A 57,090-nucleotide genomic window follows, 5' to 3' on the forward strand; every position below is an offset into this window, starting at 1 on the left:
ATGGTCATGCTCGGCTACCTGTCGGGCATGGCTGCGGGCTTCGTCTGCGAGTTTTTCCTGCTCACGCAGGTGGACGGCTATCCCCTGCTGGTGATCTGCATCGCACCCTTCCTCGCCGTGGGGCTGGTCATGATGATGAGTCCGCGCCTCGCGTCGTACGGGCTCGGCTGGGCCATGGGCCTGGCTTACATCCTCGCGCTGAAGAACGTGCAGGTGTACGACCCCGCGCACTTCATCAACGATGCGATCGCGCAGGTCGTCGGTCTTGGTGCCGCGGCAGTGTCCTTCGTTGTCATCCCGCCGGCCATCGGCAGTGCGTGGCTGCGCCGGCGCCAGCTCGCGCGTCTGCGCGGCCAGGTGGCGCTGGCGGCCGAAGCACCGCTGCCGGGCCTGCGTCATCGCTTCGAGAGCGTCAACCACGACCTCGTCAGCCAGGTCGTCGCCCAGACCGAGCCCGGTGGCGCCGATTCGCGGGCGCTCATCGCGTGGGCACTGGCGGTGCATGAAACCGGTCGTGCCCTCATTGAACTGCGACATGACATGGCTCGCGCCGACCTGCCATCGACCCTGCGGCCGTATCTGACGGAAGCCTTGCGCACGCTGGCCCGCTTCTACGAGAAGCCGGACGCAGCGGGTTACCTGCTGGCGCGCGATGCCGTCGCTACCGCGATCGCCAGCGTCGGCGAACACGACGACGTCCGCCACCTCCTCGAACATCTTCATCTGGTTCGCATGGCGCTGCTCGACGGTGAATCCGTTCTCGCTGCGTACATGCCGAACGCCCCGCTTGCCAAGGAGATCGTCCATGCCTCGTGAGATCGCCCTCGGCGACGCCCTCGTACCGGGGCTGCTCGTCCTCTTCGTCCTGGCCCTGGTACTGCTTTGGGCACTCGACTGGGTGGCAGGTCGGTTCGGCCTCTACCGGCTGGTCTGGCACCCGCCGCTGTTCCGCCTTGCCGTGTTCGTCTGTGTCTTCGGCGCTTGCGCGCTCTTCCTGCTTTGAGTGATCCCGTCATGAAACTGTCGACCCTCATTCGTTTCGCCGTCACCGCGCTCGTTGTCCTCGTCGCGGCCTTCGTCGGTCACGCCATGTGGAAGCACTACATGTATTCACCATGGACACGCGACGGACGTGTTCGCGCGGAGATCGTGCGCATCGCGCCAGACGTGGCCGGACTGGTGACCGACGTGCGCGTGATCGACAACCAGACCGTGAAGAAGGGCGACCTTCTCTTCGTGGTCGACCGTGCGCGCTACGAGAACGCCGTCGCCCAGGCCAAGGCGAACCTCAACGCCGCCGAGGCTGCCGCACGCGCTGCGGGCGCCAGCATCAACGCTGCCTCCGCAGGCGCTGAACAGAGTCACGCGAACTACGAGATGTACCAGGCGCAGTCCGAGCGTCGTCAGAAGCTGATCAACAACGTGATTTCGGCCGAGGACAAGGCCAACGCCGCTGCCGCCGCAAATGCAGCGAGGGCCGGCTGGCAGCAGACGCTGGCGAGCACGAAGCAGGCCAGTGCCGCCCAGCAGCAGTCGCTCGCCGCAGTGGCGCAGGCGGAAGTCGAACTCGCGTCCGCACAGCTCAATCTGGACCGTACTCAGGTGCTCGCCCCCGTCGATGGTTTCGTCACCAACCTAGACGTACGTGTCGGCGATTACGCGAATGCGGGCACGCCACGCCTCGCGCTGATCGACAGTCACTCCTACTGGATCTATGGCTACTTCGAGGAAACCAAGCTTCCGGGACTCCGCATCGGTGATCCCGTGGACATCCGCCTGATGAGCGGCGGCGTCCAGCTGAAGGGCTCGGTGGAAAGCATCGCGCGTGGCATCACCGATGCGGATAATCCCACGGGTAGCGACCTGCTCGCCGATGTGAATCCGACTTTCAACTGGGTACGGCTTGCGCAGCGTGTGCCGGTGCGCGTCCGGATCGATGGGGACCACCTGCCCGAAGGCACGGTGCTCGCGGCCGGCATGACAGCGACGTTAATCGTTCGTCCGTCACATCCGGAGGCCGTCGCAGCCCGGTAAGGCCGCGAAGACTTCCAGACCGCACTTCAAGGCGCGCAGTTCACGCGTGCGGAGGAGCCAGCCGCCGGAGCCGAAGCTGCAGCCACTTGTCCACATCGGGCCATTCGGTGGCGAGGATGCTGTAGCAGACGGTGTCGCGGAGCGAGCCGTCGGGGCGACGCTTATTGGCGCGGAGAACGCCCTCGCGCTTGGCGCCGAGTTTCTCGATAGCGCGCTGGGAATCCTGGTTGTAAGCGTCGGTATGGAACGTGACCGCGACTACGCCGACGTTCTGGAAGGCGTTATCCAATAGCAGGTGCTTGCAGGCCGTATTGACGTGGCTGCGCTGCCAGCGGCGCGCATACCAGGTGTAGCCGATAGCCACCCGGGAGGGATCGTCTTCGATCTCGTAATAGCGTGTAGAACCCACGATCTCACCGGTCCCGATCTCACGCACGACCCACGGCAACATGCGGCCTTCTTCCTGGCCACGCAGGGCGGATTCGACGTATTCCGTCATCCTGCCGGGGCCGGGAACCGAGGTGAACCAGAGGTCCCACAGGTTGCCGTCGGCGGCAGCCTGTTCCAGCGCCGGGATATGCGCCAGCGTCATCGGTTCGAGGGTGACGTAGGCGTTTTCGAGGCGAACGGGCGTCATGGCGCGGGTCTCAGGCGTCGAGGTCGGGGATCAGGCGGCTTTCGATCCGGGAAATGGCGTCTTTAAGCAGCAACTTACGCTTCTTCAAGCGGGTGAGCTGGAGCTCGTCCCGGCTGATGGAGGCGGCCAGATGGTCGATGGCGGCGTCGAGGTCGCGGTGCTCGACCTTGAGCTCGGATAGCCGTTTGTTCAGTTCAGCGGGATCCTGGACCTGCATGGCATTGGCCGGGCGGGAGGAGAAGTACGCAGTGTAACTCCCCGGCGGTGTCCCCCGCAGCGGCTACAATAGGGGGCCGTCCCTCCCGAACACCGCCAAAGCATGTCCTCCATCCCTGACGACACCCGCAAGCAGACCTACGAAGCCGGCAAGCTGGCCAAGCGCCTGCGCCGCCAGGTCGGCCAGGCGATCGCCGATTACGCCATGATCGAGGACGGCGACCGGATCATGGTCTGCCTCTCCGGCGGCAAGGATTCCTACACGATGCTGGACATGCTGCTCTCGCTGCAGGCGAAGGCACCGGTCCGGTTCGAGTTGATCGCGGTAAACCTCGACCAGAAGCAGCCGGACTACCCCGAGCACGTCTTGCCGGAATATCTGGCCGAGCGGAACATCCCGTTCCACATCATCGAGCAGGATACCTACAGCGTCGTCACGCGCGTGATCCCGCAGGGTAAGACCATGTGCAGCCTCTGCTCGCGCATGCGACGCGGCGCGTTGTACCAGTGGGCATCGAACAACGGCATCACCAAGATCGCGCTTGGCCACCATCGCGACGACATCCTCGGTACGTTCTTCCTGAACATGTTCTACCAGGGCAGCCTGAAGGCGATGCCGCCTAAGCTGCTCTCGGACGATGGCAGCCATGTTGTCATCCGCCCGCTCGCGTACTGCCGTGAGGAAGACATCGCCGCCTACGCGGAAGCGCGCGCGTTCCCGATCATCCCCTGCAATCTCTGCGGATCGCAGGAAAACATGCAGCGCAAGGTAGTCAAGCGGATGCTCGAGGAGTGGGAGAAATCCAATCCGGGGCGCAGCGAAACCATCTTCCGCGCGATGGGTAACATCGCACCCTCCCAGCTGACCGACCGCAAGCTGTTCGACTTCGCCGCGCTTGGCGCACGCGAAGGCGCGGCACGCGCCGACACACATGCCTGGCTCGCCGGTGGCGACGCTGGCGACGATAACGACTGATCATCCAGAACCCGCTTCAAGGCCTGCCGACCATGACTCTCTTCTCCGCTGTCGAACTCGCTCCGCGCGATCCGATCCTTGGCCTCAACGAAGCCTTCGGCGCTGATACGCGTCCGGACAAGGTCAATCTCGGCGTAGGCGTTTACTACGATGCCAACGGCCACGTGCCGCTGCTGCGCGCCGTGCGTGAAGCCGAGAAAGCGCGCCTCGAAGCGCAGCTGCCGCGTGGCTACCTGCCCATCGATGGCATCGCACTTTACGACGCCGCCGTGCAGAAACTGCTCTTTGGCGCAGGCTCGCCCTTGCTGGCCGAGCGCCGCGTGGTTACCGCCCAGGCGCTGGGTGGCACCGGTGCGCTGAAAATCGGTGCGGATTTTCTGCATCGCCTGAACCCCTCGGTGCCGGTCGCCATCAGCAACCCGAGCTGGGAGAACCATCGCGCGTTGTTCGAGGGCGCCGGATTCCAGGTCGTCGAATACCCGTACTACGACGCGGCAACGCACGGTGTGGATGTCGAAGGCATGCTCGGCGGCCTGGCAAAGCTGCCCCAGGGGGCTGTCGTCGTCCTGCACGCCTGCTGCCACAACCCGACGGGTGTCGACCTCGGCACCGACGACTGGAAGCGTGTCATCGAAAGCGTGCGCGAGCATGGCCTCGTGCCCTTCCTCGATATCGCGTACCAGGGCTTTGGCGACGGCATCGAAGCCGATGCGATCGCCGTGCGCCTGTTTGCCGAAGCACGCGTGCCGTTCTTCGTTGCCAGTTCGTTCTCGAAGTCGTTCTCGCTTTACGGCGAGCGCGTAGGCGCGCTGTCGATCGTTACGGATTCGCACGACGAAGCGCAGCGCGTCCAGTCGCAACTGAAGCGCGTGATCCGTACCAACTACTCTAACCCGCCGACTCACGGCGCGGCCGTGGTCGCCGCGGTACTCAACCATGAGGACCTCCGCGCGACCTGGGAAACCGAACTCGGCGAAATGCGCGAGCGCATCCGCACGATGCGCCGCGGGCTGACGCAGCGACTTTCCGCACACGGTGATTTTGGTTTCATCGAGGCGCAGCGCGGCATGTTCTCCTACTCCGGCCTTTCGTCCGCACAGGTGGATCGCCTGCGCACGGAGTTCGGCATCTACGCCGTGGGCACCGGCCGCATCTGCGTGGCCGCGCTCAACGACGGCAATCTCGACCGCGTCGCCGAGGCGATCGCCCGGGTCATCTAGCCGTCCATCGCCACCTTCGCCGGCGAACGCATCGCGTTCGCCACGGCCCTCCATTCGCAAGAGAATGACCGATACATGTTTTTCAGAAACCTGACGCTGTTCCGCTTCTCCGCCACCGTAGCCACCGATCTGGATCGCCTCGAAGAGGTGCTTCCCGAGCATCGCCTGCGCCCGGTCGGGCCGATGGAAATGTCGACCCGCGGCTTCATCTCGCCGCTGGGCCGTAAAGAGGAAGCGCTGGTCCATATGGTGGGCCGCAACACCATGGTCACCGTGGGCAGCGAGGATAAGCTCCTGCCATCGGCCGTGGTGAATGATGAGATCGCCAACCGTGTGCAGAAAATCGTCGACGAAGAGGGCCGCAAGGTCAGCGGTCGCGAGCGCAAGCGCATGAAAGACGATGTCATGAACGAGCTGCTGCCGCGTGCCTTCGTGCGCACCTCTCGCATGTCCGGTTACGTCGACAAGAAGAACGGCTGGCTGGTGCTGGACACCTCCAGTCGCAAATCGGCTGAGAACACGCTGAGCCAGGTGCGTGAAGCACTGGGCAGCTTCCCGGCCGTGCCGCTGGCGCCGGAAGAGTCGCCGCGGATTCTCATGACGCACTGGGTCGCCACGGGCGAACTGCCGGGCGGCCTGGTACTGGGTGACGAGTGCGAGCTGCGCGACCCGGCAACGGCCTCGGGCGCCATCGCCCGTTGCCGTCGCCAGGATCTCGATACGGATGAGATTCGCGAGCACCTGCGCACCGGAAAACAGGTCTTCCAGTTGGGTTTGGTCTTCGACGACCGCATCTCTTTTGTACTCGGGGAAGACCTGATCCTGCGTAAGATCAAGTTCACGGACGTGGTCCTCGACGGTCAGGCGGATAGCCCGGAATCGGCCGCTGCGGAAATGGATGCGAACTTCGCCCTGATGGCTCTCGAGTACGAGCGCCTGCTGGGCAAGCTGGAAGAGTGGTTCAAGCTGCCGCGTCCGGAGTAAGCCGGAGGCGGTCGCGTCGCAGGATTCGATATGGCTTGGTGGCAAGTTCGTCGGGATCGACCAGAGACTCGCGACATGGCATCTGAAGAAGGCGACTGGCTGGAATTGTCCACCCCGACGGGTGGAACTATTCGTGTGCTCAAATCGGCGCACCCGCGCGCGCGCCGATTGCGCCTCACGGTCACGCCAAAGGGTGCCCGTCTTACCTATCCGAACGGTACGCACACGGCCCAGATGGCCGCGTTCCTTCGTCACCACGCGGACTGGCTCGAGCAGAAGCTCGGCGAGTTCCACATGGATGCGGCGCCGCTACCCGCCCTGAAGGTCGGTGTGCCGACGTCGTTCCCGTTTCGTGGCGAAGACGTCGCGCTGGACTGGGCTGAAGGCGCGTATCCGCGCGTCGACCAGCACGCCGGGGGGCTGACGCTGGTGATTCCGAAGCCGCATACGCGTGCGCTGCTCGTGGCGCGTGGCCTGCTCGCGACGTACTTCGAGGCCCAGATTCGCCGCGATGTGTCGCGTTGGTTGCCTGCTTATATCCCGCTGATCAACGCCGCACCGACCGCACTGAAAGTGCGCCCGTTGAAGAGTCTGTGGGGAAGCCTGGATACGCGCGACAGGATCAACCTCGATCTCGCGCTGGCGCTCGCTCCGCCGGCCGCGTTGCGATACGTGCTCGTTCACGAGCTGTGTCACCTGAAGGTGCGCAACCACTCGCCACGCTTTTGGCACTGGGTCGAGACCGTGTTCCCTGACTACAAGGAGCAGCGTGCGTGGTTACGCACGCACGGCAGCGGACTGAAGATGCAACTGGACAGGCTGGTCGCCGACGTCGCCGACTGAAGGCACCCGACCGGGTCACCTCAGCCGGAACACCATGTCAGTGCGCCAGCGCGAAGCCCGTGATGATCTTCGCCGTTTCTTCTGGCTTCTCGAGCATCGGCATGTGGTTGCAGCCATTCATGATGGTTGCGCCGATCGAGGGCGAGCTTTTCAGCCCGTTGCGCAGCGTATCCAGCGCGGAGACATCGATGATCTTGTCTTCGCGACACCAGATACCGAGTACCGGCATCGGCAGCTTGCCTATCACCGGGTCCAGCGCATATGCCTGAGCGGGCTCCTTCAACTGTTCGAAGGTGTGGGCAATGAAGTCGTGGTCCTGCTGGTTACGCGCGAGCAATGCGTCCTCCAGCCGGCCCGGAATGTTCGGCTTCACCAGGAAAATGCGGGCAAGCAGGGCCTCGAGATCAGCGCGGTCCTTGAACAGGAACGGATCCTTGCCGGCCTTCACGTCACGAACGAAGTCGTTTTCCTTGAAGGTCAGGCCGAGCGAGCTCGACAGCACCAGGCTGGCAACACGCTCCGGATGCTGGTCGGCGTAGACGCCGGCGATAGCGCCTCCCATCGAGTGACCGACCAGCAGGAAGTGCTGTGCCCCCACGGCCGTGGCAAAGGCTTCGAGGCGCGCTGCCTGGGCCGGGATGCCGTAGTCGCCGCCTTCGTTGCGCGACGATTCACCCCAGCCCGGCAGGTCGGGGGCGATCACGTGGAAGTGATCAGTGAGCCCCTTGGACATCTGCAGCCAGGTTTCCTTGTTGGCGGCAAAACCGTGCAGCAGCACGATCGTCGGGCCTGCGCCACCCTCGTAGTAGGACCAGGTCGTGTCGCCAGCGACCACGGTCTTCTTCTCCATATGCGCGGACATCGCCAGGCGCGCCGCATCCGCCTTGAGCAGTAGCGACGGCGCGATCAGGTAGACGCCGCCGGCACCGATGCCAAGTACGAGGGCAACCACCACGAGAAACTTGAGGCGGCGAAGCAACAACCGCTGCCAGAGCGGGCGGCTGTTGGCGGAAGCGAGCGTGGGAATCTTGGCCATGAGGTAGGGCGCCTTACTTCTTTTTCGATTTGCCGGCGAGGATCGCTTCGACGGCCTGTTGGGTCATCGGGTGGTAGCCGCTCTTCGCCTTGGCATAGGTGGCTTTCGCGAATGCCAGGCCTTCCGGCGTGCGAGCGAAGGCGCGGTAAACCGGCGTGGTCAGGTACAGGCGACCGATGCGCGTCATGTGCTCGGCAGCAGCCGTCCATACGTCCTTGTCGCCGGCGGCGATGGCGTGCGCATACCAGCGCATGCCGATCTCTGCGTTAGGCGTGCCGGTGAGGTGCCATGCGGCGTCGATTTCCTTGATCTTCGGCAGCGGCGTCACGTCGGGCAGGCGATCGAGGAAGTACATCCATTCCTGGGTGTTCCAGCTCTTCGCATCCAGCTTGTCGGCGGCGAGCTTGCCGGCAAGGAAGTCGGTGCGCTGCTTGTCGATACCGTCGAAGCGTGCGGAGGTGGGCAGCGGCGCATCCTTCGGGATACCCGGCTGCCAGATCCAGGCGCGTGCCTCGGCCTCGCTCATCTTGCCCGGGTATTTATCGAGCAGGTTGGCCTTGAGGTAGGCGAACATCGTGTCCGTATCGATGCTCTGGAAGGCAAAGTGAGCGAAATAGCCCTTCAGGTAAGCATCGAAGGTCTCACGACCGAAGCGAAGTTCCAGGGTGCGCAGGAACCACGAGCCCTTGTCATACGCGACCGATGACAGCGAATCGTCCGCGCCCACGCCACGTGCATCCGGGGTGAGCTTCTGCGAGTTGGCCGGCATGTCGCCGATGGACTTCTGTAGCGCGCGTGCGGAGAGGAGTGCCTCCTCGTCGGCCAGCGCCTTACCGTACACGGCTTCGGTAATGCGACCCTGCACGTAGGTGGTGAAACCTTCGTTCAACCAGATATCGCGCCAGGCGGCGCTGGTCACCAGGTTGCCCGACCACGAGTGAGCGAGCTCATGCGACACCAGCGAGACCAGGCTCTTGTCGCCGACCAGCACGGTGGGCGTGGCGAAGGTCATGTTCGGGTTTTCCATGCCGCCGTACGGGAACGATGGCGGCAGGACGAGGATGTCGTAGCGACCCCACGCATACGGACCGTAGAGCTGTTCCGTCGTCGCGATGAGCTTCTCGGTGTCTTCGAACTCGTGGGCGGCCTTGCCGACCACGCTGGGCTCGGCATAAACGGCACTGCGCGGACCGGTTTCCTTCACGGCGATATCGCCCGCGGCGATCGCCAGCAGGTACGACGGAATCGGATGCGGCTGGTCGAACGTGAAGTCGCCATTGAGCGGATGCTTCGCATCGTTGATGGCACTCATCACCACGCGCACATCCTTCGGCGCGCTGACGTGTGCGTCGTAGGAGAAACGAATGGCCGGGGAGTCCTGCAACGGCACCCACGAGCGCGCGTGGATCGACTCCGACTGCGAGAACATGAAGGGCTGCTTCTTGCCGGCGGTCAGGTCCGGCGTGAGCCACTGCAGGCCGGAGGCCTCGGGCACCGTCGTATACGCGATGCGGACGCTGCCCGGATGGGCCGGCGCTTCGATGGTCAGCTTCGAGCCCAGTTCCTTGTCGCGCGGCGCAAGAGCGAACTTCAGCGGCGACGTCTTGCCTGAGCCGTCCACGGCCTCGACGCTGGCGATCTTCAGGTCGCGCGTATCGAGGACGAGATCCTTTGCTTTGGCATCCTTCCAGTCCAGCTTGAGAGTGGCCTGGCCCGCCAGCTCGCGCTGGCCGAAGTCCAGCTTCAGGTCGAGGTCGAGGTGGGTGACCTTGACGGCGTCCGGCTGGGCGTAGGAATGCGGGTCGGCGGCGAAAGCCACCACAGGGAATGCCATGGTGAGGGCGAGGATCGGAAGCAGACGCATCGCGGGGATCATCCGGTGGAAGGAGATCCCCAGTATGCCACCCCTGTCAGAGCTTGTAGGCGCGATGGATCGCGACGATGCCACTGGTCAGGTTGCGGACTTCGACGTGGCCAAAGCCAGCCTGGAGCATCATGCCCTTCAGGGTTTCCTGGTCAGGATGCTTGCGGATCGATTCCGCCAGGTACTGGTAACTGTCGGCGTCACCGGCGAAAAGCTTGCCCAGGCGCGGCAGGATCTTGAACGAATGCACGTCGTAGAGCTTCGAGAGCACCGGGCTCTGCACCTTGGAGAACTCCAGCACCAGGGCGCGGCCACCGGGCTTGAGGATGCGGTGCATGTCGGCCAGGGCTTTGTCTTTGTCGGTGACATTGCGCAGGCCGAAGGCGATCGTGACCGCATCGAAGCTGTTGTCCGGGAAGGGCAGCATCTCCGCGTTCATCTGCGCCCAGCGCAGGCCGGAAACGAGGCCGCGATCGGTGAGGCGGTCGCGCCCGACGCCGAGCATGGCGGCATTGATGTCGCCGACCACGACTTCGCCTTCATCGCCGACGACCGGTTTGAGCAGCGCGGCGATGTCGCCCGTGCCGCCGGCCAGATCCAGCACGCGGTCGCCGCGGCGCACGCCGCTGACGGCCACGAAGTGGCGCTTCCATAGCCGGTGGACGCCGAACGACATAAGGTCGTTCATCAGGTCGTAGTTGCGTGCCACGGAGGTAAACACCTGGCCGACAAGCTTTTGCTTGTCGGCCAGGGGAACATCGCGGAAGCCGAAATGGGTAGTTTTCTCGTTCGCCATGCTTCGCATGTTACTCCCGATCGACCCCTTCAGGCAGCCGCCGCCCGGACCTTCAGCGGCGCAGCGCGGGAAGCGAGTGGGGTTGGCCCCCGCGGCGCCCGGTGCTGACGACCTCCCCGATGGGCACGTAGATCGGCCGCTCGCTCTGCAGCATGTACTGGTATTCGCCGCTGGGCAGGAGGCGCCGACGCACGTTGAATCCGAAGCTCCAGGAGGGGATGACGTGATGCCGTCCGACGCGTTGGGACTCGCGCGGCGTGATGTCGATCAGCACCCAGTAGCCGAGCGGGTCACGTTGTCCGGCACGATGCACCGGTGACACGCCCAGGGCTTCGGACAACCGGCTCGTCGGTGTTTCCGGGGGAAGTACCGATACGGGGTAGGTGCGCGTGCCTTCGGCGCTGGCGCCGGCCGCAGTATCGCGCCCCAGCGTGACACCCTCGCCACTCGACCCTGGCCGGAGTTCCCGCTGGAATCGACGCTCGCTGAAATACCAGACCCGCGCCGGCCATTCGTCGGGAGGAACGGCTTCGGTGGCCGGCAAGAGATCGGTCACGGCGTTGTCCGCGGATGCGTTCCCCAGTCGCCGGGGCAAGCGCGGTGCGTTCCTCGCCGTGGCGATAGCTTCATCCCAGCGGCCTTGCTGGCTGGACGTCAGCGCCGGGGAGGGCAGCAGCGGGTCGCCAGTGGATGAGGATATGGACGGCGACTGGACGTCGGCGTTCGTCGACGACAGGCGGCGGCCATCCGGCCCGGCCCACCCATGGATACTCAGTACATCGGCGCGCTCCGTGGCGAGGGGAAACCGGGCGTCCAGCTCGTGCAGGAACACGCGCCGTTGATGGACGCTGAGTTCCGCGACGTCCGGATGGAGGTGGGGATCCATGAGCAACGCGCTGCGGGTCTGCACGGGAAACTGGAGTTGCGCCCCGTCGCTCCTGATACGTACCGCCGCGCTTGGATTGTCCACCAGTGCGGCGGTGATTTCGGCGCGCATGGGCTCCATCAAGGCGGGCAAGGGCAGTTGTACCGGTGGACGCGGGCCCGGGACAACCGGCGGCGCAGCATCGCCTGCGGGCGCGGCAGCCGCCTCGACCACATCGTCACGAACCAGGAGACGGTTCAACTGCCGACGTAACCGGCGCATGCCGCCCTGCAGGCCGACCTCCCGGGCATAAACCCATCGACCGTCGATCTGTTCGATCACCGGCCCGGTAAAGCGGGCATCCAGGGCGCCCCGCGCAGGGGCGAGACGCCAGCGACCATAGTCTGTGTCGCGGCGCACGAGATACATCGTGCCGCCCTGCTCGATGTAGGACTCCCCCCGCACACGGAAGATGCCTTCGTCATCCGGTTTGCCCGGTTTCCGTAGACGATGCACCGCGTATCGATCCTCGAAGCGGACCTCCGCTGGCGCCAGCCGTACCGGTGTCCCGGTAACGCCTTGCTTTGCTGCGCGGGATCGGACGATGGCCGTTGCGACGTGCCGGCCACCGATAAGCGGTGGCGCAACAAGGGCGAGCGCATTCACGTAGGCATCGGTGAAGGCAACGAATGCCTCGCCGGTGTCGCCGGCTTTCATGTGGTCGTAGAGGCGCCAGGAAGCTTGCGCCATGCGCGCCAGACTGGCCGGTACGTCGGTCAACATCGTCGACGCAAGGTGTGCGGTCGGGCTGCCATTCAAGCGGTGCTGAAGATGGCCGAGCATCGCGTCTCCGTCGGCGTCAGACGTGGAGCGGGCGAGGAAGCGCGCATCGCGGCGATGTTTCCCGACCGTCGTGTCGTAGGCCTCAGCAAGGAAATCGCCTCTCACCTCGCGTTCGTCGAACGGCTCGGCGGTAACGGTATACGCTGCATCCCGGGGGGCGCCGAGCACCCAGTGAGCGAGGCGGTCTCCGGCAAACTCGCGCGTCGCGCCGTTCGCTTGCACCGTAGCAAACTCGGCGGGGAGGCGATCCAGCAAGTATTCGCGAAAGGCGGGATGGTAGAGAAAACGCTTCGCGGCATCCTCGCGCGTCTCAAACTCGCGGTACGAAACGCCGTCCGGCGCGTCAGGGGTGTACATGACCAGGCGCGGCGCGCTCTGCGATGCACGCGAAGCGAAAATGAGTATGCCGTCCAATGGCACCTTTCGATAAGTGAGCTGGGAGACGGCGATGGCATGGTTGCCAACGCGTCGCTCCCCGGCCGGGGTGTCCAGTGCGGCTTCAACCCAACGGAAACCCCTTTCTTCCCGATCGTCGATGAACGAGGGCGGATCGCCGGGCACGTGATACGCCAATCTCGATTCGGCGGCTTCCAGACGCATCTGCGCCGTGCGCACGTGGATGGCCAACTTGCGGGCGAGCGCCGCGGTCGGTCCCTGTCGAAGGGTTTGCTCGATATACGCCTGGTAACGGTTTACGAGATCCAGTTGGCGAACCATCTCGCGGATGGCCCCGCTGCCGAGGCGGTCGCGCATCGACTGGCCTTCGCCGTCCACGGCAGACAAGGTCTCCAGGGAGAAGCGACCCACGTTCTGCGATGCCAGGTCGATCAACGACACCCGGCGAGCCTGTGTCGTTCCGGGCAATGGATCGAGCGCAGCGAGGGGCTCGGGGAGGACCTTGATCCGCGCGATTTCCACGGTGATCGCTTCGGGCGACTCGTCGACGCCCAATGCGGCGAGCCTCGCCGCAAGTTCGCGCGAAGCGAAAGCACGCATGGTCAGGGGAGCCTGCACGCCCGCGCCCGCGCGAAGCATCGTCGCCGTCGCCAGCGAGTCGTTGTACGCGTCGCGCGCTTCGTACCAGTTGGCGCGAACATCGCTCGGTACGCTCGCGAGGCGATTGGCGATGACTGTCTCGAGCAGGTGAGCTTCGCGCAGACCTTCGATAGCGTCGATGTCCAGCATCCCGGCCGTCGACAGCTCGTAGCGGATGCGATCGGCGAGATCCTTTGCCGCGTCCGGTACATCGCTATCGAGATCGTAGTCGTCGACGGCGAGTGAGATGCGTTCGTGTTGTACGTCGATCATGCGACGTGCCAGCGTCGAGAAGACATCGCCAGAGATAAGGCGCGATCCCACCGTTCCACGGCGCTTCGCCTCGGCAAACGCATCGTTCTGCAGTCCGGTGCCATCGGCGGCGTCGACGGACTCCAGCAAACGACGACGTGCCGTTTCGAGAAGGCGGTCCAGCGAGTCGAAGGCCTCCCAGCCGCCGCGCGCGGTGAACAACAGGGCGAGGTCTGGCCTTCCGTCCGCGACGACGATCAGCGAGCCGGCGTGCGGTGTATCGCCGAAGATGAGTTCGCGCGCATGCAGGTCAGGGGCGAGTACGCCGTCCTGAGCACCGACTACTCGCATCGCGACAGACGTCGCGATGTCTTCGAGGGTTCCGTCGAGACCGCGCAGGAGGGCTTCCTCCTTCATTACGCCGGCCACGTAACGGCCAAGAAGTGTGCTGCGCGTCGCGCCATCGATCGTTTCCGGCGCAGCCCAGAACCCTGGCAGCGCGCCCAGCAATTGCCGGGCCCCCTCGTCAGTGGCGTCGATAAGGACGGGTTGCGCTGCGAACAAGCGCGCAAGCTCATTGCGCGTGGTTTCAAGGCGGCGCAACGCGTCGATCGAGCGTTGTCCCTCGGCTTGCGTTATCTCGTGGGGTGTCGTGGTCTGGACGTCCATGTCGTTTCTCCTTGGCTGGCATGTCGCGGGGGATTCCGGCCATACAGCCTAAGTGTCCGCGCTAATCCTGGATGTCCGCGTAACCCTGCGAGTGGTGGCAGCGTCGGCCGCGCGATCGCCCCCTTGTCCGCCGACAAGGCGTGGCTACGGAAAGCGAAGCCCGGTGCGGAATTCGCCGGGCCGCAATGCAATGCCCGCGAGGTCTCGCTGCCGCCGGGGCGACAGCGGCGCGATGTCGCGGTGCGGCGCCGGCAAGGTCGGTTTGATGACGAATTCGAGCCCCGAGCGATGGGCCACCGTGTAAACATTGAATTCATACGTGCCGTCCTCTCTCTGCCGGTTGCGCAGCTTGTTGAGGTCTATCTCGACATAAGCCCCGGCGATGGTCCGCAGCTTCTCGTCGGTGAAGGTGTACGCACGGGTCTTGCCCCGCATTACCTTGACGATTTCCCTCGAAGATCGACCCGGATCGAGCGTCATCACGTGTAGTCCCGACGGCCCGGTCGCGGATGGAAGCGATTGATTAAGCGTGAGCGCGGTTCCCTTGAACATGTCGTGCCGGTACGGCGTGGTGTAGTGCCAGACGGTGCCGGGCTCGGTCGCGATCCACGCCTGGAGTGCGGTCAGGCGATCGTAGTGCTTCGTCGCGTCGTCATAGGCACTTTGTGTGAGCGCAGGAGGCGCCTGAGGCGGCATCATGTCCATGGTGATTTCCTTGTCGTGGTGGACCAGCGGCGCAGTCTAGGCGCAAGGAGGGACACGCACGGGTGGCCGTCACGAGGCATCGTGAGTGGGTTGCACCGGACCTGGATTCGGAGGGACGAGCGTGTCGCGCGCTGCCAGCGTTGGCGGAGCGGCCCACACGGCTGCCACCGGGCGAGACGCCCGGTGTGATGCTGATGAAGGCTTACAGGTGTTTCAGTCGATCACGCGCACATCGCAACGGCAACCGCCGCAATTAGCAGCGCTCGACGTCGGTTCGCTGCGTCTGTTTCGCTTACGCGCTCAGTGGCCGCTTTCGTGTCGCGCGTGTTCGTTGGCGACATGCCGGTCGTGCAGCGATTCGGCGGCGGTCTCGCCCGGATCGTCCGGCGGCCGCGCGTCGAGATCCCGGTCGTTCTCGCCACCCGGGGTGATCTTCAGGATGGAATGGCGCACTTCGCGCGCGAGGATCACGCGTGCATCGCGCACCATGTCTTCGAGCGCGTCGCTGAAATCGAGCTTGCCAGCCTGGTCGGTCCAGACCACCTTCACTTCGCGCAATTTCTGGATGAAACCGCGGAACAGGGCCTTGTCGAAGAACTCCGGCGCGGACAGTTCGTTGAGCAATCCAAGCCGCTGTGCCGTGAGCGTGCAGGCGGTTTCGAGCTCGCCCGAACTCATGGTGTGCGGGCCGTTCTTCACGAGGGCAGCGATAGCGATGTAATAGCGCTCGAAAGCCTGCAGCATGCTGCGTGCGATCACGCGGAGCTGATAGGCGCCATCGTCCTGACCCGGTCCGCGCTCGAGCACCCGGCCTTCGCTGCTGGCTTCGAGGATGCCGCGGCGAACGAAGAACTCGATCGTCTCCTGCACCTGCTGGGCAAAACCATCCTGGTCCCAGGGCAGGAACAGTTCACCCTGGATAAACGGATAGATCAACTTGCCCAGTCGCATCACGGACGAACGCGACATGCGCCGGTTGTTGAGGAAGCATGCAGCCACCCAGGCGGCCGCCGCATTGAGGTGCAGCACGTTGTTGCGGAAGTAAGACAGCAGCACCGCCTGCTCGCCCTCGGTGACGAGCACATCACCCAGGGGATGGCGTACGCGACGAATCCAGCCCATCTGCTCGCCATAGGCAACGACGCCTTGCGGATTCATCGGCGTGATGGTGACGCGGTCGGAATAAGGTAGTTCCTGGAACAACGACTTGGTCAGTTCGATCTGGGCAAGAAGGTCATTCTCGGCCATCGCATGCTTGGGCGTGGCCAGCAGCGCCAGAGCCAGCAGGTTGATCGGATTGACGTCGGCTGCGCGGTTGATATTGACCTGGATGCGTTCGGCGAGGTCGTCGACCAGGCGGCTCATCCATTCCGGCTTGGCATCATGTTCGGCGGTGGTCTCGCGCCAGTCGGGCGCGACGGTGTCGAGCATGGGCGTGAGCAAGATGGGTTCGCCAAAGTTCAGCGTGACGTGGCCGTAACGCTGGCGCAGGACCTTCAGGCCGCGGATCAGGCCGAGCAGCGACTCCTTTTCCTTTGGCTTGCCGGACAACTCGCCCGCATAGGATTTGCCTTCCATCAGCTTCTCGTAGCCGATGTACACGGGCTGGAACAGGACAGGGCGGCGCGGCGCGCGCAGGAAGGCGCGCAGCGTCATCGCCAGCATGCCGGCGCGTGGCGCGAGCAGACGCCCGGTGCGCGAGCGGCCACCCTCAATGAAGTATTCCAGGGGCACGCCGCGGTCGACCAGCTGGGCGAGGTATTCGTTGAAAACCACCGAATACATGGCATTGCCCTTGAAGCTGCGGCGCAGGAAAAACGCGCCGCCGCGACGGAGGATCGGGCCGACGACCGGGAGGTTGAGATTGACACCCGCGGCGATATGCGGTGGCACCACGCCCGAGTGATGCAGCTGGTACGAGAGCAGAAGATAATCGGTGTGGCTGCGATGGCAGGGCACATAGATCACTTCATGACCCGGTGCCGCGGCGCGGGCCTTGTCGAAGTGGTGCATGGCGATGCCGTCGTACAGCTTGTTCCAGAAATTCGAGAGCAGGAACGAGGTCGACCGGACCACCGGGTGCGAATAATCCGCGGCGATCTCGAGGGCGAAATCGCGCGCCCGCCGTTCTGCCTTCGCCAAGGAGATGTTTTCCTTGCTGGCCGTGGCGGCGACCGCGTCGCGCACCGGCTCGGTATTCAGTACCGCATCGACAACGGTGCGGCGATGCGACAGGTCCGGACCGATCACGGCCGCACGGATGCGGCGGAAATGCGTGCGCAGCACGCGGGCTATCTTGCGGGTCAGGCGTTCCGGGGAGAGGCCATGCGAGTCGGCGAGCACGCTGCGCAGCGATACCGGCGCGGAGAAGTGAACCACCGTGTCACGGCCGTTGAGCAGCAGGGCGAGCATGCGCCGGAAGCGGCCGACAACCAGCCAGTTTTCCGCAAACAGCACGCTGAACCAGCCACTCTCCCGATTGGGGGCGCGCCCGACGTAAATGGAGACGGGGACGACCTGGATATCGCGTTCCGGGTCATCTTCCAGCGCGCGGATGAGCTGGCCGATCGGCTCCTTCGGTCCGCGTGTATCCGTGCGTCCGAACAGCCAGCCATGACGGCGACTCAGGGAAAACACGGAGCGACGACGGCGGCCCGGAAGTTCCAGTAACTGCATCGGGCTGGGCAGGCCACCTTCGCGGCACGCGCGCTCGAGGATCAGCGCATCGGACGTGCCGTTGCGCTCGATGGCGTAGCAGACGGCGGCGCCGCTCTTGAGCAGCGCGGTGGGTTCAGCGGGCTCGCGCTTGATCCGAACCCAGGGTTCGAGAAGCCGACTCAGCAGCTTGAACCACCAGGGCGAACGGGCGACATGGACGTGCGGATCCGCACTCATCGGAATTTCGGGCATGGTGGGATTGTACGGCTTCAGCGGGGCCGGGCGGCTGCAACCGGTGCGACGTCGTTTCGCGGCGGTGGGGCGGCGGTGCCGGGCAGGGCCGGCACGCTGACCGCCGGAGCAGGCTGCGCGGGCGGGTTGAGCTGGAGATGCCGGGCGCGAACGCTCTGCAGCAGGTCGCTGTCGTACCAACGGCCGTCGAGCAGGACCAGGGTGGCGTCCGTCTGAATGGGCTTGTCCAGCAAGGTATACGTGATCTTTACGTGCGCCGATCCGCCGCTGTTTTCGAGGGTGTCGATGCTGATCGACTCGAAGCTCTTGTCGATCGACAAGCCGTAAACGGCGAACAGACGCTTGAATCCCAGCCACGCTGTGGACCAGGTGGCCATGGACTGCTCGAAGTTCATGGCGTGCAGCGCATCGGGCGTGGACAGATTCGCCTTGCGAGCGGTGTCGACCAGAATCCCGATCGCCTCTTTCGCCTTGGCCTGATCGCCCCAGGCCACGGTCTGCGTCCAGGGCGCGACGACGTTCACCGCTTCGCGAAGCTGCCGTTTCTGTGAGGCGGTCAGATCCTTGGTTTGCTCGACAGCGGTCAGCGCCATCGACTGGCCGACGCCGGACAGCAACGGCATCTGGTCTTTGTAATCGCGATCGAAATGGACCAATGTCGGCCGAAGGTCGGCAAACAGCTTCTTCTCCGCATCGGGCTCGGTCAGCCTTTTGACGCCGGCCTCGAACTTCGCGCGGTCGTCGTCGTCGAGGGGCTCGGTGGGAGCATTTCTCTTGACCCAGTCGGTGCGCAGGGCGGCGAAGTCCGCCGGTGGCAGCGCGTGCCTCCAGAACATGTCGAACTTGCCGTCGCGGATGAGATCCAGCGAATCACGCATGGCGTCTTCCGGAGAGCCGCCTCCGGGCGTACCTGGGGCGTCCTTCGGCTTGTGGTTGCAAGCGGAAAGCAGGACGACTGCCAGCAGGAGTATCCAGGCCAGGTGCGATGAGCGGCGCATGGGGGCTTCGTCGTCTTCGGGGAGCGGGGACGGGGAGCGTACAAGAAAAAACCCCGGAGGCTCATCGCTTCACGGGGTTATCCAGCCCGAGGCCGGTAAGGGAAATGGCCTTGCCCGCGTTGCTTTTGGCGCTACGGGTTTCGGCAGAGGAATAATAGTTAAATAACATTGCTAAAGCAATGCCTTAACTTAACCACTATAACTCTTTGATTTTACTTGCTGCGTAGCGACTCTATCTTCTTCTGGCGGCGTTCGCCGCGGGGAAGGCCGAAGTCGTTGTCGAACAGCGCTGGCTCCCAGCTACCGTAGGTCGGGTTAGGCAGGACGAACCAACGCTCGCCGATCCAGTCGGTATAGGGTGCCATGGCCTTGGCCCGGCCCTCTGCGTTATTGCCCAGGATATTGGCAAAGTCGCCGATCTGGTCGCCGAACTGCATCAGGACGCGATAGTTCTTCGCGACCAGCTGGCGGCGACAGCCTTTTTCGCTTCCCACCTGCTCGCAGCCCTCGACAAAGGTACCCAGGCCCAGGAAGGAGTCCTTTCCAGCGACCGGGAACCCAGCCGAACGCAGGTTGGCCAGCGTCGACTCGTCGAGGTCCTTGGCGCGATTGGAAATGTAGATCACGGCGATGCCGTGATCGGCAGCGAACTTCGTGAACGCTACGGCGCCGGGCAGCGGCCGCGCGATGGCTTCCTTGCACCACGCGGCCCAGTCGGCCTCATTGAACTCACCGCCGGCGCGAATGAGCCGCGCCTGGTACGGGGAGTTGTCGAGCGCGGTTTCGTCGATGTCCAGCACGACGGCGGGCTTCAGGCCCTTGAGCGACGCGTGCGCTGCGCGGTCGTCTTTCGGTAGCGCGTCCCAGGTCGGATCCTGCTTCGCTTTGAGAAGTTTCTCCTGTGCGTCGCGATAGGTCTGCAGATAGATGAAGTCGTGCTCGCTGGCGTTCTGCGACCAGGCCACCGCGTTCAGGTTGTCGTCGGCGGCAGGACCGGTAGCGGGGGGCGTCGCGACAACAGCAGGTGCGGCCGGTGCCGTAGCGCTCGGCGCACGCGGTGCGGCGGCACAGCCCGCGAGAGCCAGGGCCGTGGCGAGCGCGGCCGGAACAAACTTCATCATGGAAACCCCTAGTGAAACAGGCAACGTCGCCCGTGGGCCGGCGATTGTCCGGAGAGTTTACGACAGCGTGACGACGGGACGCACGCCTCTGGCGTTCCGCCCCTGCGTCCTGACAGACTGCGGCCTCATTCACGACGAGGTCTCTCATGGACGTCGCCACCCCCCGGACCAACGTCATCCGCATCGCCAGCTACGTGGCGATGGGGCTCGGCCTCTTCCTGGTGCTCTACCTCCGCCTGCTTCCCGCGTTGCTCGCCGGCCTGCTCGTGTACGAAGTGGTCGTGTCAGTGGCGCCCCTCATGGGTCGCCGGCTGTCGGGCGACCGTGCGCGGGTGCTCGCGGTCGCCCTGGTCGCGATCGTCGTCGTCGGCCTGCTCACCTTGCTCATCCTTGGGGGCATTACCTTTTTCCGAAACGAGATTGGTAATCCCGAGGACCTCTGGCAGAACAAGCTGATGCCCCTGGTCGAACGCGCGCGCGAGCAGATGCCGCAAGCCATCGTTGGCCGCCTGCCGGAAAGCGTGGATGCCCTGCGCGTTACCGCGCTCGAATGGGCACGTACCAATGCCGCCACCTTGCAGCTGGCCGGCAAGGAAGCTGCCCGTGTTCTCGTGCACATCCTCATTGGCCTCGTGCTCGGCGCCATCGTGGCGCTCAGTCGCACACGTCCGTCACATCAGGTCGGTCCGTTTGCGGCGGAGCTGAGTCTGCGCAGTGCGCGGCTCGCCGATGCGTTCCACAACATCGTCTTCGCGCAGATCAAGATTTCCCTGGTGAATACCCTTCTCACCGCGATCTACCTGCTCTGCATCCTGCCGTTGTTCGGCGTTCACCTGCCGCTTACGAAGACGTTGATCGTGATCACCTTCCTGGTCGGCCTGCTGCCGGTCATCGGCAACCTTCTGTCGAATACCGCGATCACCATCGTTGGCTTGTCGGTGTCGCTGTACGTGGGCATCGGCGCGCTGGTCTTTCTGGTCGTGATCCACAAATTAGAATATTTCCTCAATGCGCGCATCGTCGGCAGCCAGATTCGTGCCCGTGCCTGGGAGCTTCTGGTTGCGATGCTGCTATGCGAGGCAGCCTTTGGCCTGCCTGGCGTCGTCGCAGCGCCGATCTTCTACGCCTACCTCAAGGCTGAACTGGAAGCCGGGCGCTTGATCTAGCGTTCATCGCCGGCCTGCTGGAATCCCGCCAACCTCAAGGAGCTTCAGCATGGTCAGCACGCCAGGCGATTTGCGACACATCCGCATCGCGACCTACGTCCTCGCAGCGCTGGCGCTGTGGGGCGTCCTGATGCTCCACCTCGTATCGGCCCTGTTGGCCGGCCTGCTGGTGTACGAGGTGGTCGAGGCACTCACGCCTCTCCTTCGGCGTGTCATCCCCGGCGAACGCGCGCGGCCGATCGCCGTCGCCTTCGTCGCCGTGGTGGTGGTGGGAGCGCTCATCCTGATCGTGGTCGCCGGGCTCGGATTCTACCGTCGCGACATCGGCGATCCCCAAGAGCTTTGGGACAGCAAGCTGCTGCCGTTATTCGACAAGGCGCACGAGCAGTTGCCTGCCTGGTTGACGTCACGCCTGCCGGACACCTTCGGTGACTTTCGCGAAAAGGGGATGGGCTGGGCGCACGAGCACGCGGGCGACCTCAAGCTGATGGGCACGACGGCGGCACGCGTCTTCGCCCATGTCCTGATCGGCCTCGTGCTTGGTGCGATCGTTGCGATCTCCCATGGCTCCGGCGGACGTCCGGCGCGCCCGCTTTCCTTCGAGCTGTCGACCCGCGCGATGCGCCTCGCCGATGCCTTCCACAACATCATTTTTGCGCAGCTGAAGATCTCGGCGATCAACACGACGCTGGCGGCCTTGTTCCTTTTGGTGGCGCTGCCGATCTTCGGTATCCACGTGCCGCTGGCCAAGACCCTGGTGATCCTCACCTTCGTCGTCGGGCTCCTGCCCGTCGTCGGCAACCTGGTCTCCAACGTGCTGATCACCATTGCCGGCCTGTCGGTATCGTTGTGGGTCGGCGTCGCGGCGCTAGGATTCCTGATCGTCGTCCATAAGCTCGAGTACTTCCTCAACGCAAAGATCGTCGGCGGTCAGATTCGTGCGCGAACGTGGGAGTTGCTGATCGCGATGCTCGTTTTCGAGGCGGCGTTCGGCCTGGCGGGCCTGGTGGCGGCGCCGATCTACTACGCTTATCTGAAGAGCGAGCTCGAGGCCGAGGAGCTGATCTGACTCAGCTGCCGCCGGCGAGCATCGCGCGGATGCGCGCCATATGCGTAGCCGCGGTTTCCATCTTCACTTCGGCGTCCGCTTCGGGGTCCTTTCCGTCCCAGTGCAGGTCGTCCTGCGGGAGTTCCTCCAGGAAGCGGCTGGGGTCATTCGACAGCACTTCGCCGTACTTGCGCGACCTGGCCGAGAACGACAGCGTCAGCATTTCCTTGGCGCGGGTGATACCCACGTACATCAGTCGACGTTCCTCATCGAGGCGGCCTTCGTCGATCGCGCCTTCGTGCGGGAGCGTGCCGTCCTCGCAGCCGACGATGAAAACGAAGCGGAATTCCAGGCCCTTCGCCGAATGCAGGGTCATCATGCGCAGCGCGTTGCCGGGGTCGTCGCGATCGGCATGGCTGAGCAGGGCGAGTTGGGCGGCGATGTCGCCCGTCCGGCCGCCGTCCTTGCCCATGGCGCGGAACCAATCGGCAAGTTCACGCAGGTTGCCCAGGCGCCGTTCGCGTAGCACTTCGTCGGGCGTCGAGGCGGCGATCTGCGCGCCGTAACCCGTCTTTTCGATGATCGTGGTGACCAGGTCCGCGGCGCTCAGGTGATTGGCGTCGCTGCGCAGTTCGTCCATCAGGCGCGAGAAACCCGCCAGTGCGGACGCGGGACGTGACGAGATCGTCTTGAGCACGGAATCACTGCGCGTGGCCTCCAGCAGCGAGGCGTTGCGTGTCTGCGCCATCTGGCCGAGCTTCTCGAGCGAGGTCGAGCCGATCTCACGCTTGGGTACGTTGACCACGCGGAGGAAGGCGGCATCGTCGGTCGGGTTGGTGAGCAGGCGCAGGTAGCAGAGGATGTCCTTCACTTCCGCGCGGTCGAGGAAGGACAACGCGCCGCTCAGGTGGTACGGCACCTTCGCCAGGCGCAACGCCTTTTCCAGGACGCGCGCCTGGAAGTTGCCGCGATACAGAATGCAGAAGTCATCCCAACGCGCACCCTTTTCCTTGTATCTCTCGTGCAGGTTCGAAGCGATCGCTGCGATGCGCTCGGCCTCGTGATCGTTATCCTTGCACTCCAGCACGCGAATCGGCGGACCTTCGACGTGATCGCTCCAGAGCTTCTTGTCGTGCACGTGCGGGTTGTTGGCGATCAACTGATTGGCGGCGCGCAGGATGCGCTTTGCGCAACGGTAGTTCTGCTCAAGCTTGATCACGCGCAGGTTGGTGAAGTCGCGGCCGAGCTGGTCGATATTCTCCGGGTTGGCGCCGCGCCAGGCATAAATGCTCTGATCGTCGTCGCCGACGCAGGTGAAACGTGCCTTTGGCCCGGCGATCGCTTTCAACAGCCGGTATTGCGCGTCGTTGGTGTCCTGGTATTCGTCGACCAGAAGGTAGCGGAGGCGTTCCTGCCAGACGGCACGCGCATCGTCGTCGGTTTCCAGGATGCGCAGGGGCAGGCGGATAAGATCGTCGAAATCCACCGCATTGAACGCGGCGAGCCGCTGCTGGTAAAGGTCGTAGATCGTCGCGGCCTCGATCTCGCGAGGGCTGCGCGCCGCCGCCATGGCTTCCTCGGGCGTGAGGCCGCCGTTCTTGGCCTTGCCCACGAGGTTGCGAATGCCCTGAATGACTTGCGGCTTGACGCCCTTGGGCGAGAGCTCCTTGATCATGTTGGCGCTGTCATCGGCGTCGAGCACGGAGAACCCGCGGCGCAATTGCGCGCGCTCGTGTTCTATCTGCAGGAATTTCAGGCCGAGCGCGTGGAACGTGCAGACCGTGAGTGCCTTGGCCGACTCCGCGGAGATCAGCTTGCCCACGCGCTCGCGCATTTCCTTCGCGGCTTTGTTGGTGAAGGTGATCGCCGCGATCTTCTCTGCCGCCAGGTGTCGGCGCGAGATCAGGTGCGAGATCTTTTCCGTGATGACACGGGTCTTGCCGGAGCCGGCGCCGGCCAGCACGAGGAGGGGGCCGTCACAGTATTCGACGGCCGCGTGTTGTTGCGGATTGAGCATGTGGGATCGGCCGGACAGGGCAGCGGACGAGGTCACGGATGGTAGCAGGTGGGAACGCGGCCGGCAGGGGTGCCGGCAGGCTCATGGAGCGCGAGACAGGATGTCGGCTGCCAGCCGGCGCGGGCTTGGCGCTACCATGTGCGGTCACGCACCGGAACGACCGCATGGCCAAGCTCTACTTCTACTACTCGGCAATGAACGCCGGAAAGACCACGACGCTGCTGCAGAGCGCGCACAACTACCACGAGCGCGGCATGCGCACGCTCATCCTCACGCCCGCGCTGGACAACCGCTACGGTGAAGGCATCGTCGCCTCGCGGATCGGCCTGCAGGCGCGGGCCATGCGTTTCGCAGGCGAGGAGAACCTCCTGGAGATCGCCGAGCGGGATATCGCCAGCCGCGGCCCCCTGCATTGCGTCCTGGTCGACGAGGCGCAGTTCCTCAGCAAGGCGCAGGTCTGGCAGCTTTCCGACGTGGTCGACAAACTGGGCATCCCGGTGCTCGCGTACGGCCTGCGCACGGACTTCCGTGGCGAACTGTTCGAAGGCAGCAAGTACCTCCTGGCCTGGGCGGACAACCTCGACGAAATCAAGACCATCTGCCACTCCGGCAAGAAGGCGACCATGGTGGTCCGCGTGGATGAACACGGCCGGGCCGTGACCCAGGGCCCCCAGGTTGAGATCGGCGGTAATGACCGCTATGTCTCCGTGAGCCGCGCCGAGTTCAAGAGCATCACCGGCGGCGATGGCCGTATCGAGCTGCAGCAATCCGTGCTGCCGCTCGGCGAAAGCGACCCTGACCAAGGAAAAAGCACGTGACCGAGACGACGAACACCGCCGCCGCATGGCCGCGTCCGCACTGGCAGCCCAGCGAGGAGCAAGCCGTACTGCTTTTCTTCGTGTTCGGTGCTTTCCCGGAAGACCTGGTTATCCCGGCGGCGCGTTATGGCAGCCCGGGCCTGCCCGAGGGCGTGGAGCTGCAGCGTTTCCAGAACGCCGTGCTTTCCCGCTGGGAAGGCTATCCGCTATCCGGCGCTCTCGGTGAACTACTGAAGGAAGACAGCCCGGAAGCCTACGCTGCAGCGAAGGTCGCACCCCACGTCATCGCCATTCGCGGGCGCTTCCCCGATAGCGATCATCTGGATTACCTGCGCGACACGCTCGGCGTCGTCGCCGCACTGACCGACATCGGCGGCAAGGTCATCATCGATCCGCAGATCCTCTCGCTGTTCGACGCCGCCTCCTGGCGCGATCACTATCTCGTGCAGGGTGGTGCGCCGACGCGTCATCACGTGCTGATCCTGTGCAGCCCCGAGGAGACCAAGGGGCGTTCATGGATCCGCACGCGGGGCATGCGCAAGTTCGGCCGTCCGGATATCAGCCTGACCAACGTTCCCGACCGCGAGATCGATCGTGCAGGCGCGCTGTCCGAACGACTCGTCGATCTCGGGGCGCTCGGCTCGCACTTCGAACAGCACCAGACCTTCGAAGTGGACGGCGTGGAGGGTGGCCTCACCGTGGAACTCTCCGGTGACGAGAGCGATCCGGCCTTCAATAACAGCCACGCAGCGATGCGCTGGCCGGACTGAGCGTCCGGCCGGGCGTGATCAGCGCTGACAGCTCGGGCAGTAGAACGATGCACGCTGCCCGAGCGTCACGACACGGATCGACGTGCCGCACACCTTGCAGGCTTCGCCGGCACGGCCATAAGCAAACAGTTCCTGGAAAAAATACCCGGGTGCACCGTCCGGCGCGAGGAAGTCGCGCAGGGTGGTACCGCCACGGGTGATCGCGTAAGCAAGAATGCGTTTCACCTCATCCGCGAGCTTCGCATAGCGTTCCCGCGACACCTTACCCGCCGCCCGCCGCGGGTCGATGCCTGCGGCGAACAGTGCTTCGCTCGCGTAGATGTTGCCCACGCCAACGACGACGGTGTTGTCCATGAGGAAGGTCTTCACCGAGGCCGTCCGACCGCGTGAAAGTTTCCACATAAGGTCGCCGTCGAAGTCGTCCGTGAGTGGCTCCGGCCCGATGCCGTCCAGCAGCTCGTGGGTTTCGCCAGGCATCTGCCAGAGCAAGGCGCCAAAGCGACGCGGGTCGGTGAAGCGCAGAACACGCCCGGTATCCATGGCGATGTCGACGTGATCGTGCTTAGCGATCGGCGTGTCCGCTGGCAGCACGCGCAACATGCCGGACATGCCCAGATGGAGCAGTGCCGTGCCTGCCTGGGTACGCAGCAGCAGGTACTTCGCGCGGCGATCCACTTCGTCGATCACCTGCCCGGGGAGCAGGGTGGATATCTCCGGCGGAATCGGCCAGCGCAGGTCTGGGCGTCGAAGCACGACGCCGGTGACGCGGTGGCCCTCCAGGTGCGGGGCGATACCGCGGCGGGTGGTTTCGACTTCAGGGAGCTCGGGCATGTCCGGAAGATGGGGTGTTTCGGGTCGTCGGGCAAGCGCCGCCGGGGCTCACGGCATCGGTTTCAGGGTCGTGGGGAGCGCCTGCGTCCGGGGCGCGCGGGGCAGCGCCTGCGCGGGGACAAAGGCCACGCGCTGCCCGACGCGGGCATAGCGCTGCTTGCCCAGGGCTGTCATCTCGCCGAATTCGATGCGGGTGCTGTCGATTGTCAGGACGGCGATGGGTGGTGCGAGACCGACCCTGGCCGGGTCGAAGTCGGTAGCGGGTTTCCAGTCCGTGACCGGCGTCGCCGCCAGCGAAGCCAGTTCCTCGGCCCGGCCCTCGTCGGTGGCGGCGGTATCGAGGTTCACCCAGCGGCCGTTCCGGCGTTCGAAGTGCTGGTCGGGCAGGCCTTTCAGGCTCACCGCCATGTGCGTCGCCGTATCGGGATCGAGCGAGGTCAGGGTGTGCTCGCGCGCGTCCGCCTCGTCGGCATGCCACTGCCAACCGACCGCGCCAAGCAGCAGCAAGACCGCCGCGGCAATGAGAATTCGCCGTGTCACCTCAGCGCCTCCGCCGGCGCCATGCGATGCCCGCGCCCAGGCCGAGGAGCAACGCGGGCAGGGCGATCAGGAAGCCGAAGGTCAGCGCATTGAGGCCATCCTGCGAGAGTGAAATCACGCGGTCGGGCGCACCACGCGTTGGCAGATCCACCAGGACGTCATCGCCGAGCAGCCAGTCGACGATACGTTCGCCGAGCGCGCGATTTCCGCCGTTGCCGACGTACGTGTTCGAGATGAAATCGCCATCGCCGATCACCACCGCACGCTGCTCGCTTTTCACCGGGCTGGGCGACAGGCGGTTCAGCGCAAAGCCAAAATCCAGTGGTCCCTTGAGCTCGCCGGCTTCCGGATGGAACGCGATGGTCGAGGGTTTGTCGTTGTCTATGCCATTGAAAGCCGTCCAGCTGCGCTCGCCCGAACGCAGGAACGGGACGACAGCCCAGTCGTGATCGGAGACCTGGGCCAGCGCGGCCGTCTGCGGAAAGAGGCTGGTATCGCGAAAGCCACGAGTGATGGCATGGAAGGGATACTCGCCGACCACCACGATGCGGGGGTCCTTCACGTTGAGCGTGCTGCCTTGTCCGTCGACGAGGACACCGGGGAGAACGCGTATGCCGAGCACGTCGGCAAGCGGGCCGGTGCCGAGATCGGCGTTGCCGGGCTCCGCCAGCCACAGCAGGTTCCCGCCGGAGCGGACGTAGTCGACAAGGGCGGCGATGCTTCCAGCGGGCAGGGACGCCGTCGGGCTTGCCAGCACCACGAGGTCGGTGTGCTCGGGAACGCCCTGGGTCTGGCTGAAATTCAACGGCACGGCGCGGATGCCGCGACGCTCCACCTGGCCCATGAACGTGCCCAGGTCGGCGTTGGCGTGGCCATCGGCCTGTCGCTCGCCATCGCCGGTGACGAACGCGACCACACGCTCGCCGCCGCGAGCCAGTCGCTCGAGCGCGTTCGACAGGTTACGTTCGTTGATCGGGCTTTCGACACGTTGCTCGCGGCCGGCATAGCGCACGAGCAAGGCACCGTCACCGGCAATGCCGAGCTGGCGCGACGCCGCCGGGTCGAGGTCCGGGTCGACGAAGGACAGGGTCAGGTCTTTCTTCTCGCGGGTGTACCGCTCCATCACCGCCGCGACCTGTTCGCGCAGCGGGCCCGTCGGTGAGAGGTATCCCACGACCTCGACCGGGCCCTTGAGTGTGTTCAGGACGGCCACGCTTTCGGGCGCCAGGCTGGCGCGCGCGCCGCGCGTCCAGTCGGAGGTCCACACATGGCGGGAGCTGAGAAATCCGATACATCCCGTGGCGACGACGAGGGCGAGCAGGATGAGCCAGCGATCGAGACGGCGCATTACTGACGCTCCCTGTCGCCGGCAAGCCGGCGGGTGGCGAGGATCAGCGACAACGCGATGGCGAGCGCGAACCAGACCAGGTCACTGGAAACCACGAGTCCACGCAACAGGTTTTGCAGATGCGTTGCCATGGTCAGCCATTCGAGGAAACCGCCGCTCACGCCGGCGGCCTGTGCGCCGCGGTCGATCGTCCAGAGCACCAGGGTCACGATGAGCGCCATGGCCGCGGAGATCGCCGGGAACGACGTGGCCGCGGAGCAGGCCACGCCAATGGCGGCGAGGGTGGCCAGGAGCAGCGCGGTGCCGAGCGTCGCCGCGGCGAGCTTTCCCCAGTCGGCGGTGGATTCCGCGCCGACCACTAAGGGCATCGCCAGCGTCGCCACCAGCCAAAGGCCGAGCCACAGGAGCACGGCGAGGTACTTGCCGAGCACGATTTGCCATGGAGCGAGCCCGGTCGAGGCGAGAAGGGCCAGGGTGCCGGTTCGCCGTTCCCCGGCGAGCAGCGACATGGTCATCAGTGGGACGACCAGGAAAGCCAGCTTGGCCAGTTCAGCCAGCAAGGGAATGGCGACCAGATCGGTGAAGCCTGGTGCGTCCGCGAGGCCGGCCAGTTTCATCTGGGCACCGAGAAACTGCCCCAGCCCAAGAACGAAGGTCCAGGCCAGCCACGCAATGGTCAGGGCAGCGATGGCCCACGCCAGCGGGCGCACGGCCAGCCGGCGCAGTTCGAGACGGGTCACGGCGCCAAGGCTCATGCGCCCGCTCCCGTCGCAATACCGAAGAAGATCGATTCCAGCGTCTTTCCGCCTTCGTCGTTAAGCAGGGGGGCGTCGTGACGAAGCCGGCCCTCGTGAAGGATCGCGACCCTGTCGCACACCGCAACGACTTCGCCCAGCACGTGGGTGGAGAGAATGACGGCGGCTCCCGCGGTGGCACGCTCGCGGATCAGCTTGCGCAATTCGCCGACCTGGACCGGATCAAGCGCGTTGGCGGGCTCATCGAGGATGACCAGGGCGGGTTCGTGGACCAGTGCACACGCCACGCCGAGGCGCTGGCGTTGGCCCTGGGAGAGCACGCCGGCGAGGCGCCGGCGCAGGTCGCCCAGCTGGAGACGGCCGATGATCGCGTCGGCGGCTTTCCGCGCGGCGAGCCGGGACGCGCCACGAAGCCGCGAGAACGCCAGCAGGTGTTCGTCGACGGATAGTTCCGGCCACAGCGGGGCGGCCTCGGGCAACCAGCCGATCAGCGTTCGGGCTATACCGGGCTGCGACACGAAGTCGCGACCGTCGAGCCGGATGCTCCCGGTTTCCGGGCGCAGGGCGCCGGCCAGCATGGAAAGCGTGGTCGATTTTCCGGCGCCATTGACGCCGAGGAGGCCGAGGACTTCACCCCGGTTCAGGGAGAAAGAGACGTCGGCAACCGCCGCACGCCCGGCCCGGCGCCGGGACAGCCCCGCGACGTTCAGGAGCGGAATGCCGGTCATGCGGCTACGTCGCCGAACTGCTGGCTATTCGCGGGATCGTGTGGCCAACGTACGGGCCTGGCGAGATGTGGCTGAACGGCTGGGAGAGAACTCATGGCGCGATTGTGCGCAAACGACTCCGGTTCCCACAACCGCCGGCTTCACATTTCGCTCAAGAACGTGCTGGTGGGTATGGGAACGGGTGGTTAGACTGTCGATATACACTTGTACTTTCCCTTCACCCCTCGCGCGGTACCGACTAAATGCTCGACACCCTGCTCGATTTCCTGGCCAACGGTCTCTCCCGCGCAAGCTGGGGCGAAATGGTGGTCTACATGCTCGTGGTCACGCAGCTCACCATCTTCACGGTGACCCTGTATTACCACCGTAGCGCGACCCATCGCGGCGTGGATTTCCACTGGACCCTCAACGGTTTCTTCCGTTTCTGGGGCTGGCTGACCACGGGCATGGTCGTGCGTGAATGGGTTGCCATCCACCGCAAGCACCACGCCAAGGTCGAGACCGAGGAAGACCCGCACAGCCCGCAGGTCTTCGGCATCAAGAAGGTCTTCTTCGACGGTGTCGCCCTCTACCGTGAGGCCAGCTACAACAAGGCCGATATGGAGAAGTACGGCCGCGGCACCCCGGACGACTGGGTCGAGCGCACCCTGTTCGGAAAGCACCCCTACTGGGGTCCGACGCTGATGGCGATCATCAATGTCTCGCTGTTCGGTGTCGTCGGCATGGCCCTGTGGGCCATCCAGATGGTCTGGATCCCGTTCTGGGCCGCCGGCTTCGTCAATGGCATCGGCCACTGGTGGGGCTACCGCAACTTCGAAAGCTCCGACACGGCGACCAACATCTCGCCTTGGGGCTTCTGGATCGGCGGCGAAGAACTCCATAACAACCATCACGCGTTCCCGAGTTCCGCCAAGTTCGCCCTGCGCAAGTGGGAGTTCGACATCGGCTGGGCGGCCATCTGCACCCTGCGCGCGGTGGGCCTTGCCAAGGTGCTGCGCGTGGCGCCGACCCTCAACATCCGTCCGAACGTACACCTGCCGGATGCCGAAACGCTCAAGGGCGTTCTGGCGCTGCGCTTCCAGGCCACGACCGATTACTACCGCAACGTCATCCTGCCGACCATGCGCGAAGAAGTCAGTCAGGCCGGCGACAGTGTGAAGGCTGTGCCGCGCCGGGTTCGTCGCGCCCTTGCTGACGGCGGTCGCTGGCTCGATAACGACGCACGTGAGCGCATGCATGCCGCGCTGGCGAATCGTCCCACCTTGACCACGGTGTGCGAGTTCCGTGCTCGTTTGGTCGCACTAATGGAAGAGCGTGGTGCCGACAAGGCGCTGAAGTCGCTCCAGCAGTGGATCGTCGAGGCGGAGCAGAGTGGTATTCGGTCGCTGCAGCAGTTTGCGGAGCGGCTGAAGGGATATTCGGCGGTGGGTGCGTAAGCTTCCCGCTCGCTGGTAGTAGACAAAAGGCTCGCCGTTGGCGGGCCTTTTTTTTGGTTCGCTGTGGATGCCCGATTCCCGATTCCCGATTCCCGATGCCCGATGCCCGATGCCCGATGCCCGATGCCCGATGCCCGGCGCTCGGCTTCGCCATCGCTCACTACACTTGGGCGTCTCGCGGGGGAGACCTTGGTGCCCACCCTCGCTGCTCAGACAGTCCTCCGCGTTCGAGAAGGAAGGCCGCTCCGCGGCTCATGTTCTTATTGGCCTACGGCCGCTCCACTTGTCCGGAACTCGCCTCGAGGGTGGACACCAAGGTCTCTCACGACGATACGGTTAGCTGGAGGGAGAGCCAGCAGCCGGAGCGGCGTTGCTTCGTCAGCTCGACCCCCACGAACCTCAGGGTTCGGAAGAGTCTTCGGTGCCCACCCTCGAGGCGAGTTCCCGACAAGTGGAGCGGCCGTAGGCCAAATAAGTACATGAGCCGCGGTAGCGGCCTTCCGGTACGAAACGCGAAGGGGTGTCTGAGCAGCGAGGGTGGGCACCGAAGGCTCTGCGCCGCGACGTCCAGGCACCGAAGGCTCCGCGCCCTGACCTCTGGCCCCGCCGCGGCGTGAGCTGGCAGCAGGCAATCACAAAAAAACCCGCCTTGCGGCGGGTTTCCTGAAGATCTGCAAGGCGCAAAGCGCTCTTACTTGATCTTGCCTTCCTTATATTCGACATGCTTCCGGATGACGGGGTCGTACTTCATGAACACCATCTTTTCAGGAGTGTTCTTCTTGTTCTTGTCCGTCGTATAGAAGTGCCCGGTTCCCGCAGTGGAGATCAGGCGATGCTTATCACGCTTACCAGCCATGTTCGATCTCCTTAGATCTTTTCGCCACGGGAACGGAGGTCGGCGAGCACGGCGTCGATACCGTTCTTGTCGATGGTGCGCAGCGCGTGGTTCGAGATGCGCAGCTTGATCCAGCGGTTCTCGCTGGCGACCCAGAAACGACGCTCGTGCAGGTTCGGCAGCCAGCGGCGACGGGTACGGTTGTTTGCATGCGAGACGTTGTTACCGGTCTGCACACCCTTGTTGGTGACTTGGCATCTACGGGCCATGGCGACCTCCTTTAGATTATGTGACCGCCCTTTGGCCAGGACGGCATCGGCCCAGCCGCGACCCATGAAAAGGGGGCGCCACGCGATGGCTGGAGGGGGTGGAGCATTCCCGCCGCTTGAGGCCCGCATCGCGTGACGGACCTGCCCGACGAATCGGGGTGGCATAGGGAAGCCGGGCATTCTCTCAGAATCCGACGTGTTCACGCAAGCCGGACTGTGCGCCGCCGGGGGTTGTGTGAAACAATCTCCGCTTTCGTGCCTCCGCACGAAGCCGCCTTCAAGACGCCTTTCCGAGGAACACGCAATGGCAGACATCACCCCCAACGGCCAGGCCGGCCAGCCGCAGCTCGTCCTGCAGAAGATCTACGTCAAGGACGCTTCCTTCGAAGCGCCGAACGCGCCCCAGGTCTTCCAGGAAATGGGCGAGACCGAGGCCCAGCCGCAGGTCCAGCTCAATCTGGGCCACAAGGCCGTCGACCTCGGCAACGAGCAGTTCGAAGTGGTCCTCAGCCTCACCCTTACCTGCAACCTGGGTGAGCGCACCGCGTATCTCGCCGAAGTGCACCAGGCGGGTATCTTCGGCATCGGTGGCTTCACCAGCGAAGACCGCGACGGCATCCTGGGTTCGTACTGCCCGAACCTGCTGTTCCCGTATGCCCGCCAGATGGTCTCCGCCATGATCCAGGAAGGCGGCTTTCCGCCGTTCCTGCTCCAGCCGATCAATTTCGACGCCCTGTACGCCGAGCAGCAGCGTCAGCAGGTCGAGGGCGCCGGGGCCCATACGCTCAACAGCTGAGTGATGACTCCCGTCTCCCGACCCACCGTCGCTGTCCTCGGCGCCGGTTCCTGGGGCACCGCACTGGCCGCGCTGCTGGCGCGCAACGACGTCCCCACACGGTTGTGGGGGCGCGATGCCGACGCGCTCGCGGCCATGGCCGCGTCGCGTCGTAACCTGCGCTACCTGCCGGACCTCGATCTGCCGATCGAGCTCAGCTATGAGGCTGACCTGGCGAAGATCGTCCGCGGTGCCGGCATCGTGCTCATCGTCGTGCCCAGTCATGCGTTTGCTTCGATGCTCGACGACATCATCCCCATGCTCGATCCGGGGACGAAAATATCGTGGGCGACCAAGGGTTTCGAAACCGGCACCGGTCGTTTCCTGCATGAGTTGGTGAACGAAAAGCTCCCCGGGCGCCCCGCGGCGGTGATTACCGGTCCGTCGTTCGCGCGCGAAGTCGCCGCCGGTCTGCCCAGTGCGGTCACCGTGCACGCCACCGACGACGCCTTCGGCAGGGAGCTGGCCGTGCTTCTGCACGCGCCGGATTTCCGCGCCTATACGGGCAACGACATCCTGGGTGCCGAACTCGGCGGCGCGATGAAGAATGTACTGGCCGTGGCCACCGGTGTTGCCGACGGCATGGAGCTCGGCCTTAATGCCCGCGCTGGCCTGATCACCCGTGGCATGAACGAGATGCTTCGGCTGGGCGTCGCGCTTGGCGCCCGCGCCGAGACCCTGATGGGTCTGGCCGGCCTCGGCGATCTGGTCCTCACCTGTACCGGCGATCTCTCGCGTAACCGTCGCCTGGGCCTGGCCCTGGGTCGCGGCATCTCGCTCGACGACGCGGTGCGCGAGATCGGGCAGGTCGTCGAAAGCGTTGTCACCGCGGATGAAGTCGCCCGCCTCGCCGGCTTTCACGGCCTCGACCTGCCTATCTCGGCGGCCGTCCGCTCCGTCCTGCATGGCGAAGTGACGCCCGTCCAGGGCCTGCGCACCCTGATGGGGCGTCAGCAGAAGCCCGAGTACCCGGTCGATCTTTTCCCAAATCGCCGCGGCTGAAGCCGCGGCGCGCCTCCCGCTTCGCTGAACCGGGGCGATCCCCGGGAAAAAAGTCTTACGGGCACGTTCTGCTGCCTTTGCTAAGCTTCCTGTTTTGATCGTGCGGGCGGGATCGATACGGATGCATCAACCGGACGACAAGCGCAAACGAAATGCCGTGGTGGCTCCGCTACCGCTGGCGTGGCAACGCGTGCTGGGCCAGGCCGAACCGGCCGTGGCCGGCGAGCGCAGTGTGCTCGGCTTCTTTCTCGAGGCCATCAACGATGACCACGAGCCCGCCGCACGCCTCGATGTCGCCCCGGTCCTGCTGACCCTCGGAGCCGACGGTCGTTACTCGCGACCGATTCCGCTGGACAGCCGACATCTGCCCGATGCACCGCTCAGCGATATAGAGCGGCGCCTCGCAGCGACGCTGCTCGGCCTGCCGCAGACCTTGCGCAAGAGCCGTAGCTACGCTCGCTTCGCCGGCTCGCTGGGCGACCACCTCCTCGCCGATATCCTCGATGCCGCCCCATGCTTCTTTGGCGGTGTGGCCGGCTTGCAGCTTTCGCGAGGCAAGCCGCATCCGTTGAAGTGGCGCTGGAACCTCGAAAAGGACGGCGGCCAGAAACTCGTGCCGGCCGTGCCTGCCAGCCAGCGCCTGTTCCGCATCGGCGCGCTCTGGTTCCTCGATGCCGAGCACGCGGAAGTGGGCCCGCTCGAAGCCGATCCCGCCGAGAGCGCGTGGCTCGACCTCCCGCCGCTGGCACCCGAGAACACCACGGTGTTTCGCGCCGAACTGGCGTCCACGCCGATGGGGCCGCGCGTTCCCGCGCCGCAGGTATTCGGGGAGATGCGTCGCGCTGAGGTGTCGCCGCGCCCCGTGCTCGTCCTGCATGCCCTTACACGGCACGCCCGTCTTGCTGCCGGTACGCCGCCGCTCGCCTACGGCCGACTCGCCTTCGACTACGCGGGAGAGCGCTTGCCCGGTCGTGGCGGCGAACCCCTCGTGCGTCGCGTGCGCAATGGCGTACTGCTTGAGATCTGCCGTCGTCGTGCCGAAGAGTTGTCGACGATGGAAACGCTCGAAACGGCAGGGCTCAATCCGGCCGTAGACACCGAAGGCCTGCCGTGGGACATGGCCGACACCTTGCCCGACGACGCCTGGCTGTTTCCCGGCAAAGGCTACGCCGGAGCGCTCGAGGTCAACACGCCGGCACGTTGGCTGGCGCTGCGACCGAAGCTCGAAGCCGACGGCTTCCTGCTCGAGTACGCGCCCAGCTTTCCCTTTGAAGTACTTGAAGGCCCGGTGCGCTGGTACGGCAAGGCGGCCGAGGATGAAGCCGACCGGGCCTTCGATCTGGAAATCGGTATCGATGTCGAAGGCAAGCGGGTCAACCTCTTGCCGGCCGTTGCCCAGGCGCTTGCGGAACATCAGCTCAGCCTGAGCCCTGCACCGGGTGAGGCGGAAGATTCCGTCTGGTACGCGCCGGTCGATGAACGCCGCCGTGTGCCCGTGCGTCTGAAAGAATTGCGCGGCTTGCTCGCGCCGCTTGCCGAATACCTCGAGAAGCCACGCCAGCAGCTGCACCTCCCGCGCGTTCAGGCGGGCCGTCTCGAAGAGCTCGTCCAGGCCTTGCCCAGCGGTGGTTCGTTCGAAGCTCCCGAGCGCCTCCGTGGCTTCACCAAGCGTTTGCGTGAAGCGGGCGAGCGCGCAAGCGATGTCGTGCCCGCTGGCATCAATGCCGAACTGCGCGGCTACCAGCGCGACGGCCTACGCTGGATGAACGCGCTCGCGGAAGCAGGCACCGGCGGCGTGCTCGCCGACGACATGGGACTTGGCAAGACGCTGCAGCTCATCACGCACCTGCTTGCGCTGAAAGAGGCGGGCTCGCTGACCGCTCCCGCGCTCGTCGTCGTGCCGACCAGTCTCGTTCCCAACTGGGTGTCCGAAGTCGCGCGATTTGCACCGAGCCTGCGTCTGCTTGCGCTGCACGGTCCGCAACGCGCGGAAACGTTCGCCCACATGGGCGAGTACGACGTCATCCTCACGACTTACGCCTTGCTCCCGCGTGACGTCGAGACGCTGAAGAAGCAGCCGTTTTCTCTCGTCGTACTCGACGAAGCCCAGCAGGTTAAGAATCCTCGTACCCAGGCGCGTCGCGCGCTGCTTACGTTGAAGGTACCGCGCTGCCTGTGCCTGACGGGTACGCCGCTTGAGAATCATCTGGGCGAACTGTGGTCGCAGGTGGACCTCGCCGTGCCTGGCTTGCTAGGTGACGAAGGCGCCTTCCGCCGCCACTACCGTGGCCCGATCGAAAAGCACCAGGACGTTGAATGCCAGGAGCGGCCTCAATCGCCGTATCGCTCCGTTCATCCTGCGGCGCACGAAGGCTCAGGTCGCCTCCGAGTTGCCGGCGAAAACGGAGATTACCCGTCGCGTCGTCATGGAGCCGAAGCAGCGCGATCTCTATGAAAGCCTGCGCCTGTCGCTTGCCGAAGAGCTGCGCGAGGTCATTGCGCAGCGCGGTATCGCACACAGCGGCATTATCGTGCTGGATGCACTGCTGAAGCTGCGCCAGGTCTGCTGCGATCCACGACTGGTGAAACTCGAAGCCGCACGCGGCGTTCGCGAATCCGCCAAGTTCGAGCTGTTGATGGATATGCTCCCGGCGCTTCTCGCCGAGGGTCGTCGCGTCCTGCTGTTCAGCCAGTTCACCGAAATGCTCAAGCTCATCGCGGTCGAACTCGACCGTCGTCGTCTGAGCTACGTCACGCTCACGGGTGAAACGCGCGATCGCGCCGAACCCGTGCAGCGTTTCCAGGACGGCGAAGTGCCGCTCTTCCTGCTTTCATTGAAGGCAGGTGGCGTCGGTCTCAACCTGACCAGCGCGGACACGGTCATTCACTACGATCCGTGGTGGAATCCGGCTGCGGAAGCACAGGCAAGCGACCGTGCGCATCGCATCGGCCAGGACAAGCCTGTATTCGTCTATCGCCTGATCACCGCCGGCACCGTTGAAGAACGTATCGAAGAGCTGAAGGCCCGCAAGGCCGAGCTTGCCGATGCCGTGCTCGAGGGCGGCGGCAGCCGCGAACGGCTGAGCTTCGACGAGAGCGATCTGGATGCGTTGCTGGCGCCGTCTGCGTGAGAAAGCCCGTCGGCTGACGTAGGTAGCGCACGCGCCACTTGTAATCCATGGGTCACATAACGTAACTTATGGGTTACGTTTCGCCCATGTACGAGATCATCCATAGCGAAGCCTTTCACCGTTGGATTAACGGTCTTCGCGATCGCGCAGCACGAGGTCGGATAGACGTCCGGCTACGCCGTATGTCGCTCGGCCACCTTGGTGACGTGAAGCACGTGGGAGAAGGTGTGCGCGAGATGCGCATCGACTGCGGGCCCGGCTACCGCATCTATTTCATCCATCGGGCGACAGTACTTATCGTCCTTCTTTGCGGAGGCGATAAGTGCACGCAGCAGACCGACATACTACGGGCTACGAAGCTCGCGAAAGCATGGGACAAGCACGCATGCAAGAGAAATTCACGAGATGGGATCCTGTGGAGCGCCTCGTTACTGAAGCCGACCAAATGGCTTATCTCAATGCGAGTCTTGAGGAAGACCCCGGCGACGGAAGTCTTATCCGTGCTGCACTCGGCGACATTGCGCGCGCACGCGGCATGAGCCGCGTTTCGCGCGCGGCCGGCATTTCGAGGGAGGGTTTGTACCGGGCACTTTCCGTGGACGGTAATCCCGAATTCGCTACGGTCATGCGCGTCATTCGCGCGCTAGGTCTGCACCTGCGCGCGACATGACAGCGTGACTCACCGACGAAGCGGCGAGCCGCCAGCTTCGACGATCGCGAGCGCGGCACCGCCGATCAGGCCCGGCTCCGGGTTCATGATCGCCTGGGTGGGTACCTGTTCCATCGTGTCACGGAAGCGACCCTTGGCTTCGAAGCGCTCGCGGAAATTGCCCTTCTGGATCCACGGCAGGAGGATCGGGGTCATGCCGCCGGTGAGGTAGACGCCGTCCCACGCGCCGAGCGTGAGCACCAGGTCGCCGGCGACGCTGCCGAAGATACCGGCGAACGTCTCGACGGCGCGGCCGCACATGGGGCACGTCGTGTCGGAGGCGCGCTTGGTAATTTCTTCGGGCGTGATGCCTTCCTGGGGCTTCTGACCGGAGATCTCGCAGATGGCTTCGTAAAGGTTCACGAGGCCCTGGCCGCAGATCAGGCGCTCGTTGGAGACGCGGCCATAGCGAAGGTTGAGCACCTTGAGAATCTCGATGTCCTCGGCGCTGTGCGCGGCGAAGCCGGCATGGCCGCCCTCGGTCTGCAGCACGCTGACCTTGTCGCCGCGGATCAGGAGGCCACCGACGCCCAGGCCGGTGCCCGGGCCGACGACGACGAAGGTCTGTTCTTCCTTGGCGCCGATCTTCGGAACGGGCAGCTTGCCGACCGGTACGAGGTCCTGGTGGCCGTCGGCGGTCTTTTCGTCCGTCATGAGCATGACGGCCATGGACTGCGCAGCGAAATCGTTGACCAGGTGGACCCACTCGAGGTCCAGCTCCTTGGCGAGGCTCTTGGCGGAGATGGCCCAGGGATTGTTAGTGACCTTGACGGTCTCGCCGTTATCGATGCGGCCGGCGGCGGCGATGATGGCGCGCTGCGCCTCGTGGCCGGCATCCTTGAAGTACTGCTTGGCGGCGTCGCCCAGCGAGGCGTAATCCTTGACGTGGTACTTGCGCACGCTTTCCTGGATAAGCGGTTGATCTTCATCCGGATGCGCAATGCCGAAGCGCACATTGGTGCCGCCGAGGTCGGCGAGCAGGGTAGGCGCCTTCGCGCTCACGTTGGCCATGTTTGGGAAACCTGTCATGTCACGGAAGCTCGCAAGGGTGCCTCGCGAGGGGGCTGGCGTCTAGTGACGGTTTGCTCTGCATTGCGTTGACACACGCAAGGCTCTCAGGATGTGACAGGCTAACCGACAGTTTGACGTAAACGATTACGTCGGCAGAATACCGCATTGCCCGGGGCAATGGCAGGCAGTTGCCTGGCAACCCGGGACCCAACGGGAGAGTGAGTGATGGCAGCGGTCCGCCTGGACAAGGTGCGCAAGGTTTATCCGAACGGCCACGTGGCGCTGAAGGAGGCCAGCTTCGAGATCGCCGATGGCGAGCTATTGGTGTTGGTCGGCCCGTCGGGCTGCGGCAAGACGACGCTCCTGCGCATGATCGCCGGCCTTGAGTCGATCTCGGGTGGCACGATGTCGATCGGCGACCGTGTCATCAACGATGTCGCGCCGAAAGATCGAGATATCGCCATGGTCTTCCAGAACTATGCGCTGTATCCGCACATGACGGTTCGCGAGAACCTCGGTTTCGGCCTGCGCCTGCGTGGTGCGTCCAAAGACGAGATCGACCGGCGCGTCGCCACCGCGTCGGAGATGCTGGGCCTCGACGAACGTCTCGACCATCGTCCCGCCGCCCTCTCGGGTGGACAGCGGCAGCGTGTCGCGCTGGGTCGCGCGCTGGTGCGCGATCCCTCGGTGTTCCTGCTCGACGAGCCGCTATCCAACCTCGACGCGAAGCTTCGGCTTTCGACCCGCGTGGAGATCGCACGCATTCATCGTCGTGTCGGCGCCACGATGGTCTATGTCACGCACGACCAGATCGAGGCGATGACGCTGGGCCAGCGCATCGTGGTACTCAACGGCGGGGTGATCCAGCAGCTCGATACCCCGATGAATCTCTACAACAAACCGGCGAATCTCTTCGTCGCCGGTTTCCTCGGCAGTCCGGCGATGAATCTCTTCCACGGAACGCTGCGCCGCGAGGAGGGGCTGCGCCTGGAGATGAAGGAGGGCACCGTTCTTCTCGGCTCGGATGCGGCCGCGCTGGCTGCCTTCGTCGACAAGCCGTTGGTGGTCGGCATTCGTCCGGAAGACCTCCTCACTGTGGCCGATCACGAGGCGGTGGACGAGCGCTTCAGGGCGCACGTGGATGTCGTAGAGCCCGTGGGCAACGAGGTTTTTCTCAACATGCGTCATGCCGGCGACGAGCTGGTGTCGCGCGTTCCGCCTTACACCACGGTGCAGCCGGGGAGCGAAATTTCCCTGGGATTCAATGCGGAACGCCTGCATTTCTTCGATCCGGAAAGTACCGCCCGTATCGACGTCGCATGATCTTGTTGTGAATAAGAACCATTCTTATTAGGATGTCGTCACGTCGCCTCCTCGGGTGACGCGACCACTCCCCCGAACCGGCCGCCAGCCGGAGGCACGATGCCTCCTTCGCAAGCTCCCGAACCGTGCCCTCGCCGGCACGACCTTGCGAAGGAAGCACCACCGTGTTGCCAAAGAACGCCCTCGCTGCGCTTATCGGCGCGGCACTCGCCTGCCCGTTTGTTGCCCTCGCGGCCGACGCCGTCGCTCCCACGACGGCCACCGACGACCTGCCGCGCATTACCGTCACCGCCATCGGATCGGCCTTCAAGTTCGACGTGCCGGCTACCGTCTCGGTCATCGATCGACAGAAGATGGACCGCCACCTCGTTGCCGACATCCGCGATCTCGTCAAGTACGAGCCCGGCGTTTCCGCCGTGGGTACGGCCGGTCGCTGGGGCCTGGACAGCTTCAACATCCGCGGTCTGGACGGTAACCGCGTCGCCATCCTGACCGACGGCGTTTCGGCGTCCAGTTCGTTCGGTTTCTCGACCACGGGCATGCGCGCCGGTCGCAGCTTCGTCGATCCGGACAGGCTCAAGAGTGTCGAGATCACCCGCGGCCCCGCCTCGGCGCTCGATCCGTCCGATGCGCTCGGCGGCACGGTTCGTTATGTGACCAAGGATCCATCGGACTACCTTCGCGACGGCAAGGACGTCTATGTTTCCATCAAGGAACGCTACAACAGCGCGGATCGCTCGCTGGGTACCTCGCTGACGCTGGCCGGCGGCACGCCGACCAATGGCATCGTGTTCGTTGCCGATCACCGCGAAGGTGACGCATTGAATAACAAGGGCGACATCGACACCTCGAACTACCTGCGCACCCGGCCCGATCCGCTCTCACAGAACACCACCAGCGTGCTCGGAAAGTACGTGCACGTGGCACCGTCGGGTCGCGAGGATCGTGTCACCGCCGACTTGTACCGCAACAACGTCAACACCGATGTACTGAGCGCGCTGGGTCAGGCCGGTACAACGCGACTGCTTACCGACCACGCAGACGATCGCGCGACGCGTGCACGTTTCTCCGTAGGACAGCGCTACACGAACATCGACCTCGGCATCGCCGACCGCCTCGAGTGGGACGTGTACTGGCAGAAATCCGAGACCGAATCGACGACGAATACGCTGGCCAACGTGCCTTCACGCAACGCCACCTACGACCGCGTCTACCTCAGTGATCTGAATGAACGCCTCTACGGCGGCAGGCTGAACCTGTTCAAGTCGATCACCGGCGGCCGTGTGGAGCAGCGCATGGCCTATGGCATCGAAGCATCGCGCACCACGCCTACCGGCGACCTCGGTGGCCAGGGAAGAGACGTGCGGACGGGGATTGTCTCCAGCAACACGCCTTACATGCCGGAGAACTATCCGCTGCGCTTCTTCCCGCGCAACGATACCGATCGCTACGCGCTGTTCGCACAGGACGAGATCGCGTTGCTCGACGGCAAGCTGCGCATCACGCCGGGCGTGCGTTGGGACCACTACGCGTTCAAGCCGGACATGGCCGACCCGTATTACAACAGCTCCTTCGTCCAGAGTGGCCTGGGCAATGTAACGAAAAGTCGCTTCTCGCCGAAGCTCGGCGTGTCCTATGCGGTCACCGACGCGATCGAGGTCTACGGACAGTACGCACAGGGATTCCGACCGCCGCTGTACAACGAACTGGCGGTCGCCTGGGGCACGCCTCGCCTGTATGGCATCGTGCCGAACCCGTCGTTGAAGCCGGAAACAAGCAAGGGTGTCGAGTTCGGCGTTCGCGGCAATAGCGAACTGGGTTACTTCTCTGCGAGCGCTTACTACAACAAGTACCGCAACTTCATCTATGGCGGCTACACGCTGGACCGGAGCCAGTGGCCGCAATGGGCGCTCAACCAGAACCTGCTGATCGTGATGCAGGCGGTTAATTTCCCGAAGGCGACGATCAAGGGCGTGGAAGCCTCGGTTGGCCTGCGCCTTGGCGCACTCGTCGATGCACTGCAGGGCTGGCGCATCGAAGGAAATCTCGCGGCGTCGAAGGGCGACAAGCAGGTCGTCGGTCAGTCCGGGTGGTCGCCGTTGAACAGCGTCGATCCACTGAGCGCCGTCCTGGGCATCTCCTACGACGCGAAAGCATGGGGCGTCGAACTTCTCGGTAAGGGGGTACAGCGCAAGTCGCGCCTCGACACGTCGACGACATTCCGTGCCCCGGGCTACGCCACGCTCGACCTCTACGCGCACTGGAAACCCATCGATTCGCTGGAACTGATGGGTGGCTTCACCAACCTGGCCGATCGCAAGTACTGGGACTGGGGTTCGCTGCATGGCGGCGTCCTGACCAACGTCGCCACCGGCGGCGGCATCGACGACGCCCAGGTCCGCAATGCCCAGATCGAACGCCTGACCATGCCCGGACGTGCTGTCACCGTCTCGGCCCGTTACACCTTCTGAGGAGTCGACCGCCATGCAAAACATGTCTACCCCTTCCGCGTCACGTATCGACATTCCTGCACTGATCAGCGACTGGCGTCGCCTGCGCGAAACCGAACCCGGGCTCCGCGCGCGCGACGCGGCCGAGCGCCTGGGGGTGAGCGAAGGCGCACTGGTAGCGAGCCGCGTCGGTGACGGAGTCACGCGACTGGAGGGCGAGCTTCCCGAACTCATTCGCGAGCTTCCAAGCCTCGGTCGCGTGATGGCACTGACGCGCAATGCCTACTGCGTGCACGAAAAGAAAGGCACGTACGACAACATCGACATCGGTGGGGTCATGGGTATCGTGCTCGACGAAGATATCGACCTGCGTCTCTTCCTGCGCCACTGGCGCTACGGATTCGCCGTGCGCGAGGTTTCGCATGGGCGTGAGCTGGCGAGCCTGCAATTCTTCGACGGCGACGGCCGCGCGGTGCACAAAGTCTATGCCACGGACGCGACGAATCGTCCCGCCTGGCGCACACTCGTGCATCGCTACACCGCGGCCGTGCAGTCGCCCCTGATCGACTGCGTTGCGGTGGAAGATCCGTTGCCCGCGCGCCTCGACGACAGCGCCGTGAACGTCGACTCGCTGCGGGACGGCTGGCGAGCCCTTCGTGATCCGCATGATTTCTTCGCGCTGCTCAAGAAGCACAGGGTGACACGCACGCAGGCGCTTCGACTCGTCGGCGGCGAGTTCGCGACGCGCGTCGACGACGGTGCCATGCGCCAGGTGCTCGAGAACGCCGCTTCCGGCGGCGAGCCGTTGATGATCTTCGTCGGGTCACCCGGTGTCGTGCAGATTCACACGGGCCCCGTGCACTCGGTGAAGATGGCGGGTCCCTGGCTGAACGTGCTCGACGACGGCTTCAACCTGCACCTGCGCGGGGATGCCATTGCGAGTAGCTGGATCGTGCGCAAACCGGTACCTGAGGGCATGGTGACCTCACTGGAGCTGTATGCCGAAGACGGCACGCAGATCGTGCAGGTGTTCGGCAAGCGCAAGCCGGGTATCCCCGAACGCGAGGACTGGCGTGCGCTGCTGGCGCAGCTGGAGCCGAGACATGAATAAGGGCATGGGGAAGAGCTCGCCGCTGAAGCGGCTCCTACAAGGGGGCGGGTTGCTCGTGGGGTTATTCGCGGCGTCGGCGTCCTCGCTTGCGGCGTCGCGTATTGTTTCGCTGGGGGGCGATGTCACCGAAACGGTCTACGCCATCCATGGCCAGGACGAGTTGGTGGCGGTCGACAGCACGAGCACCTGGCCCGAGGCGGCGACGAAGCTGCCCGACGTCGGCTACGTGCGGCAGCTCAGTGCCGAGGGGGTGCTTGCACTTCGTCCCGATCTGATCCTCGCCACACACGATGCGGGCCCGCCTGCGGTGATGGCGCAGCTGCACGATGCCGGCGTCCGGATCGAAACGCTGCCGGCTTCGCGCGACGCGGCGGATATCGAAGCGAAGATTCGTCTGATCGGCCGCCTGACGGGACACGACACGGAGGCTGCTGCACTTGCCTCGGACGTCGGCCATCGGTTTGCAGTGCTGGCCGCCACCGTGTCGGCGATGCCGTCGCATCCGCGCACGGTGTTCCTGATGTCGACGGGGCAGGGCAGCCCGATGGCGGCGGGCCGGGACACGGGGGCCGACCGCGCGATCGCTCTTGCGGGCGGTGAGAACGTCGCGATTGGCGTCGATGGCTACAAGGCGGTATCGCCCGAAGCGCTGGTAGCGATGAAACCCGACGTCATCCTGCTGATGAAGGAGCGGGAAGACTCGATCGGAGGGATCGGCGGTGTGTTGAAACTGCCCGGCATAGCAGACACGCCGGCGGGGAAGGCGAAGCGCATCTACTTCGTCGAAGGCCAGGCCCTGCTCGGTTTCGGGCCGCGCATGCCGACGGCTGCAAGCGAACTGCAGCGCTACCTGGCTGCGGTTGCACCATGAATGCCGTGAGCGCCGTCCTGCGCAGGCCGCGCTCTCGCCGACGCACCGCCCTGGTCGCGCTGGTGGCGCTGCTTGTTGCGTCGGCGCTGTGGAGCCTGTCGCATGGGGCGATCGACATCCCCGCCAGCGAGGTCGTGCGAGCGATCGCGCGTTGGTTTGGCGGCGCGGCAGCAAGCGGTGACGATCGCGTCGTGCTCATGTTGCGCCTGCCACGTCTCCTGCTGGCGATGCTGGTCGGTTCCGCGCTGGCAGGCGGGGGCGTGACCATGCAGGGGCTGTTTCGTAATCCCCTGGCTGATCCCGGCCTGATCGGAGTATCCGCGGGCGCGGCGTTGGGTGCGGTCGCGGCCATCGTGCTTTGCGGCTCGTCGGGTCACTGGTTGGTGGCGCTGCTTGCGTTTGTCGGTGGACTGGCGGCGACGTCGTTCGTCTACGTGCTGGGCCGTCGCCGTCCGGGCGTCGCCAACCTGTTGCTCGCCGGGGTGGCGATCAATGCGGTCACGATGGCGGGCGTGGGCCTGCTGACTTACATGGCCAGCGAAAACCAGCTTCGCGACCTGACCTTCTGGTCACTGGGTAGTCTGGGCGGCGCGAACTGGACGCGGGTGGCGACGGTCGCGCCATGGATACTGATTCCGTTGCTGTGCCTGCCCAGGGCCGCGCATGCCCTGAATGCGCTGCTGTTGGGGGAGGGTGAGGCGGCTTTACTCGGGTTCCGGCCCGAGCGACTGCAGCCCGCACTGGTCGGGCTGGTGGCGCTCGCCGTGTCGGCATCGGTCGCCTTCTCCGGAGTGATCGGGTTTGTCGGCCTGGTGGTGCCGCATCTGCTGCGCATGGTGTTCGGCCCGGATCACCGGTTTCTCCTGCCGGCATCGGCGCTGGGCGGCGCGATACTGCTGGTCGCCGCCGATGCCCTCGCGCGAACCGTCGTGGCGCCCGGTGAACTGCCGATCGGTGTGCTCACGGCTCTGGTCGGCGGACCGTTCTTCCTTTGGTTGCTGCTTCGCCGCCGCGTCGGGGAGGGCATGCGATGACGACGAACGCATTAGTGGCCAGGGCCGTCCGCGTGGAGCGTGGCGACCGGCTGATCCTGCGTGACGTGTCACTCACGGCAAGCCCGGGCCGGCTGCTCGTTCTGGTCGGCCCGAACGGAGCAGGAAAGAGCACGCTGCTGTCGACGATGGCGGGTCTGCTGAAGGCTGACCATGGCCAGGTCATGCTCGATGGCCGATCGCTGGCGGAGTGGCAACCTCGCGAACTGGCCCGACGTCGCGCGATGCTCTCGCAGCGCGTCGACCTCGAATTTGGTTTCAGCGTCGAGGAAGTGGTGGGTCTGGGTCGTAGCCCGCACACGCCGGATGCGCTTCGGGACGACCGTATCGTCGATGCCGCTCTGCGCGCGGCGCATGCATGGGGGCTTCGCGGACGGTCTTATACGGCGTTGTCCGGCGGCGAGAAGCAACGTGTGCAACTCGCGCGCGTGCTCGCCCAGATATGGGACGGTGCGGGGTCGGGGGCATGGATCCTGCTCGACGAACCCGAGGCCGGGCTCGACATCGCGCATCAGCACTTCATCCTGCGTCGGGCCCGAGCCTGCGCAGTCGCCGGCTTCGGGGTCGTCGCCGTGCTACACGACCTGAACCTCGCCGCCCGCTATGCCGACGAGGTCGCCGTGCTCGCCGACGGGGCCTTGCTGCGTCACGCGGAGCCCGACGAGGCGCTGGATCCGGCGCTGTTATCGGAGATCTATGGCATCCCGCTTGTGCGCCGCGTGGGAGGCGCGATCGACGCCCTCTGAGGGCTGCGACGCTTTGGCGCCCCGGGATGGGCCCGGCGGGGGGTAAAATGGCGGGATCGCTACTGAGCAGGCAGCCGTCCCATGACCTTCCCCGCCGTCCGTATGCGCCGCATGCGCCGCGACGCTTTCTCCCGCGCCCTGATGCGCGAGAACGTGCTTACCGTGTCCGACCTGATCATGGTGGCCTTCATCGTCGAGGGCGAGGGCGTGCGTCAGCCGGTCCCTTCGATGCCGGGTGTCGAGCGCCTGTCCATCGACCAGGTGGTCAAGCTCGGTGCCGAGTGTGTCGCCCTCGGTATTCCTGCCCTTGCCCTGTTTCCGTCGGTCGATGGTTCCGCGAAGACCGAAGACGCGCGCGAAGCCTGGAACCCGGACGCCTTGTTCCAGCGGGCCACGCGGGAACTCAAGCGTCGTTTCCCCGAGCTCGGCCTGATCGGTGACGTGGCTCTCGACCCCTACACCACGCACGGCCAGGATGGCCTGATCGACGACGACGGCTACGTGATGAACGAACCCACGGTCGAGGCGCTGATCAAGATGTCGCTGGCCCAGGCCGAAGCGGGTATAGACTTCGTGGCTCCCTCCGACATGATGGACGGCCGTATCGGCGCGATCCGCGAAGCGCTCGAAGAGGCCGGCTACATCCACACGCGCATCCTGGCGTACTCGGCGAAATACGCGTCCAGCTTCTACGGACCGTTCCGTGATGCCGTGGGGTCGTCGGCAAACCTTGGCAAGGGCAACAAGCACACTTACCAGATGGACGTCGGCAACAGTGACGAGGCCATTCGCGAGGTGGAACTCGACCTCGCCGAAGGCGCGGATGCAGTCATGGTCAAGCCTGGCCTGCCGTATCTCGACATCGTGCGCCGCGTGAAAGACACCTTCGGTGCGCCGACCTTCGTCTACCAGGTGAGTGGCGAGTACGCGATGATCAAGGCCGCGGCGCAGAACGGCTGGCTCGATGAAAAAGCCGTGGTGATGGAGTCGCTGCTTGCGATGAAGCGCGCGGGTGCGGATGCCATCCTGACGTACTTTGCTGTTGATGTGGCCCGGTGGTTGAAGGCCTAGGCCAGGCGGAAATCATGTGGGAGCCGCTTCAGCGGCGAAAAGCCAACGTAGCGTAGAAGCCGCCATAGCTGTTTCGTCCAAATCGCCAGAGCGTGCCCGTGACATAATCGAAGGCGATCTTTCGGGAGTCACGGGATGGATGGACATCATTTTCTCGAGACGGCAGTTGTCTTCCTGCTGGCGACGGTGGTTGCCGTGCCGCTTACGAAGCGCTTCCGTCTCGGTGCCGTCCTTGGTTACCTGCTGGCGGGTGTGGTCATTGGCCCATCCGTCCTCGGGCTGGTAAGCGATACGGCAGGCGTCGCCACCATCTCCGATTTCGGGGTGGTGCTGATGCTCTTCGTCATCGGCCTGGAGTTGTCGCCCTCGCGCCTTTGGGTCATGCGCCGTGCCGTATTCGGTAGCGGCAGCCTGCAGGTGTTCGCCTGCGGACTCGCCATCGGGGCCATGGGCTACTTCCTGTTCGGCCTGACCTGGAAGGCGGCGGTAATTGTCGGCGGAAGCCTCGCCTTGTCGTCGACGGCTTTCGGTCTGCAGATTCTCGCCGAACGCAAGGAAGCCGGCACCGTATATGGTCGTCAGGCCTTCGCCATCCTGCTTTTCCAGGATCTGGCGGCCATCCCGCTCATTGCTGCCGTGCCGCTGCTTGGCGGCGCGCTGGCGCGTGACACGCACGCGCCCGACATCATGAGCGTCATTCGCGTCGTGGGTACGATCTTCGCCGTCATCGTCGGCGGTCGCCTGTTGTTGCGGCACGTCTTCCGTTTCGTCGCCCGCGCGAAGAGCACCGAGGTCTTCACCGCCACCGCGCTGCTCGTGGTGATGGGTACGGCCTGGCTGATGGAACTGGCCGGGATTTCGACCACCCTCGGGGCCTTCCTCGCAGGCCTGCTGCTCGCCGACTCGGAATACCGCCACGAGCTCGAATCGAACATCGAACCGTTCAAGGGGCTGCTGCTCGGCCTGTTCTTCGTCAGCGTGGGTATGTCGGTCGACCTTGCGTTGCTGGTTGCGCAGCCCTTGCTCGTCCTTGGCATGGTCGCCCTGCTGTTGACGGTGAAGGCCTTCCTGATCGTACCGCTGGGCAAGCTCGTCGGCGGGCTGACGTCGGCGGATTCGGTGCGGCTTGCCGCCGTGCTGGCCAGCGGCGGTGAGTTCGCTTTCGTCATCCTCAACCTCGCCCAGCAGAATCGCCTCATCGACGACGGCCAGCGTGGTCTGATGGTCATGGCTATTTCACTGTCGATGGCGCTGACGCCGTTGCTCGTGCTGGCGGCTTCGCGGCTCGTGCACGAGCGCGTGCGCAAGCCCGATCGCGCCTTCGATACGATCGAAGCGGACACCCCGCGCGTTATCATCGCCGGCTTCGGTCGCATGGGTCAGATCGTGGCGCGTGTACTGCGTGCGCAGGGGATCCAGTTCGTGGCCCTGGAAAGCTCGGTCGAGCAGGTCGAGACCTCGCGCCGGTTCGGCGGTACATCGCTGTTCTTCGGCGACCCGGGCCGTCCTGAGATGCTTCGCGCGGCGCAGGCCGACAAGGCAGAGGTGTTCGTCATCGCCACCGATGACCCCGAAGCGAACATCCGCACGGCCCGCCTCGTTCGCCGGCAGTACCCGAACCTCAAGATCATTGCCCGTGCGCGAAACCGTCAGCACGTTTTCCGCCTGATGGATATCGGCGTGGAAGACCCCGTGCGCGAGACCTTCTACTCCAGTCTCGAGATGACGCGCCACGTGCTCGAGTCCCTGGGCATGCCCCCCGAAGTCGTCGAGGCACGCATCGATCGCTTCCGCAAGCACGACAGCCAGGTGCTACGCGCGCAGTACCTCGTGTACGACGACGATGCAGCGTTGGTACAGAGCACGAAGGATGCGCTCCACGACCTGCAGCAGTTGTTCGAAGCCGATGCGGTCGAGGAGCGGGTGCGCGAGGAAGATCACTAGTCCGGCTGGGCAGGCTGGCGCAGGGTCTGGCGGACGCTGGGTATGGCGCCGACGCGCGTGCCCAGTTCGTGCGCGATATCCACGAAGCCCAGGTGACGCGCCACGTCGCCCGCCGTACGGCCGAATGCGTCCGCGGCGTTCCGGTTGGCGCCGCGATGCAGTAGCACGCGAGCCGGCGGAAGCAGGGCGTGCATGGCACTCGCATGCAGTGCGCTGACGCCGCGATGGTCGGCGTGTTCGAGCTTCGCGCCGGCATCGAGCAGGACGGGAACCAGTGCGCCGAGATGGGTCGCATCGGCCGTGCTGCCCGGGCGCATGTGCGCGCCGAGCAGAAGCAGCAGCGGCGTGGCGCCGTCCTTGTCCGCCTTGTTCACATCGGCTCCCTTGCCGATGACGATGTCGAGCAGGCGACGGGCCCGAAGGCTGTCCGTGCCGCCGAAACAGAACTGGGCCGCAGCGTGCAGGGCGGTATGGCCGTGCGCGTCCTCGGCGTTCGCGTCGGCACCATGGGCGAGCAAGGTGTCGGCGATTTCGGGATAACCAAGCGTGGCGGCGATCATGAGCGCCGTAGCGTCGCCGGGTAGGCGCTGGTCGACGCTGACACCCTGCGCGAGCAGAAGCTCGACGACGCTCTCGCGGCGCGCGTTCACGGCGGCGGCCAGCGGCGTAATGCCCGACGCTGCCACGATGGTCGGATCGGCGCCTGCGGATAGCAGATGCGCGACCACGTCACGCTGACCGGCGCCGGCGGCGCGCAGGAGTGCCGTGGCTCCCTGTGCGTCACGTGTGTCCACGCCGAAACCAAGTTCGAGGAGGCGATCGACGGCCTGTGTGTCGCCGGCGCCGGCTGCGGCGGGGAGATCGGCGGCGCGAAGGGCGCGCCGCGGCAACGGCCACGTGGCCCAGCTCAACCAGCGTTCCACGTCGCCGTGACCGATGCCCAGGCCGTAAGGTGTCTCGCCGTTGACGTCCGCGGCCTCGGGATCGGCGCCGCTCGCTACCAGCAGGCGAACCAGCGGGAGACTCTCGCCTCCCTGTTCGAGCGCCGCATGGAGCGGCGTACGGCCGCCCGCGTCGCGCACGTTCGGATCCATCCCGCGGGCCAGCAGCGCGCCGAGCAGGGCCACGCGGCCGGTTGCGGCGGCCATGTGCACGGGTGTGCGCCCACGGGCGTCGGCGCCGAAGGGATCGGCGCCGGCTTCGAGCATGGCCAGCGTGAGGCGCTCATCGGCGCCGTCGAGGCGACAGATGGCCTGGCCGAGCAGCCCCGCCCCTGCGGGCGTTGCGCCTGCCCGCATCAGCTGCAGTAGCGCGTCGGCGGCCTGGGGCAGCTGCGGCAGCAGGGCATCGAAGAGACGTCGACCAGGTGCGTTGCCTTCGTCCGCCGTAACGGCCAGGCGTGCCTCGGCACTCATGCCGTGATCGAGTAGCCACGCGCGTCCCGATTCGAAGCCTGCGCCGGCAAGATCGACGTACAGCGCCGCGAGTTCCTCGGCGGGCCACTCGCGCACTTTGGCGGAGAATGTCGATGCCACGGCCCAATGGCCGAAGCGCAGCGCGTCGTAGAGGTGCATCGGCGAATCGGCGCCTGCTTCCGGCACGACGGATTCACTGAGCGAGGTCGGCAAGGGTGTTCCCGGATCGAGCAGGGCGACAAAATCCCAACGTCCTGCGGCGGCCGCGTGATCCAGGGCACTTCGACCGTCCGCGCCGGGCTCCTTCGGCTGCGCTCCCAAAGCGAGCAGGGCGCGAACGGTCGCTGCCTGCGCGCGTGGCGACTGGCTGGCAAGAGTGAGTGCGTCACGGCCATGGCCGTCTCGCGGCGACGCATCGGCGTTGGCTTCGGCGAGCAGTTGGACGATGCCGTGGGCGCCCGCGCGCGCGGCCTCCATCAGCGCCGTCGTGCCGTGGCGATCGGCAAGATTCGGATTGGCATTGGCCTGGAGCAACGCGCGTGCGATTTGCTCGTGGCCTTCGGCGGCAGCGGCGATGAGGGCGGTGCGGCCCGACGCATTGACCGCGTTGACCGGACCCTTGTGCCGGAGCAGCACCTTCACGCCTTCCGCATCGTCGTCCGCGATACCCGCAGCCGCGACAAGGGCGGGTTCACCCCCGACCGGCGCCGGCTTCGCACCGTGCTCGAGCAGGAAGCGCGCAAGCGCCCAGTTGGCCGCCCGGCAAGCAATCGCCAGCGGCGTGTCGCCGGCAGCATTCACCGCGTCGACGGACGCGCCCGCGTCGAGGAGCATCGCGGCTACGGTGGGTTCGGCGCCGAGCACAGCGCCATGCAGTGGCGTGTTGCCTTCGGCGTCCGTGGCCGACGCGTTCGCTCCATTGGTCAGCAGCGTAAGGACGGCCTCGGGGCGGCCATGCCAGCTGTCACGCGTGGCCGCGAGCAGGGCAGTAACGCCATTTTGTGCGCGATTGACCTGAGCGCCACGAGCGATGAGCGAACGCAACAACCGGATATCGGGTGACAGCGCCGCCAGTGTGAGCACGGGGCGCTGGTCGCGGTCGCCCGGCTCCGCGCCCATGTCGGGATCGGCTCCGGCCTCGACGAGCGCCACGGCGCGAGCGATGTCGCCTTCACGCGCGGCGGAGAGCAACGCACGGTCACGCACGCCCGGCTGGCTCTCTTCGCTGGACAGCACGGGAATAGGTGCGGGGGTGGCCGGTACCTCGACGATCGGCTCCCGGCGCGGCTCGGCCCGTGCCGTGCGGATATGGCCGCGGTGATCGCAGAGCAGCGCACGCAGCGTACGGTTGGCGATGATCATGCCGCAGGCCGGCAGAAGCACCACGCCGTAGATAGCCAGCGCGGCAATTCGCATCTCCGACGGGAAGACGCCGTACAGGCCGGATAACGCCACGGCGCAGAAGGCGAGGATCAGCAAGCCAAGGGCGGCGGGTACGAAATGCGTGAAGAACCGTTCTTCCGCCGAGAGGTGGCGACCGAACGAGACGGATCGCGCGACGGCCGTGAAGATCCATGAGCCGCTGTTGCTGTCTTCCGGATACGCGTCGTCCCAGAGAAAGAGCAGGCCGAACGCCGGCCAGACACGCCACAGGACAGCAAGCGCGACGACAAGGGTCGCTGCAAGCACCAGGGCTGCCCAGAGGCTCGGCGCCTTGGTCAATTCCAGCAGGGGCCACGCGACGAGCACGAAGACAACGAACGTGTAGATCGTAAAGATCACCACGTGTGCCGACCCACGGCGCAGTGTCGTGCGCAGGTAGCTCTGCTCCGGATCGAAGCCAATCGCATGGCACACCGCGCCCATGGCCAGGGCGTTGGCGAGCAGAAGCGGCATCAGCGCAAGCGGCGAAGCGGTCAGCCCGGCGCACGCAACAGCGGCAAGGGCGGGGAGAAACCAGGGCAGTGCCTTGATCAGCGGTGGTCGTCGACGTTTGGGATTGGCCATGCGCGGGAGTATACGGACGGCACAGGGGTGGCGCGGTAACGCGGCGTTAACCCGCGCTACGCGATCTGCCCATGGGCGTATTCGGCCGGGTCAGGCGCGGACGAGCGTCTGGTCGGGGTCGATCTGCCGATTGAAGTTGGGCTGGTTGCAGACGGTGAGCGTTTCGTTCGAGGGCGTCTGCAGGTGCCAGCCGCACCCGCCGAGGTTGGTCAGGATGCGGTCGGAATCGTCGTGAGGCAGCTTCCGTTGCGGCGTCAGCTCCACTTCGAGGACGAAGCGGAGCTCACCCAGCAGGAGAACGAGGGGTTCCGGAAGCATCTCGAACCCGTCGCGGCGGGTCATCCAGACGTAGGTGTCGGGCTTTCGCAGGCTGGCGTAGACGTAGCAGTGCATGACGGCAGTCTCGCTTGCGGTTCGGCTCACCACCCTACCAAAAGAGGGAGCCTCCTGCAGTGGTCTAAACCCCTGCCGTTACACCTTTGTTGCATTAGCACTTGCAAATTTCTCGTCAAGTCGTCCAGAGTTCCACCCCAGATTGTTAAACGCGCGTATGAAAACGGATAAATTTTGCGTTTTCCGCGATCGCGACGTCGACCCAGAGCAGAACAGAAGCAGGAGCCCCACCGAATGTTGAAGCTGAACCTCCACACCCGTCCGCTGGCCATCGCCGCCCTTTCGCTGGCCATCGCCGGCGCGCTGGTGGCTCCCCAGGCCGCTCACGCCAGTGCCTTCCAGCTCAAGGAAAACAGCGCTGCCGCGCTTGGTCGCGCCTTCGCCGGCTCCGCCGCCGCGGGTGACGATGCCTCCGTGATCGTGAACAACCCGGCTGCCATGTCCCTGCTCAAGGGCAATGTCATCCAGGCCGACGTGACCGGCATCAACTTCAGCACCAAGTTCAACGGTACCGCGACCGACGCGCAGGGTCGCCCGATCTCCGGCGGCAACGGCGGCGACGCTGGCACGACCATTCCGGTTCCGGCGCTGTACTTCGCCACCCAGGTCGGCGACCGCGCGCATATCGGCTTTGGCCTGACCGCGCCGTTCGGCTTCAAGACCGACTATGACTCCGACTGGAAGGGCCGCTACAACGGCGTCAAGTCCGACTTCAAGTCGTTCGATGCCACGCTGTCGGGTTCGTACGACATCACGGACACCTTCGCCATCGGTGCCAGCCTCATCGCGCAGAAGACCAGCGCCGAGCTGACCAGCGCGATCAACTACAACACCGTCGGCCTCGGCCTCATCCAGCAGGCCGCTGCGGCTGGCGAGATCTCGCCGCTCGTCGCACGCGCGCTTGCCCAGCAGTACGCCACCGTCGTCCCGCCGGGTAGCGACGGCGTCGCCCGTATCAAGGGTTCCGACTGGAACTTCGGCTGGCAGGTCGGTGGCCTCTGGCGTCTGACCGATACCGATCGCCTCGCGCTGAACTACCGCAGCAAGATCAAGCATTCGCTCGACGGCACCGGTAACTTCACGCAGCCGTCGAATGTGACTGCCGTGCTGTCGAACCCGACCGTCGGCGCGCTGCTCGGCAGCGGCCAGCCGCCGTTCACCCACACCGAAGGCACCGCCGGCTTCACCACGCCCGCCGTGGCGACCGCCAGCTACTGGCACCAGGCTTCGAAGTTCGGTTGGGGTATCGATGCATCGTGGACCAAGTGGGATTCCTTCGAGGACCTCACCGTCAACTTCGCGAACCCGAACCAGCCGCAGAACAACGAGCACTTCGGCTGGCATAACAGCTGGTTCGTGTCGGTCGGTGGCGAGTACTACGTCACGGACAAGTTCACGGTGCGCGGCGGTGTTGCTGTCGACACCACGCCGACCGAAGACCAGAACCGCGACGTGCGCGTGCCGGACTCCACCCGCAAGTGGCTCGCGTTCGGTCTGGGCTACAAGGCCACCGATCGTCTCGAGATCAATGCGGGCTTTGCCCACATCTTCGTCAATAAGGCGCACATCGCCGGCGGCGAAAGCGCCACCCTCGACCGCATTGCGGGCGAGAGCGACGACAAGGGCAACCTGCTCAGCGTGTCGGCCAAGTACGCATTCTGATCTCCTGATCAGCAAGGCCTGAAACGAAAAAGCCTCCCCGGCAACGGGGAGGCTTTTTTTTATGCTTGAAGAAATGGGGGAGCCGCTTCAGCGGCGATGCTTTTCAGCCCTGGCTCCCACAGCACTTCTTGAACTTCTTTCCACTCCCACACGAACACAAATCGTTCCGCCCGACCTTCGAAGGATCGCGCTTCACCGTCTGCCCGTGCTGCGGATGACGCCGCTTATAAAGCGCCGCCAGCTGGAACGGAATTTCATTGAGCAACCCCATGCGCTCTTCGAACGACGGCAGGGGAAGCGCCGGCATATCCGGCGTCGGTTCGGTCTGGTCCGCCGACAGCGTCATGAGCATACCCATGAACGGATAGAGGCTCTCATCCATCCATGCGTCCCAGTCCTCGCCCCACTCGTTGAGAGCGAAGCGAAAACCCAGCGCCCAGTCGCTCGCGATGGGGTAGTCGCCCGTATAGGTGCTGACGTCTTCGATATCGTCGAACTCTTCCGGCGAGTCGATGAAGGGAAGCGATTCCTCGCCCAGGGCGACAGGGTCCGACGCGACGCGATCGGCGATGACCTGCCAGAACTCCTGCATCAACTCATAGGCCTCGTCGTGCTCGGCCTCCGACGACCATGGCGTCGCACCGCCGAGCTCGAGCACGGCGATGCAATCGTCCACATTTACCTCGGCCGGTCCGACGTGGGCGGCCGAAAACAGGCCGTCGAGCGCCTCCAGCGAATAGCGGTTGGTCGAGGCGAGCAGGTCGTCCAGGCGGCCCAGTTTCGTTTCAGTCATCTGCATAGCGGGCGGACTCAGTAGGCGTATTCAGTGAAAATCGGATCGACGCTGCCGTTCCAGCGACCGTGGAACAGTTCGAGCTTGGTATCGGCCTGGGTCTTGCCGGAGAGTGCCATCTCTTCCAGCGGCTCGAGGTAGATCGACTCGTCGGTGCCCCGGTGACCCTGCACGTTGCGACGCTTCAGGCCATGCGACGCGATCTTCACCGCTTCGAGCGCGAGCTCGCGAACGCTATGGTTGCGGAAGCGCAGCGCCAGGGCATCCTTCGGTACGCCGTCACGCAGGGCGTGGCGCTCGGCCCGTGTGAAGTCTTTTACGAGGTCCCACGCGGCATCGAGTGCCACGTCGTCGTACAGCAGACCGACCCAGAAGGCGGGCAGGGCGCAGAGCGAGTTCCACGTGCTGGTGTCGGCACCACGCATTTCCAGGTACTGCTTGAGGCGGACTTCCGGGAAGGCGGTGGTCAGATGATCCGCCCAGTCCTTCATGTTCGCTTTCTCACCCGGCAGGGCGGCCAGCTCGCCGCGCATGAACTTCTTGAAGTCCTGACCGGAGAGGTCGACGTACTTGCCATCGCGGTAGCTGAAGTACATCGGCACATCGAGGATGTAGTCGACGTAGCGCTCGTAGCCGAAACCGTCTTCGAAGACAAAATCGAGCATGCCGGTACGGTCGCCGTCGGTGTCGGTCCACACATGCGACCGGTACGACTTGTAGCCATTCGGCTTGCCTTCGGTGAACGGTGAATTGGCGAAGAGCGCGGTCGCGATCGGCTGCAAGGCCAGCGCCACGCGGAACTTCTTCACCATGTCCGCTTCGGTCGCGAAGTCGAGGTTGACCTGCACCGTGCAGGTGCGCGTCATCATGTCCAGGCCGAGCGAGCCGACCTTGGGCATGTACTCGCGCATGATCTTGTAGCGGCCCTTGGGCATCCACGGCATCTGGTCGCGACGCCATTTCGGCTGGAAGCCCATGCCAAAGAAGCCGATGCCGAGC

General features: G+C 65.0%; 47 protein-coding genes and 2 pseudogenes (2 of these 49 running past the window's edge). 26 read left to right on the forward strand and 23 right to left on the reverse strand.

Features of this window, described 5'->3' with window-relative positions:
- The 3 genes in view from ACVWWJ_RS02240 to ACVWWJ_RS02250 are tightly spaced (at most 11 nt apart) and all read left to right on the forward strand, a layout consistent with a single transcriptional unit that may run on beyond the window.
- Window positions 1–816: the final stretch of an FUSC family protein gene (locus tag ACVWWJ_RS02240; protein WP_456966620.1), read on the forward strand. 1,311 nt of this gene lie to the left of the window's left edge; 816 of the gene's 2,127 nt are visible here — the last part of the coding sequence; its start codon lies off the left edge, out of view; its stop codon occupies window positions 814–816.
- Window positions 806–1,003, forward strand: a complete 198-nt coding sequence (locus ACVWWJ_RS02245) for a DUF1656 domain-containing protein (protein WP_159894793.1) — start codon at window positions 806–808, stop codon at window positions 1,001–1,003. Before ACVWWJ_RS02240 ends, ACVWWJ_RS02245 begins: the two co-directional genes overlap by 11 nt.
- 11 nt (window positions 1,004–1,014) lie before the next feature.
- Complete coding sequence (locus ACVWWJ_RS02250; RefSeq protein ID WP_456966621.1) at window positions 1,015–2,034, forward strand: HlyD family efflux transporter periplasmic adaptor subunit; 1,020 nt, start codon at window positions 1,015–1,017, stop codon at window positions 2,032–2,034.
- A 40-nt stretch (window positions 2,035–2,074) separates the two neighbouring features.
- Here the strand turns inward: ACVWWJ_RS02250 and ACVWWJ_RS02255 are convergent, their stop codons facing one another.
- Window positions 2,075–2,671 (reverse strand): GNAT family N-acetyltransferase, encoded by a 597-nt coding sequence (locus tag ACVWWJ_RS02255; protein ID WP_456966622.1) that lies wholly within the window; start codon window positions 2,669–2,671, stop codon window positions 2,075–2,077.
- Between the two features lie 10 nt (window positions 2,672–2,681).
- Entirely contained in the window at window positions 2,682–2,888 is a 207-nt protein-coding gene (locus tag ACVWWJ_RS02260; RefSeq protein ID WP_159894799.1) for a DUF465 domain-containing protein, read from the reverse strand.
- Window positions 2,889–2,990: 102 nt separating this feature from the next.
- Between ACVWWJ_RS02260 and ttcA the strand changes: the two genes are divergently transcribed.
- The 4 genes from ttcA to ACVWWJ_RS02280 all read left to right on the forward strand — a co-directional run bounded on the left by ttcA (window position 2,991) and on the right by ACVWWJ_RS02280 (window position 6,910).
- Window positions 2,991–3,863: a tRNA 2-thiocytidine(32) synthetase TtcA gene (gene ttcA / locus ACVWWJ_RS02265; protein WP_456966623.1), complete on the forward strand. Its 873-nt coding sequence runs from the start codon at window positions 2,991–2,993 to the stop codon at window positions 3,861–3,863.
- A gap of 32 nt (window positions 3,864–3,895) precedes the next feature.
- A complete protein-coding gene (locus ACVWWJ_RS02270) occupies window positions 3,896–5,083 on the forward strand; it encodes an amino acid aminotransferase (protein ID WP_456966624.1) in 1,188 nt (395 codons plus the stop codon).
- A gap of 75 nt (window positions 5,084–5,158) precedes the next feature.
- Window positions 5,159–6,067 (forward strand): recombination-associated protein RdgC, encoded by a 909-nt coding sequence (locus tag ACVWWJ_RS02275; RefSeq protein WP_159894805.1) that lies wholly within the window; start codon window positions 5,159–5,161, stop codon window positions 6,065–6,067.
- Window positions 6,068–6,142: 75 nt separating this feature from the next.
- Entirely contained in the window at window positions 6,143–6,910 is a 768-nt protein-coding gene (locus ACVWWJ_RS02280) for a YgjP family zinc-dependent metalloprotease (RefSeq protein ID WP_159894807.1), read from the forward strand.
- A gap of 37 nt (window positions 6,911–6,947) precedes the next feature.
- Here ACVWWJ_RS02280 and ACVWWJ_RS02285 read toward each other — a convergent pair whose 3' ends face one another.
- The 8 genes from ACVWWJ_RS02285 to ACVWWJ_RS02320 all read right to left on the reverse strand — a co-directional run bounded on the left by ACVWWJ_RS02285 (window position 6,948) and on the right by ACVWWJ_RS02320 (window position 20,004).
- Window positions 6,948–7,946, reverse strand: a complete 999-nt coding sequence (locus tag ACVWWJ_RS02285) for an alpha/beta fold hydrolase (protein ID WP_200851853.1) — start codon at window positions 7,944–7,946, stop codon at window positions 6,948–6,950.
- A gap of 13 nt (window positions 7,947–7,959) precedes the next feature.
- A complete protein-coding gene (locus ACVWWJ_RS02290; RefSeq protein WP_456966625.1) occupies window positions 7,960–9,810 on the reverse strand; it encodes a M1 family metallopeptidase in 1,851 nt (616 codons plus the stop codon).
- 46 nt (window positions 9,811–9,856) lie between these two features.
- Window positions 9,857–10,606, reverse strand: a complete 750-nt coding sequence (gene ubiE, locus ACVWWJ_RS02295) for a bifunctional demethylmenaquinone methyltransferase/2-methoxy-6-polyprenyl-1,4-benzoquinol methylase UbiE (RefSeq protein ID WP_456966626.1) — start codon at window positions 10,604–10,606, stop codon at window positions 9,857–9,859.
- Between the two features lie 52 nt (window positions 10,607–10,658).
- Entirely contained in the window at window positions 10,659–14,270 is a 3,612-nt protein-coding gene (locus ACVWWJ_RS02300; protein ID WP_456966627.1) for a dermonecrotic toxin domain-containing protein, read from the reverse strand.
- 144 nt (window positions 14,271–14,414) lie between these two features.
- Entirely contained in the window at window positions 14,415–14,975 is a 561-nt protein-coding gene (locus ACVWWJ_RS02305) for a hypothetical protein (protein WP_456966628.1), read from the reverse strand.
- A 300-nt stretch (window positions 14,976–15,275) separates the two neighbouring features.
- Window positions 15,276–17,885: a glycerol-3-phosphate 1-O-acyltransferase PlsB gene (gene plsB / locus ACVWWJ_RS02310; RefSeq protein WP_456966629.1), complete on the reverse strand. Its 2,610-nt coding sequence runs from the start codon at window positions 17,883–17,885 to the stop codon at window positions 15,276–15,278.
- 17 nt (window positions 17,886–17,902) lie between these two features.
- On the reverse strand, window positions 17,903–18,883 hold the full coding sequence (locus ACVWWJ_RS02315; RefSeq protein ID WP_456966630.1) for a hypothetical protein: 981 nt from the start codon (window positions 18,881–18,883) through the stop codon (window positions 17,903–17,905).
- A 212-nt stretch (window positions 18,884–19,095) separates the two neighbouring features.
- Window positions 19,096–20,004: a 5'-nucleotidase, lipoprotein e(P4) family gene (locus ACVWWJ_RS02320; protein ID WP_456966631.1), complete on the reverse strand. Its 909-nt coding sequence runs from the start codon at window positions 20,002–20,004 to the stop codon at window positions 19,096–19,098.
- A 146-nt stretch (window positions 20,005–20,150) separates the two neighbouring features.
- Between ACVWWJ_RS02320 and ACVWWJ_RS02325 the strand changes: the two genes are divergently transcribed.
- Entirely contained in the window at window positions 20,151–21,170 is a 1,020-nt protein-coding gene (locus tag ACVWWJ_RS02325; protein WP_456966632.1) for an AI-2E family transporter, read from the forward strand.
- 49 nt (window positions 21,171–21,219) lie between these two features.
- Complete coding sequence (locus ACVWWJ_RS02330) at window positions 21,220–22,239, forward strand: AI-2E family transporter (protein WP_456966633.1); 1,020 nt, start codon at window positions 21,220–21,222, stop codon at window positions 22,237–22,239.
- 1 nt (window position 22,240) lies between these two features.
- Here the strand turns inward: ACVWWJ_RS02330 and ACVWWJ_RS02335 are convergent, their stop codons facing one another.
- Window positions 22,241–24,235 carry a UvrD-helicase domain-containing protein gene (locus tag ACVWWJ_RS02335; RefSeq protein ID WP_456966634.1) on the reverse strand — a complete coding sequence of 665 codons (1,995 nt, stop codon included), beginning with the start codon at window positions 24,233–24,235 and terminating at the stop codon, window positions 22,241–22,243.
- A gap of 164 nt (window positions 24,236–24,399) precedes the next feature.
- Between ACVWWJ_RS02335 and ACVWWJ_RS02340 the strand changes: the two genes are divergently transcribed.
- Entirely contained in the window at window positions 24,400–25,053 is a 654-nt protein-coding gene (locus ACVWWJ_RS02340) for a thymidine kinase (RefSeq protein ID WP_159896602.1), read from the forward strand.
- Entirely contained in the window at window positions 25,050–25,823 is a 774-nt protein-coding gene (locus tag ACVWWJ_RS02345; protein ID WP_456966635.1) for a hypothetical protein, read from the forward strand. Before ACVWWJ_RS02340 ends, ACVWWJ_RS02345 begins: the two co-directional genes overlap by 4 nt.
- A gap of 18 nt (window positions 25,824–25,841) precedes the next feature.
- On the opposite strand, the gene mutM is transcribed toward ACVWWJ_RS02345, so the two are convergent.
- From mutM to ACVWWJ_RS02370, 5 genes are read right to left on the reverse strand one after another with little or no spacing between them, the layout of a single operon-like run.
- Window positions 25,842–26,654: a bifunctional DNA-formamidopyrimidine glycosylase/DNA-(apurinic or apyrimidinic site) lyase gene (gene mutM, locus ACVWWJ_RS02350; RefSeq protein WP_159896592.1), complete on the reverse strand. Its 813-nt coding sequence runs from the start codon at window positions 26,652–26,654 to the stop codon at window positions 25,842–25,844.
- Between the two features lie 48 nt (window positions 26,655–26,702).
- Entirely contained in the window at window positions 26,703–27,194 is a 492-nt protein-coding gene (locus ACVWWJ_RS02355) for a hypothetical protein (RefSeq protein ID WP_456966636.1), read from the reverse strand.
- A gap of 1 nt (window position 27,195) precedes the next feature.
- Window positions 27,196–28,542 carry a GldG family protein gene (locus ACVWWJ_RS02360; protein WP_456966637.1) on the reverse strand — a complete coding sequence of 449 codons (1,347 nt, stop codon included), beginning with the start codon at window positions 28,540–28,542 and terminating at the stop codon, window positions 27,196–27,198.
- Complete coding sequence (locus ACVWWJ_RS02365) at window positions 28,542–29,297, reverse strand: ABC transporter permease (protein ID WP_159896586.1); 756 nt, start codon at window positions 29,295–29,297, stop codon at window positions 28,542–28,544. Before ACVWWJ_RS02365 ends, ACVWWJ_RS02360 begins: the two co-directional genes overlap by 1 nt.
- Window positions 29,294–30,025 (reverse strand): ABC transporter ATP-binding protein, encoded by a 732-nt coding sequence (locus tag ACVWWJ_RS02370; protein WP_456966638.1) that lies wholly within the window; start codon window positions 30,023–30,025, stop codon window positions 29,294–29,296. The genes ACVWWJ_RS02365 and ACVWWJ_RS02370 overlap by 4 nt, the downstream gene beginning before the upstream one ends.
- A 242-nt stretch (window positions 30,026–30,267) precedes the next feature.
- On the opposite strand from ACVWWJ_RS02370, the gene ACVWWJ_RS02375 reads away from it, so the two are divergent.
- On the forward strand, window positions 30,268–31,461 hold the full coding sequence (locus tag ACVWWJ_RS02375) for a DesA family fatty acid desaturase (protein WP_159896582.1): 1,194 nt from the start codon (window positions 30,268–30,270) through the stop codon (window positions 31,459–31,461).
- Between the two features lie 691 nt (window positions 31,462–32,152).
- Here ACVWWJ_RS02375 and rpmG read toward each other — a convergent pair.
- Together rpmG and rpmB are read right to left on the reverse strand one after the other, a co-directional pair.
- The gene (rpmG, locus tag ACVWWJ_RS02380) at window positions 32,153–32,317 is read right to left on the reverse strand and encodes a 50S ribosomal protein L33 (RefSeq protein ID WP_046966534.1); all 165 of its coding nucleotides are present in this window, start codon (window positions 32,315–32,317) and stop codon (window positions 32,153–32,155) included.
- Between the two features lie 11 nt (window positions 32,318–32,328).
- On the reverse strand, window positions 32,329–32,565 hold the full coding sequence (rpmB, locus tag ACVWWJ_RS02385) for a 50S ribosomal protein L28 (RefSeq protein WP_046966535.1): 237 nt from the start codon (window positions 32,563–32,565) through the stop codon (window positions 32,329–32,331).
- Window positions 32,566–32,869: 304 nt separating this feature from the next.
- Between rpmB and secB the strand changes: the two genes are divergently transcribed.
- The 5 genes and pseudogenes from secB (at window position 32,870) to ACVWWJ_RS02410 (ending at window position 38,203) form a co-directional block, all read left to right on the forward strand.
- Complete coding sequence (secB, locus tag ACVWWJ_RS02390) at window positions 32,870–33,361, forward strand: protein-export chaperone SecB (RefSeq protein ID WP_046966536.1); 492 nt, start codon at window positions 32,870–32,872, stop codon at window positions 33,359–33,361.
- A 3-nt stretch (window positions 33,362–33,364) separates the two neighbouring features.
- A complete protein-coding gene (locus tag ACVWWJ_RS02395; protein ID WP_456966639.1) occupies window positions 33,365–34,402 on the forward strand; it encodes an NAD(P)H-dependent glycerol-3-phosphate dehydrogenase in 1,038 nt (345 codons plus the stop codon).
- 121 nt (window positions 34,403–34,523) lie between these two features.
- A pseudogene (locus ACVWWJ_RS02400) lies at window positions 34,524–37,533 on the forward strand (DEAD/DEAH box helicase).
- A gap of 86 nt (window positions 37,534–37,619) precedes the next feature.
- Window positions 37,620–37,895 (forward strand): annotated as a pseudogene (locus ACVWWJ_RS02405) (type II toxin-antitoxin system RelE/ParE family toxin); the annotation flags it as partial.
- A 23-nt stretch (window positions 37,896–37,918) separates the two neighbouring features.
- Window positions 37,919–38,203 carry an addiction module antidote protein gene (locus tag ACVWWJ_RS02410; protein ID WP_456966640.1) on the forward strand — a complete coding sequence of 95 codons (285 nt, stop codon included), beginning with the start codon at window positions 37,919–37,921 and terminating at the stop codon, window positions 38,201–38,203.
- Between the two features lie 9 nt (window positions 38,204–38,212).
- On the opposite strand, the gene glk is transcribed toward ACVWWJ_RS02410, so the two are convergent.
- Window positions 38,213–39,253, reverse strand: a complete 1,041-nt coding sequence (glk, locus tag ACVWWJ_RS02415; protein WP_159890123.1) for a glucokinase — start codon at window positions 39,251–39,253, stop codon at window positions 38,213–38,215.
- A 225-nt stretch (window positions 39,254–39,478) separates the two neighbouring features.
- Here glk and ACVWWJ_RS02420 point away from each other — a divergent pair, with 225 nt between their 5' ends.
- The 8 genes from ACVWWJ_RS02420 (at window position 39,479) to ACVWWJ_RS02455 (ending at window position 49,821) form a co-directional block, all read left to right on the forward strand.
- The gene (locus ACVWWJ_RS02420; RefSeq protein WP_456966641.1) at window positions 39,479–40,576 is read left to right on the forward strand and encodes an ABC transporter ATP-binding protein; all 1,098 of its coding nucleotides are present in this window, start codon (window positions 39,479–39,481) and stop codon (window positions 40,574–40,576) included.
- Window positions 40,577–40,740: 164 nt separating this feature from the next.
- Window positions 40,741–43,047, forward strand: a complete 2,307-nt coding sequence (locus ACVWWJ_RS02425) for a TonB-dependent hemoglobin/transferrin/lactoferrin family receptor (RefSeq protein ID WP_456966642.1) — start codon at window positions 40,741–40,743, stop codon at window positions 43,045–43,047.
- 13 nt (window positions 43,048–43,060) lie between these two features.
- On the forward strand, window positions 43,061–44,137 hold the full coding sequence (locus tag ACVWWJ_RS02430) for a hemin-degrading factor (RefSeq protein WP_456966643.1): 1,077 nt from the start codon (window positions 43,061–43,063) through the stop codon (window positions 44,135–44,137).
- The gene (locus ACVWWJ_RS02435; protein WP_456966644.1) at window positions 44,100–45,008 is read left to right on the forward strand and encodes a heme/hemin ABC transporter substrate-binding protein; all 909 of its coding nucleotides are present in this window, start codon (window positions 44,100–44,102) and stop codon (window positions 45,006–45,008) included. The genes ACVWWJ_RS02430 and ACVWWJ_RS02435 overlap by 38 nt, the downstream gene beginning before the upstream one ends.
- The gene (locus ACVWWJ_RS02440) at window positions 45,005–46,042 is read left to right on the forward strand and encodes a FecCD family ABC transporter permease (RefSeq protein ID WP_456966645.1); all 1,038 of its coding nucleotides are present in this window, start codon (window positions 45,005–45,007) and stop codon (window positions 46,040–46,042) included. Before ACVWWJ_RS02435 ends, ACVWWJ_RS02440 begins: the two co-directional genes overlap by 4 nt.
- On the forward strand, window positions 46,039–46,806 hold the full coding sequence (locus ACVWWJ_RS02445; RefSeq protein ID WP_456966646.1) for a heme ABC transporter ATP-binding protein: 768 nt from the start codon (window positions 46,039–46,041) through the stop codon (window positions 46,804–46,806). The genes ACVWWJ_RS02440 and ACVWWJ_RS02445 overlap by 4 nt, the downstream gene beginning before the upstream one ends.
- Before the next feature lie 81 nt (window positions 46,807–46,887).
- On the forward strand, window positions 46,888–47,877 hold the full coding sequence (hemB, locus tag ACVWWJ_RS02450) for a porphobilinogen synthase (protein ID WP_159890135.1): 990 nt from the start codon (window positions 46,888–46,890) through the stop codon (window positions 47,875–47,877).
- A 135-nt stretch (window positions 47,878–48,012) separates the two neighbouring features.
- On the forward strand, window positions 48,013–49,821 hold the full coding sequence (locus ACVWWJ_RS02455) for a monovalent cation:proton antiporter-2 (CPA2) family protein (protein ID WP_159890137.1): 1,809 nt from the start codon (window positions 48,013–48,015) through the stop codon (window positions 49,819–49,821).
- On the opposite strand, the gene ACVWWJ_RS02460 is transcribed toward ACVWWJ_RS02455, so the two are convergent.
- The gene (locus tag ACVWWJ_RS02460) at window positions 49,818–53,243 is read right to left on the reverse strand and encodes an ankyrin repeat domain-containing protein (protein ID WP_456966647.1); all 3,426 of its coding nucleotides are present in this window, start codon (window positions 53,241–53,243) and stop codon (window positions 49,818–49,820) included. The two genes, ACVWWJ_RS02455 and ACVWWJ_RS02460, sit on opposite strands and share 4 nt — an antisense overlap.
- A 90-nt stretch (window positions 53,244–53,333) precedes the next feature.
- The gene (locus ACVWWJ_RS02465; protein ID WP_159890156.1) at window positions 53,334–53,636 is read right to left on the reverse strand and encodes a YcgL domain-containing protein; all 303 of its coding nucleotides are present in this window, start codon (window positions 53,634–53,636) and stop codon (window positions 53,334–53,336) included.
- 234 nt (window positions 53,637–53,870) lie between these two features.
- Between ACVWWJ_RS02465 and ACVWWJ_RS02470 the strand changes: the two genes are divergently transcribed.
- Window positions 53,871–55,298 (forward strand): outer membrane protein transport protein, encoded by a 1,428-nt coding sequence (locus ACVWWJ_RS02470; RefSeq protein WP_159890140.1) that lies wholly within the window; start codon window positions 53,871–53,873, stop codon window positions 55,296–55,298.
- A 103-nt stretch (window positions 55,299–55,401) separates the two neighbouring features.
- On the opposite strand, the gene ACVWWJ_RS02475 is transcribed toward ACVWWJ_RS02470, so the two are convergent.
- Window positions 55,402–56,091: a UPF0149 family protein gene (locus tag ACVWWJ_RS02475; RefSeq protein ID WP_456966648.1), complete on the reverse strand. Its 690-nt coding sequence runs from the start codon at window positions 56,089–56,091 to the stop codon at window positions 55,402–55,404.
- A 17-nt stretch (window positions 56,092–56,108) separates the two neighbouring features.
- A protein-coding gene (locus tag ACVWWJ_RS02480) for a glutamate--cysteine ligase (RefSeq protein WP_159890144.1) crosses the window boundary here: on the reverse strand, window positions 56,109–57,090 show its 3' portion. 389 nt of this gene lie beyond the right edge of the window; the window shows 982 of its 1,371 coding nt (coding positions 390–1,371); its start codon lies beyond the right edge, outside the window; it ends in the stop codon at window positions 56,109–56,111.

Source organism: Luteibacter sp. HA06 (assembly GCF_054061215.1).

Excerpts from the sequence above, each read along its gene's own strand:
- ACVWWJ_RS02260 (WP_159894799.1), bottom strand. The coding sequence starts at position 2,888 with ATGCAGGTCCAGGATCCCGCTGAACTGAACAAACGGCTATCCGAGCTC.
- ACVWWJ_RS02270 (WP_456966624.1), top strand. The coding sequence starts at position 3,896 with ATGACTCTCTTCTCCGCTGTCGAACTCGCTCCGCGCGATCCGATCCTT.
- ACVWWJ_RS02410 (WP_456966640.1), top strand. The coding sequence starts at position 37,919 with ATGCAAGAGAAATTCACGAGATGGGATCCTGTGGAGCGCCTCGTTACT.
- ACVWWJ_RS02465 (WP_159890156.1), bottom strand. The coding sequence starts at position 53,636 with ATGCACTGCTACGTCTACGCCAGCCTGCGAAAGCCCGACACCTACGTC.
- ACVWWJ_RS02335 (WP_456966634.1), bottom strand. The coding sequence starts at position 24,235 with ATGCTCAATCCGCAACAACACGCGGCCGTCGAATACTGTGACGGCCCC.
- ACVWWJ_RS02290 (WP_456966625.1), bottom strand. The coding sequence starts at position 9,810 with ATGCGTCTGCTTCCGATCCTCGCCCTCACCATGGCATTCCCTGTGGTG.
- ACVWWJ_RS02445 (WP_456966646.1), top strand. The coding sequence starts at position 46,039 with ATGACGACGAACGCATTAGTGGCCAGGGCCGTCCGCGTGGAGCGTGGC.
- ACVWWJ_RS02360 (WP_456966637.1), bottom strand. The coding sequence starts at position 28,542 with ATGCGCCGTCTCGATCGCTGGCTCATCCTGCTCGCCCTCGTCGTCGCC.
- secB (WP_046966536.1), top strand. The coding sequence starts at position 32,870 with ATGGCAGACATCACCCCCAACGGCCAGGCCGGCCAGCCGCAGCTCGTC.
- ACVWWJ_RS02285 (WP_200851853.1), bottom strand. The coding sequence starts at position 7,946 with ATGGCCAAGATTCCCACGCTCGCTTCCGCCAACAGCCGCCCGCTCTGG.
- ACVWWJ_RS02340 (WP_159896602.1), top strand. The coding sequence starts at position 24,400 with ATGGCCAAGCTCTACTTCTACTACTCGGCAATGAACGCCGGAAAGACC.
- ACVWWJ_RS02250 (WP_456966621.1), top strand. The coding sequence starts at position 1,015 with ATGAAACTGTCGACCCTCATTCGTTTCGCCGTCACCGCGCTCGTTGTC.
- ACVWWJ_RS02315 (WP_456966630.1), bottom strand. The coding sequence starts at position 18,883 with ATGCGCCGCTCATCGCACCTGGCCTGGATACTCCTGCTGGCAGTCGTC.
- ACVWWJ_RS02320 (WP_456966631.1), bottom strand. The coding sequence starts at position 20,004 with ATGATGAAGTTTGTTCCGGCCGCGCTCGCCACGGCCCTGGCTCTCGCG.
- ACVWWJ_RS02455 (WP_159890137.1), top strand. The coding sequence starts at position 48,013 with ATGGATGGACATCATTTTCTCGAGACGGCAGTTGTCTTCCTGCTGGCG.
- plsB (WP_456966629.1), bottom strand. The coding sequence starts at position 17,885 with ATGCCCGAAATTCCGATGAGTGCGGATCCGCACGTCCATGTCGCCCGT.
- ACVWWJ_RS02475 (WP_456966648.1), bottom strand. The coding sequence starts at position 56,091 with ATGACTGAAACGAAACTGGGCCGCCTGGACGACCTGCTCGCCTCGACC.
- rpmB (WP_046966535.1), bottom strand. The coding sequence starts at position 32,565 with ATGGCCCGTAGATGCCAAGTCACCAACAAGGGTGTGCAGACCGGTAAC.
- ACVWWJ_RS02430 (WP_456966643.1), top strand. The coding sequence starts at position 43,061 with ATGCAAAACATGTCTACCCCTTCCGCGTCACGTATCGACATTCCTGCA.
- ACVWWJ_RS02375 (WP_159896582.1), top strand. The coding sequence starts at position 30,268 with ATGCTCGACACCCTGCTCGATTTCCTGGCCAACGGTCTCTCCCGCGCA.
- ubiE (WP_456966626.1), bottom strand. The coding sequence starts at position 10,606 with ATGGCGAACGAGAAAACTACCCATTTCGGCTTCCGCGATGTTCCCCTG.
- ACVWWJ_RS02245 (WP_159894793.1), top strand. The coding sequence starts at position 806 with ATGCCTCGTGAGATCGCCCTCGGCGACGCCCTCGTACCGGGGCTGCTC.
- ACVWWJ_RS02440 (WP_456966645.1), top strand. The coding sequence starts at position 45,005 with ATGAATGCCGTGAGCGCCGTCCTGCGCAGGCCGCGCTCTCGCCGACGC.
- ACVWWJ_RS02460 (WP_456966647.1), bottom strand. The coding sequence starts at position 53,243 with ATGGCCAATCCCAAACGTCGACGACCACCGCTGATCAAGGCACTGCCC.
- ttcA (WP_456966623.1), top strand. The coding sequence starts at position 2,991 with ATGTCCTCCATCCCTGACGACACCCGCAAGCAGACCTACGAAGCCGGC.
- ACVWWJ_RS02305 (WP_456966628.1), bottom strand. The coding sequence starts at position 14,975 with ATGGACATGATGCCGCCTCAGGCGCCTCCTGCGCTCACACAAAGTGCC.
- mutM (WP_159896592.1), bottom strand. The coding sequence starts at position 26,654 with ATGCCCGAGCTCCCTGAAGTCGAAACCACCCGCCGCGGTATCGCCCCG.
- hemB (WP_159890135.1), top strand. The coding sequence starts at position 46,888 with ATGACCTTCCCCGCCGTCCGTATGCGCCGCATGCGCCGCGACGCTTTC.
- ACVWWJ_RS02300 (WP_456966627.1), bottom strand. The coding sequence starts at position 14,270 with ATGGACGTCCAGACCACGACACCCCACGAGATAACGCAAGCCGAGGGA.
- ACVWWJ_RS02470 (WP_159890140.1), top strand. The coding sequence starts at position 53,871 with ATGTTGAAGCTGAACCTCCACACCCGTCCGCTGGCCATCGCCGCCCTT.
- ACVWWJ_RS02325 (WP_456966632.1), top strand. The coding sequence starts at position 20,151 with ATGGACGTCGCCACCCCCCGGACCAACGTCATCCGCATCGCCAGCTAC.
- ACVWWJ_RS02280 (WP_159894807.1), top strand. The coding sequence starts at position 6,143 with ATGGCATCTGAAGAAGGCGACTGGCTGGAATTGTCCACCCCGACGGGT.
- ACVWWJ_RS02370 (WP_456966638.1), bottom strand. The coding sequence starts at position 30,025 with ATGACCGGCATTCCGCTCCTGAACGTCGCGGGGCTGTCCCGGCGCCGG.
- rpmG (WP_046966534.1), bottom strand. The coding sequence starts at position 32,317 with ATGGCTGGTAAGCGTGATAAGCATCGCCTGATCTCCACTGCGGGAACC.
- ACVWWJ_RS02275 (WP_159894805.1), top strand. The coding sequence starts at position 5,159 with ATGTTTTTCAGAAACCTGACGCTGTTCCGCTTCTCCGCCACCGTAGCC.
- ACVWWJ_RS02420 (WP_456966641.1), top strand. The coding sequence starts at position 39,479 with ATGGCAGCGGTCCGCCTGGACAAGGTGCGCAAGGTTTATCCGAACGGC.
- ACVWWJ_RS02365 (WP_159896586.1), bottom strand. The coding sequence starts at position 29,297 with ATGAGCCTTGGCGCCGTGACCCGTCTCGAACTGCGCCGGCTGGCCGTG.
- ACVWWJ_RS02395 (WP_456966639.1), top strand. The coding sequence starts at position 33,365 with ATGACTCCCGTCTCCCGACCCACCGTCGCTGTCCTCGGCGCCGGTTCC.
- ACVWWJ_RS02330 (WP_456966633.1), top strand. The coding sequence starts at position 21,220 with ATGGTCAGCACGCCAGGCGATTTGCGACACATCCGCATCGCGACCTAC.
- glk (WP_159890123.1), bottom strand. The coding sequence starts at position 39,253 with ATGGCCAACGTGAGCGCGAAGGCGCCTACCCTGCTCGCCGACCTCGGC.
- ACVWWJ_RS02255 (WP_456966622.1), bottom strand. The coding sequence starts at position 2,671 with ATGACGCCCGTTCGCCTCGAAAACGCCTACGTCACCCTCGAACCGATG.